Origin of the sequence: Roseovarius sp. MMSF_3298, assembly GCF_030733705.1 — a bacterium.
Classification (GTDB): Bacteria; Pseudomonadota; Alphaproteobacteria; order Rhodobacterales; family Rhodobacteraceae; genus Roseovarius; species Roseovarius confluentis.
Genome location: NZ_JASHIN010000003.1, coordinates 1 through 56108, shown reverse-complemented (window position 1 = coordinate 56108; position 56108 = coordinate 1). Strand labels below are relative to the sequence as shown.

Annotated in this window: 55 protein-coding genes and 1 riboswitch (1 of these 56 running past the window's edge); of the genes, 25 read left to right on the top strand and 30 right to left on the bottom strand. The window is 63.3% G+C overall.

The window, feature by feature from the left end:
* The 5 genes from hflC to RBB18_RS03990 form a co-directional block, all read right to left on the bottom strand.
* Positions 1-180, bottom strand: the 5' end (the start) of a protein-coding gene (gene hflC / locus RBB18_RS04010; protein WP_103762727.1) for a protease modulator HflC. The gene continues 921 nt to the left of window position 1, outside the view; only the first 180 of its 1101 coding nucleotides appear in the window; the start codon lies at positions 178-180; the stop codon falls past the left edge of the window.
* Positions 180-1358, bottom strand: coding sequence for an FtsH protease activity modulator HflK (gene hflK / locus RBB18_RS04005; protein ID WP_306110281.1), 1179 nt, complete (start codon positions 1356-1358; stop codon positions 180-182). The genes hflC and hflK overlap by 1 nt, the downstream gene beginning before the upstream one ends.
* Positions 1359-1430: 72 nt before the next feature.
* Positions 1431-2885, bottom strand: coding sequence for an FAD-dependent oxidoreductase (locus RBB18_RS04000; protein ID WP_103762729.1), 1455 nt, complete (start codon positions 2883-2885; stop codon positions 1431-1433).
* 13 nt (positions 2886-2898) lie between these two features.
* The gene (rpiA, locus tag RBB18_RS03995; protein WP_274592840.1) at positions 2899-3687 is read right to left on the bottom strand and encodes a ribose-5-phosphate isomerase RpiA; all 789 of its coding nucleotides are present in this window, start codon (positions 3685-3687) and stop codon (positions 2899-2901) included.
* Positions 3688-3783: 96 nt separating this feature from the next.
* Positions 3784-3912 carry a hypothetical protein gene (locus RBB18_RS03990; protein WP_306110280.1) on the bottom strand — a complete coding sequence of 43 codons (129 nt, stop codon included), beginning with the start codon at positions 3910-3912 and terminating at the stop codon, positions 3784-3786.
* Positions 3913-4111: 199 nt separating this feature from the next.
* Between RBB18_RS03990 and RBB18_RS03985 the strand changes: the two genes are divergently transcribed.
* On the top strand, positions 4112-5485 hold the full coding sequence (locus tag RBB18_RS03985) for an L-serine ammonia-lyase (protein WP_306110279.1): 1374 nt from the start codon (positions 4112-4114) through the stop codon (positions 5483-5485).
* Between the two features lie 132 nt (positions 5486-5617).
* On the opposite strand, the gene RBB18_RS03980 is transcribed toward RBB18_RS03985, so the two are convergent.
* Complete coding sequence (locus RBB18_RS03980; protein ID WP_306110278.1) at positions 5618-6295, bottom strand: thiamine diphosphokinase; 678 nt, start codon at positions 6293-6295, stop codon at positions 5618-5620.
* 148 nt (positions 6296-6443) lie between these two features.
* On the opposite strand from RBB18_RS03980, the gene RBB18_RS03975 reads away from it, so the two are divergent.
* The gene (locus RBB18_RS03975) at positions 6444-9413 is read left to right on the top strand and encodes a hypothetical protein (protein ID WP_306110277.1); all 2970 of its coding nucleotides are present in this window, start codon (positions 6444-6446) and stop codon (positions 9411-9413) included.
* A 55-nt stretch (positions 9414-9468) separates the two neighbouring features.
* Here RBB18_RS03975 and RBB18_RS03970 read toward each other — a convergent pair whose 3' ends face one another.
* From RBB18_RS03970 to RBB18_RS03950, 5 genes are all read right to left on the bottom strand, one after another.
* Positions 9469-10461 (bottom strand): helix-turn-helix domain-containing protein, encoded by a 993-nt coding sequence (locus RBB18_RS03970; protein WP_103762734.1) that lies wholly within the window; start codon positions 10459-10461, stop codon positions 9469-9471.
* Between the two features lie 62 nt (positions 10462-10523).
* Entirely contained in the window at positions 10524-11090 is a 567-nt protein-coding gene (locus RBB18_RS03965; RefSeq protein ID WP_103762735.1) for a sarcosine oxidase subunit gamma, read from the bottom strand.
* Positions 11083-14031: a sarcosine oxidase subunit alpha family protein gene (locus tag RBB18_RS03960; RefSeq protein ID WP_306110276.1), complete on the bottom strand. Its 2949-nt coding sequence runs from the start codon at positions 14029-14031 to the stop codon at positions 11083-11085. Before RBB18_RS03960 ends, RBB18_RS03965 begins: the two co-directional genes overlap by 8 nt.
* Positions 14028-14315 (bottom strand): sarcosine oxidase subunit delta, encoded by a 288-nt coding sequence (locus RBB18_RS03955; protein ID WP_103762737.1) that lies wholly within the window; start codon positions 14313-14315, stop codon positions 14028-14030. The genes RBB18_RS03960 and RBB18_RS03955 overlap by 4 nt, the downstream gene beginning before the upstream one ends.
* Before the next feature lie 13 nt (positions 14316-14328).
* Entirely contained in the window at positions 14329-15579 is a 1251-nt protein-coding gene (locus RBB18_RS03950) for a sarcosine oxidase subunit beta family protein (RefSeq protein WP_103762738.1), read from the bottom strand.
* Between the two features lie 153 nt (positions 15580-15732).
* Between RBB18_RS03950 and RBB18_RS03945 the strand changes: the two genes are divergently transcribed.
* Both RBB18_RS03945 and RBB18_RS03940 read left to right on the top strand, forming a co-directional pair.
* The gene (locus RBB18_RS03945; protein ID WP_245890457.1) at positions 15733-16623 is read left to right on the top strand and encodes a GlxA family transcriptional regulator; all 891 of its coding nucleotides are present in this window, start codon (positions 15733-15735) and stop codon (positions 16621-16623) included.
* 207 nt (positions 16624-16830) lie between these two features.
* Positions 16831-17439: a type 1 glutamine amidotransferase gene (locus tag RBB18_RS03940; RefSeq protein WP_306110275.1), complete on the top strand. Its 609-nt coding sequence runs from the start codon at positions 16831-16833 to the stop codon at positions 17437-17439.
* Here the strand turns inward: RBB18_RS03940 and RBB18_RS03935 are convergent.
* Positions 17436-17858, bottom strand: a complete 423-nt coding sequence (locus RBB18_RS03935) for a GMC oxidoreductase (protein WP_371931586.1) — start codon at positions 17856-17858, stop codon at positions 17436-17438. The genes RBB18_RS03940 and RBB18_RS03935 overlap by 4 nt on opposite strands.
* 52 nt (positions 17859-17910) lie before the next feature.
* Positions 17911-18972 carry a cell division protein ZapE gene (zapE, locus tag RBB18_RS03925; RefSeq protein WP_103762742.1) on the bottom strand — a complete coding sequence of 354 codons (1062 nt, stop codon included), beginning with the start codon at positions 18970-18972 and terminating at the stop codon, positions 17911-17913.
* Between the two features lie 135 nt (positions 18973-19107).
* On the opposite strand from zapE, the gene RBB18_RS03920 reads away from it, so the two are divergent.
* Both RBB18_RS03920 and RBB18_RS03915 read left to right on the top strand, forming a co-directional pair.
* Positions 19108-20349 carry an MFS transporter gene (locus tag RBB18_RS03920; RefSeq protein ID WP_103762743.1) on the top strand — a complete coding sequence of 414 codons (1242 nt, stop codon included), beginning with the start codon at positions 19108-19110 and terminating at the stop codon, positions 20347-20349.
* Complete coding sequence (locus tag RBB18_RS03915) at positions 20262-20969, top strand: hypothetical protein (protein ID WP_306110406.1); 708 nt, start codon at positions 20262-20264, stop codon at positions 20967-20969. Before RBB18_RS03920 ends, RBB18_RS03915 begins: the two co-directional genes overlap by 88 nt.
* Here the strand turns inward: RBB18_RS03915 and RBB18_RS03910 are convergent.
* The 8 genes from RBB18_RS03910 to mbfA form a co-directional block, all read right to left on the bottom strand.
* Positions 20966-21904 (bottom strand): alpha/beta fold hydrolase, encoded by a 939-nt coding sequence (locus RBB18_RS03910; RefSeq protein WP_306110273.1) that lies wholly within the window; start codon positions 21902-21904, stop codon positions 20966-20968. The two genes, RBB18_RS03915 and RBB18_RS03910, sit on opposite strands and share 4 nt — an antisense overlap.
* Positions 21901-22818 carry an ornithine cyclodeaminase family protein gene (locus tag RBB18_RS03905; protein WP_103762745.1) on the bottom strand — a complete coding sequence of 306 codons (918 nt, stop codon included), beginning with the start codon at positions 22816-22818 and terminating at the stop codon, positions 21901-21903. The genes RBB18_RS03910 and RBB18_RS03905 overlap by 4 nt, the downstream gene beginning before the upstream one ends.
* Before the next feature lie 70 nt (positions 22819-22888).
* On the bottom strand, positions 22889-23842 hold the full coding sequence (locus tag RBB18_RS03900) for a DMT family transporter (protein WP_103762746.1): 954 nt from the start codon (positions 23840-23842) through the stop codon (positions 22889-22891).
* Positions 23839-24288 (bottom strand): YaiI/YqxD family protein, encoded by a 450-nt coding sequence (locus tag RBB18_RS03895; protein ID WP_103762747.1) that lies wholly within the window; start codon positions 24286-24288, stop codon positions 23839-23841. Before RBB18_RS03895 ends, RBB18_RS03900 begins: the two co-directional genes overlap by 4 nt.
* Positions 24289-24292: 4 nt before the next feature.
* The gene (gene sthA, locus RBB18_RS03890; RefSeq protein WP_306110272.1) at positions 24293-25723 is read right to left on the bottom strand and encodes a Si-specific NAD(P)(+) transhydrogenase; all 1431 of its coding nucleotides are present in this window, start codon (positions 25721-25723) and stop codon (positions 24293-24295) included.
* A gap of 3 nt (positions 25724-25726) precedes the next feature.
* Positions 25727-26560: an S-formylglutathione hydrolase gene (gene fghA, locus RBB18_RS03885; protein WP_103762749.1), complete on the bottom strand. Its 834-nt coding sequence runs from the start codon at positions 26558-26560 to the stop codon at positions 25727-25729.
* A 171-nt stretch (positions 26561-26731) separates the two neighbouring features.
* On the bottom strand, positions 26732-27667 hold the full coding sequence (locus tag RBB18_RS03880; RefSeq protein WP_306110271.1) for an AEC family transporter: 936 nt from the start codon (positions 27665-27667) through the stop codon (positions 26732-26734).
* A gap of 45 nt (positions 27668-27712) precedes the next feature.
* Positions 27713-28690, bottom strand: coding sequence for an iron exporter MbfA (gene mbfA, locus RBB18_RS03875; RefSeq protein WP_306110270.1), 978 nt, complete (start codon positions 28688-28690; stop codon positions 27713-27715).
* A 197-nt stretch (positions 28691-28887) separates the two neighbouring features.
* Here mbfA and RBB18_RS03870 point away from each other — a divergent pair, with 197 nt between their 5' ends.
* Positions 28888-29049: a hypothetical protein gene (locus RBB18_RS03870; RefSeq protein WP_306110269.1), complete on the top strand. Its 162-nt coding sequence runs from the start codon at positions 28888-28890 to the stop codon at positions 29047-29049.
* 123 nt (positions 29050-29172) lie between these two features.
* Entirely contained in the window at positions 29173-29790 is a 618-nt protein-coding gene (locus RBB18_RS03865; RefSeq protein ID WP_103762752.1) for a TetR/AcrR family transcriptional regulator, read from the top strand.
* Between the two features lie 82 nt (positions 29791-29872).
* Here the strand turns inward: RBB18_RS03865 and RBB18_RS03860 are convergent, their stop codons facing one another.
* The 4 genes from RBB18_RS03860 to smpB all read right to left on the bottom strand — a co-directional run bounded on the left by RBB18_RS03860 (position 29873) and on the right by smpB (position 32860).
* Positions 29873-31057, bottom strand: coding sequence for an amino acid aminotransferase (locus RBB18_RS03860; protein WP_306110268.1), 1185 nt, complete (start codon positions 31055-31057; stop codon positions 29873-29875).
* Positions 31057-31914 carry a 3-mercaptopyruvate sulfurtransferase gene (sseA, locus tag RBB18_RS03855; protein ID WP_103762754.1) on the bottom strand — a complete coding sequence of 286 codons (858 nt, stop codon included), beginning with the start codon at positions 31912-31914 and terminating at the stop codon, positions 31057-31059. Before sseA ends, RBB18_RS03860 begins: the two co-directional genes overlap by 1 nt.
* A gap of 81 nt (positions 31915-31995) precedes the next feature.
* Positions 31996-32286, bottom strand: coding sequence for a hypothetical protein (locus RBB18_RS03850; RefSeq protein WP_103762755.1), 291 nt, complete (start codon positions 32284-32286; stop codon positions 31996-31998).
* A 97-nt stretch (positions 32287-32383) separates the two neighbouring features.
* Positions 32384-32860 (bottom strand): SsrA-binding protein SmpB, encoded by a 477-nt coding sequence (smpB, locus tag RBB18_RS03845; protein WP_057791393.1) that lies wholly within the window; start codon positions 32858-32860, stop codon positions 32384-32386.
* A gap of 242 nt (positions 32861-33102) precedes the next feature.
* Positions 33103-33191: riboswitch (TPP riboswitch) on the top strand.
* A 36-nt stretch (positions 33192-33227) separates the two neighbouring features.
* On the opposite strand from smpB, the gene thiD reads away from it, so the two are divergent.
* The 6 genes from thiD (at position 33228) to RBB18_RS03815 (ending at position 39802) form a co-directional block, all read left to right on the top strand.
* On the top strand, positions 33228-34052 hold the full coding sequence (gene thiD, locus RBB18_RS03840; protein ID WP_103762756.1) for a bifunctional hydroxymethylpyrimidine kinase/phosphomethylpyrimidine kinase: 825 nt from the start codon (positions 33228-33230) through the stop codon (positions 34050-34052).
* Positions 34053-34209: 157 nt separating this feature from the next.
* Positions 34210-35373 (top strand): glycoside hydrolase, encoded by a 1164-nt coding sequence (locus RBB18_RS03835; RefSeq protein WP_103762757.1) that lies wholly within the window; start codon positions 34210-34212, stop codon positions 35371-35373.
* An 81-nt stretch (positions 35374-35454) separates the two neighbouring features.
* Entirely contained in the window at positions 35455-36654 is a 1200-nt protein-coding gene (locus RBB18_RS03830; RefSeq protein ID WP_306110267.1) for a PLP-dependent aminotransferase family protein, read from the top strand.
* Between the two features lie 45 nt (positions 36655-36699).
* A complete protein-coding gene (gene pncB / locus RBB18_RS03825) occupies positions 36700-37992 on the top strand; it encodes a nicotinate phosphoribosyltransferase (protein WP_103762759.1) in 1293 nt (430 codons plus the stop codon).
* Positions 37989-38732, top strand: a complete 744-nt coding sequence (locus RBB18_RS03820; protein WP_306110266.1) for a polysaccharide deacetylase family protein — start codon at positions 37989-37991, stop codon at positions 38730-38732. Before pncB ends, RBB18_RS03820 begins: the two co-directional genes overlap by 4 nt.
* Positions 38711-39802 carry a CaiB/BaiF CoA-transferase family protein gene (locus RBB18_RS03815; RefSeq protein ID WP_306110265.1) on the top strand — a complete coding sequence of 364 codons (1092 nt, stop codon included), beginning with the start codon at positions 38711-38713 and terminating at the stop codon, positions 39800-39802. Before RBB18_RS03820 ends, RBB18_RS03815 begins: the two co-directional genes overlap by 22 nt.
* A gap of 103 nt (positions 39803-39905) precedes the next feature.
* On the opposite strand, the gene RBB18_RS03810 is transcribed toward RBB18_RS03815, so the two are convergent.
* Both RBB18_RS03810 and RBB18_RS03805 read right to left on the bottom strand, forming a co-directional pair.
* A complete protein-coding gene (locus RBB18_RS03810; protein WP_103762762.1) occupies positions 39906-40253 on the bottom strand; it encodes an antibiotic biosynthesis monooxygenase in 348 nt (115 codons plus the stop codon).
* On the bottom strand, positions 40250-40576 hold the full coding sequence (locus RBB18_RS03805) for an NIPSNAP family protein (RefSeq protein WP_306110264.1): 327 nt from the start codon (positions 40574-40576) through the stop codon (positions 40250-40252). Before RBB18_RS03805 ends, RBB18_RS03810 begins: the two co-directional genes overlap by 4 nt.
* Before the next feature lie 72 nt (positions 40577-40648).
* Between RBB18_RS03805 and RBB18_RS03800 the strand changes: the two genes are divergently transcribed.
* A complete protein-coding gene (locus RBB18_RS03800) occupies positions 40649-41344 on the top strand; it encodes a helix-turn-helix transcriptional regulator (RefSeq protein ID WP_306110263.1) in 696 nt (231 codons plus the stop codon).
* Positions 41345-41428: 84 nt separating this feature from the next.
* Here the strand turns inward: RBB18_RS03800 and panB are convergent, their stop codons facing one another.
* Positions 41429-42292, bottom strand: coding sequence for a 3-methyl-2-oxobutanoate hydroxymethyltransferase (gene panB / locus RBB18_RS03795; RefSeq protein WP_306110262.1), 864 nt, complete (start codon positions 42290-42292; stop codon positions 41429-41431).
* A 162-nt stretch (positions 42293-42454) separates the two neighbouring features.
* Here panB and RBB18_RS03790 point away from each other — a divergent pair, with 162 nt between their 5' ends.
* From RBB18_RS03790 to RBB18_RS03755, 8 genes are all read left to right on the top strand, one after another.
* Entirely contained in the window at positions 42455-43912 is a 1458-nt protein-coding gene (locus tag RBB18_RS03790; protein WP_103762766.1) for a PLP-dependent aminotransferase family protein, read from the top strand.
* A gap of 245 nt (positions 43913-44157) precedes the next feature.
* Positions 44158-45936, top strand: a complete 1779-nt coding sequence (gene xsc / locus RBB18_RS03785) for a sulfoacetaldehyde acetyltransferase (protein ID WP_103762767.1) — start codon at positions 44158-44160, stop codon at positions 45934-45936.
* 82 nt (positions 45937-46018) lie between these two features.
* Positions 46019-46951: a phosphate acyltransferase gene (locus RBB18_RS03780; RefSeq protein WP_306110261.1), complete on the top strand. Its 933-nt coding sequence runs from the start codon at positions 46019-46021 to the stop codon at positions 46949-46951.
* Positions 46948-48006: an acetate/propionate family kinase gene (locus tag RBB18_RS03775; RefSeq protein WP_306110260.1), complete on the top strand. Its 1059-nt coding sequence runs from the start codon at positions 46948-46950 to the stop codon at positions 48004-48006. The genes RBB18_RS03780 and RBB18_RS03775 overlap by 4 nt, the downstream gene beginning before the upstream one ends.
* Before the next feature lie 120 nt (positions 48007-48126).
* Entirely contained in the window at positions 48127-50952 is a 2826-nt protein-coding gene (locus RBB18_RS03770) for a molybdopterin oxidoreductase family protein (protein WP_306110259.1), read from the top strand.
* A gap of 115 nt (positions 50953-51067) precedes the next feature.
* Entirely contained in the window at positions 51068-51220 is a 153-nt protein-coding gene (locus RBB18_RS03765) for a hypothetical protein (protein ID WP_170067169.1), read from the top strand.
* A complete protein-coding gene (locus RBB18_RS03760) occupies positions 51217-51996 on the top strand; it encodes a 4Fe-4S dicluster domain-containing protein (protein ID WP_306110258.1) in 780 nt (259 codons plus the stop codon). Before RBB18_RS03765 ends, RBB18_RS03760 begins: the two co-directional genes overlap by 4 nt.
* Complete coding sequence (locus tag RBB18_RS03755) at positions 51996-52868, top strand: DmsC/YnfH family molybdoenzyme membrane anchor subunit (RefSeq protein ID WP_306110257.1); 873 nt, start codon at positions 51996-51998, stop codon at positions 52866-52868. The genes RBB18_RS03760 and RBB18_RS03755 overlap by 1 nt, the downstream gene beginning before the upstream one ends.
* A gap of 2 nt (positions 52869-52870) precedes the next feature.
* On the opposite strand, the gene RBB18_RS03750 is transcribed toward RBB18_RS03755, so the two are convergent.
* Complete coding sequence (locus RBB18_RS03750; RefSeq protein WP_306110256.1) at positions 52871-53467, bottom strand: DUF1523 family protein; 597 nt, start codon at positions 53465-53467, stop codon at positions 52871-52873.
* 125 nt (positions 53468-53592) lie between these two features.
* On the opposite strand from RBB18_RS03750, the gene RBB18_RS03745 reads away from it, so the two are divergent.
* Positions 53593-54408, top strand: coding sequence for a cyclase family protein (locus RBB18_RS03745; protein WP_306110255.1), 816 nt, complete (start codon positions 53593-53595; stop codon positions 54406-54408).
* 38 nt (positions 54409-54446) lie between these two features.
* Here the strand turns inward: RBB18_RS03745 and RBB18_RS03740 are convergent, their stop codons facing one another.
* Positions 54447-55685, bottom strand: coding sequence for an aminopeptidase P family protein (locus tag RBB18_RS03740; RefSeq protein WP_306110254.1), 1239 nt, complete (start codon positions 55683-55685; stop codon positions 54447-54449).
* Positions 55686-55848: 163 nt separating this feature from the next.
* Between RBB18_RS03740 and RBB18_RS03735 the strand changes: the two genes are divergently transcribed.
* On the top strand, positions 55849-56108 hold a 260-nt coding region (locus RBB18_RS03735), incomplete at its 3' end, for a P1 family peptidase (RefSeq protein ID WP_306110253.1).

Below are 56108 nucleotides of genomic sequence, written 5' to 3'. Positions count from 1 at the left end.
GCGCACGACCTCTTGGATCACCGGGATCTTTATACCGATGCCCGGCTCTTCGACGACCTTTTTGATCTGGCCGAATTGCAGCACGAGCGCTTTTTCACGTTCGTCCACGATGTAGAGCGAGGACAGGATACCGATGATCGCAACGGCGAGGACGGGAAGTAGCAGAGCGGATTTACGCATCAGTTCGATCCTCCGTTGCCGGTCTGTTTGGAGCGGCGTAACTGGTCAAGGGGCAGGTAGGGCAATACGCCCTCGCCCGAGGCCCCGGTGGATTCGTCGAGCAGGATCTTGTCCATCCTGCCCAGCGTGCGTTCAACGGTTTCGAGGTAGAGGCGGCGCTGCGTCACTTCGGGTGCCTCGTTGAATTCCTGCGCCACGGCGATGAAGCGGCTGGCCTCACCGATGGCTTCGTTCACCACGCGGGCGCGGTAGCCCTCGGCCTGTTCGAGGATCTGCGCGGCCTCACCGCGAGCCTCGGCCAGAACGCGGTTGGCGTAGGCGTCTGCCAGACGTTGTAGGCGGTCACGTTCCTGTTCGGCGGCCTGAACCTCGCGGAAGGCGTCGATCACGTCACTCGGCGGATCGGCGGTGTCGAGGTTGACCCGGACGATGTTGATACCGCTTTCGTACTCGTCGAGCGTCGCTTGGATATTCTCCCGCGCGGTGTCGGCGATGAGACCCCGGTCACGGTTGAGAATCGGCGCCAGGTTGGTGGCCGCGATGATCTCGCGCATGACGGCCTCGGACACGGCCTGTACGGTCAATTGCGGATCGCGGATGTTGAACAGCAGCTTGGCTGGCTCATTGATGTTCCAAACGACTTGGAAGTCGATGTCGACAATATTGGCGTCGGTGGTCAGCATAAGGCCGTCACCGCCCGCGGAGCTGCCGCGTCTGCTGCCGATGTTCTCGGTCCGCTCGGAGGTGACATTGACCACTTCCGCGGTGACCAGCGGCCACGGCGCAAAGTTGAGACCGGGATCGCCGGTGGAGTAGTACTTGCCCAAAAAGAGTTCGACCGACTGTTCCTCGGGCTTGACGGTGTAGAAGCTGGCCGCACCCCAGAGCGCCACCGCGATCAGGGCGCCGATCACTATGGTGCCGCGCCCAAAGCCGGGGCCGCCGCCATCGCCGCCGCCGGCACCGTTGCCACGGCCCTTGCCGCCGCGCCCGCCCATCAGCACGCGCAGCTGATCCTGTCCGCGACGGACCAGTTCGTCGATCTCGGGAATCTGCGACCCGCCTTCGGGGGGGCGCCGGTTGTCATTGCCGCGGTTGCCGCGATCGTCGTCGTCGCTCCCGCCGCGGTTGCCACCATTGCCGCCGCCGCCCCAAGGACCGCCAGAATGTCCAGCCATATAATCTCTTCCCTCTATCCTAACGCGCAGAGCGCCATCCCTGTGTCATAACTGTGCACAACAGTCAAAAATTCAACCAGTGCGCATCGGGTCGCGCATCGTCACGATCTCTTCCGACATGGTCGGGTGCACGGCGACAGTGCGGTCGAAATCCGCTTTTGTCGCGCCCATCTTGATCGCGACGCCGGCCAACTGGATCATTTCGCCCGCGCCCGGTGCGACGATGTGGCAGCCCAATACCGTGTCAGTCTCCCTGGATACGACGAGTTTCATCAGAACGCGGTAGGGTTGATCCGCGAAGGCCGTGCGCATGGGGCGAAACGAGGTGCAGTAGACATGCACCGGCTCCTGCTCGCGGGCTTCGTCCTCGGTCATGCCGACGGTGCCGAATTCGGGCTGGGTGAACACCGCCGACGGGATCAGCTTGTGATCGACCGGCGTGGGGTTGTTGTTGAACACGGTCTCGACGAAAGCCATTCCCTCGCGGATGGCGACGGGGGTCAGGTTGACGCGGTTGGTCACATCGCCAATGGCATAGACCGAGGGCACGGCAGTCTGGCTGTATTCATCGACGACGATCTCGCCGCCGCGGCCGAGTTCGACGCCGATCTCCTCAAGCCCCATGTCTTTCGTGTTGGGGGCCCGGCCGGTGGCGAAGAGAACCTTGTCGAAGACCGCTTCCTTGCCGTTGGTCGCCTTGACCCAGATCGGGCCGTCGTGGTCCTCGGCAATGTCGTGGGCCTCGGGCTCGTTCGCGGGGGCACCCATGGACGCGTCGGACGAGGTGAGCGCGCCGCTGACGCTGTGATCTTCGGAGGCGGGGGCCATATCGACGATATTGGTGCCGAAATGCAGGTCGATGCCTTTTTCGCTCATGCCTTCAGCGATGATGCCGCGTGCCTCTTCGTCGAAGCCGCGCAGGATCTGGGCGCCGCGATAGTAAAGCGTCACGTCAACGCCAAGGCCCGCCAGAACGCAGGCGAATTCACACGCGATATAGCCGCCGCCGACGATCAGGATGGATTTGGGCAGGGTATCCATGTGGAAAAGGTCATCCGACACGATGCCGAGTTTGGCATTCGGCACTTCGGGCCGGACGGGGTGGCCGCCCGTGGCGATGAGGATGTGTTTCGCGGTGACGTTCTCCCCCGTGGACAGGGTGACGGTGTTGGCGTCCTTGAGGCGGGCGCGGGCATCATAGGTGGTGACGCCGGAATTGCTGAGCAAGCTACGGTAGACACCTTCGAGGCGGTCCAGTTCCCCGTGCAAACGGTCGCGGAAGCCGCACCAGTCGAAGTCGCCCAGCGACATGTCCCAGCCATAGGCGCGTGCTTCGTCGGGCAGGTTGGAAAATTCCGACGCGAAGACCATCAGCTTCTTTGGTACGCAGCCCCGGATGACGCAGGTGCCGCCATAGCGGTCGTCCTCGGCCAGGGCGACTTTGGCGCCGGTGGCGCTGGTCACCCGGGCCGCGCGGACACCGCCGGACCCGCCGCCAATCACGAAAAGGTCGTAGTCATACGGCATGTCGGTCGCCCTTTCAGTCCTGCAGGTCAGTGAAGAGGTTGTCCGTTTCGACGAAATCGAGTCGATCCTCGGCGACCGTGCCTTCGTTGATGTCTCGCGTCTCGACCCGGCCATCGCCGTAGCCGAGGATGACGACATCGCAGATGTCTATGAAAAGACCGTTCTCCACCACGCCGGGCATTTGGTTGAGAACCATTGAAAGCTGATGCGCATTGCCGATGCGGCCCAGATGCAGGTCGAGGATGTAATTGCCCTCGTCGGTGACGAAGGGGCTGTCGCCGTTCATACGCAGGGTGGCGTCTCGGCCCAAAACGTCCATCGAGACAAGCAATTCCTCGATCAGCGACTTCGTGGTCTGCCAACCAAACGGGATGACCTCAACCGGCAACGGAAAGGCACCGAGTTTCTCGACTTCCTTGCCGACATCGGCGATCACGATCATCTGGTCGGAGGCTGTGGCGACGATTTTTTCCTGTAGAAGAGCGCCGCCGCCACCCTTTATAAGATTGAGGTTTCCGTCGAATTCGTCTGCGCCATCGATGGTCACGTCTATCCACCTTGCCTCGTCAAGGCTGATAACCTCGATGCCGACTTCGCGCGCAAGCTCCGCGGTTCGTGTGGACGTAGGCACGCCCCGGATCTTGAGCCCGTCTTCACGCACGAGCTCTCCGAGGCAGCGCACCATCCAAGCGGCTGTAGAGCCGGTTCCAAGACCAACGCGCATGCCGTCTTCCACATAGTCGACGGAGCGCTTTGCAGCTACAAACTTGGCCTTGTCGATCGGTGACAACTCTCCGGTCATGCGCAATTCTCCTGCAGGCGTGCATCATTGCCCGCGTTATAGGGAGTTTGCGCGTCAGGGGCGAGGGGTCATTTCAAGACCCAGGAAGTTCGCTTTTTACTGCGCGCGTATTGCGGCCAGATCGGGCGAGATGGTGGAGGGCAAGGTCTTCGTGCCGGTAGGTTCACCGCCGAAGAATACAATGACACCGGCAGCGAGGAGGAGGATGAACCCTGTTGTCTGCATTTCAATTCTCCATGTTTAAAGAGAACGTTTGAGGCCGTTTCCGGTTCCATATTGACGTGAGTCGGTTAACCTTAGGTGAACGCCCATAAACCTTTGGCGAATATCTGCGCGTCGACGTCGGTTTTGTGCGACACCAAGAGCACGGCGCAGCATAGTGATGGCTTGGGTAACAGCCCCGAATGCGCTAGGTATTGAGCTCATGTTTCTGTCTGTCTTCGATATGTTCAAGATCGGCATCGGTCCGTCCTCTTCACACACGATGGGGCCGATGGTGGCTGCCGCCAGATTTCTTGATCTGATGCGTGCGTCACCGTTCGAATTTCAAGGTCTGCGCGCCAGTTTGCACGGATCTCTGGCCTTCACCGGCGTCGGGCACGCGACGGACCGCGCGACGATCCTCGGCCTTGCCGGGTTTCGTCCCGAGAATTACGATAATGACAAGGCAGAGGCGGTTCTGGCGGATATCCGCGAGACCCACAGGGTGACACCGCCCGAGCTGCCTGCGCTTCATTTCTACCCCAAGGAAGACCTGAAGTTCGACTTCGGACCCAATTTGCCGGGCCATGCCAACGGGATGATCCTGATGGCGACCGACAAACAGGGCGACGTGATTTTGCAAGAGACGTACTATTCGGTTGGCGGCGGTTTTGTTCTTACCGCGGATGAACTGGCCGCTGGGCAGGACACCGACGATGGCCCAGCTGTGCCCTATCCGTTCAAAAGTGCGGCCGAAATGCTGGAGATGGCCGAGACCAGCGGCAAGTCAATTGCCGAAATGAAAAAGGCAAACGAGATCTCGCGCGGAGGCTCTGAAAACCTGCGCAGCGGCGTGTCGCGCGTCTGGCAGGTCATGAACGATTGCATCGAGCGCGGGCTTGCGAATGACGGTATCCTGCCGGGCGGTTTGCAGGTGCGTCGCCGGTCCAAGGCGATCTATCAGGCTCTGCTGGCAGAGCGCGGCACGAACCTGAACGCTCCGCACAAAATCAACGATTGGATCAGCATCTACGCGATGTCCGTCAATGAGGAAAATGCCGCCGGCGGTCAGGTCGTCACCGCGCCCACCAACGGGGCAGCGGGTGTGGTTCCTGCGGTCATCAAGTATTGGCTAGAACATGTGCCGGGTGCCAACGAGCGCGAAATCGAGACATTTCTTCTGACAGCCGCAGCGATTGGCGGACTCGTCAAGTTCAACGCGTCGATCAGCGGCGCGGAGGCAGGATGCCAGGCCGAAGTTGGTAGCGCGTCTGCCATGGGGGCTGCTGGGCTGGCCGCGGTTCTGGGTGGGACGCCCGCGCAGATAGAGAACGCCGCAGAGATCGCGCTTGAACATCACCTTGGCATGACATGCGACCCGGTGAAGGGGCTCGTCCAAGTGCCCTGCATTGAACGAAACGGGCTGGGTGCGATCAAGGCGGTGAGTGCCGCGAGTCTCGCACTGCGGGGCGACGGGGTGCATCTCGTGCCTCTGGATGCCTGTATTGAAACAATGCGCCAGACAGGTGCGGATATGAGCGAACGCTACAAAGAAACCTCATTGGGTGGCCTTGCCGTCAACGTACCGAACTGCTGATCGGAAACGGCGAGCGAAGTAGCGAACTTCTAGAAACTAGAAGCAGCTTCGTTTCTGACGCACAGTTAGCGTGATCCGCATGACGGAGACAGGTCAAATACTAAAAGGTGTCCTTGCCCGCGCCGCAATCTGTTAGGCCGACGGCGGCCATGTGGCGGCGCTCCGCATCAGAACCTCCGCCGTCGCTTCAAAAGCTGACGCGGGCAGGATCAAGAGCATCTTTGCCGCTGTAAACTGGAGCGAAATGGGGCCGGTCGCCTTGTTCGAGGTTCCGATCCGGCCGTCCGGAGTGAAGGTCAGACCGGCGATCGGCCACTCAAGCCCATCCGACAAGCCCTCGACAATACCCAAGGGAAAAAGCGAAACTGGTGTTTCCGGCGCAAGATCCAATGCAAAAGAAGGCGGGGCGACGAAGATGATATTGTTGCTACCCAGAAGTATGCAGCGGCGATGGGGATATCGAACCAGCGTATTGAGATTGGCCAAGTGGTGATCGATCCGCTGCCCAGTGAATCCCACTCCCAGGATCAACGGTGCATCGACATTACGGAGGCATTTTTCGAAGTCGGTGCTATCTTGCTCAGAGATGTGATGCAGGCGGTCATGTGGCAACGCCGCGCGCGTGTCATCACCTAGTGAATCGAAATCACCGATCACGGCAGAAGAAACCAGCCCAGCGGAACGTACGGCATCCGCACCGCCATCTGCGGCGACGATGTGGTCACCGATGGCCAAAGCCCGGATAAAGTCTGTTTCACCAAGCTGGCCGCCACCGACCAGTGTGACTGGGTGAGAATGCTCAACAATCAAGGTGAATTTCCATCATTAACCACTATTTTGGAAACAGGACACATTCTCGCCTCGAAATGATACGGTAAAATTCTAAGAATCGGGCCGCTTTCGACGCTGCCATCATGGTAAAAAATATGATTGCAGGCAAAGTAGAGCGAGCGAAAAAATGGTAAGCACAAGCAAAATTCTGACCGTATCCTACGGCACGTTTTCGTGCACTTTGGAAGGTTTCGACGATTCGTTCGAAACAATGAAGGCCATTGCAGAGTATTTTCGCGACTTGGCTGCCGACGACAGGTATTTCGGTGCGGAACCACCGAGCCCGGACGCCGAGATGCTTGCCCGCATTGCCGAGCGCGAGATTTCCCGCCGCGTCGAAGCACGCGAAGAGCAAGGAAAAATCCACCTCCGGGCCGATGAGGGACATGGCGTTGCCGAGGCTCTTACACATGCCGCGCCGGTCGCGGCACCTGCCGCCGCCGACGAAGCGCCCGAAACCAAGCCTGAACCGGCGAAGGAAAATGTAGGCTCCGAAACTGAGCTTGAAGCTCAGCAGCCAACCGAAGCATCCGAGACGACAGCTGACACTGTGGCCGAATCCGCGCCCAAATCCCCGGTGGAAGCGTCGGAGCTCGATACGCTGCCAGCGCGACTGCCTGAAGATGATGCCAAGGTGGCTCCCGCAGAACCCGACGCGTTCGAATTGGCCGCTGAAGCGCCAGAGCAGATAGAGTCCGAATCAAAAACATCAGGCGATGTCGAAACGGCCGGAAACGAACCAGTTCCTGAAGCCGAAGACGTAATGGCCGGAATCGAGATCAAAGACGAAGCAATCGCCGATGAGGAGATTGCGAATGCCGGGACCACCTGTTCCGCCCCCGACGTTACGCGAGACGTAGATCCGTCTTTGGAAAGTGTGGTCGGGAGTGAAGCTTCGCCGGAGTCTGAGACCAAAGGCGATGCATACGACGCGGACGTCGAGGCGTTCATCGCCGACGCGGCGGCGGACGAAGCCAGTTCTTCTGCGCCGGACCAACGTGAAGCCGGAACCAGCGCTGCGGGTGATTATGACCCCGAACCCGCAGAGGCCGAGGTCACGGGGTATGGAGCACTCTCCCCAAGAGCCGAAGAAACTGAGGCGACTGTTGAAATTGTTACCGGTCCGCGAGACGAGCCTACGGCACGCGACGATGACGCCGATAGCGTCGCGGAAAAACTTCGTCGCATAAGGTCGGTCGTTTCGCAAAGTCATCTTGACTACGAAGTGTCAGATTACAGCGAAGATGAGCATGCCTACGGCACGATGAGCAACGCCTCGGAAGAGTTGGACGCACTGCTTAACGAATCTTATGCTGATAACGATGAAACGGCACACCATGCCGCACATACGGATGAAGCTTCGTCGGAAGACATCTTTACCGAAGAGCTGTCTGAGCTTGAGGGCGAACCGGAGCCGAAAGTCACCACCGCAGCAGAAGACGACGATGCAGAACAGACTCAAAGCATTCCGTCCGACGAGGATACGCTTGATGCGCTCATGGCCGACTTGGACGCGGATGCAGAAGAACAGTCCCAGAGCGCTGCTGAAGACACTACCGATGCGGATCTCGATGCTGAAACGTTAGAACGTGACAACAATGCCCAATCCGCACCGTCACTGGACCATGACACGGCCGCAAGAATAGACCAAGACACGCTGTCGCAACTTCGCGCGGATGCGGAGCCTGTTCAGGGCGCCGGTGCAGATGTGCCGGCGATTGCTGATAACCTGGATGATTTGGCAGAGGACGATCTGGGTGAAGACGAGGCCCCCGAGTCGCTTTTTGCCGATCTCGACGACGCTCTCGACGCAGGCGAAGAAGACTTGGATGACGAAGGTCAGTCGCCATTCGTACTGGGCGAGGAAGCGCGCATATCAGAGCACCACGAGAGCGCTACTTCGCGTCCTCTGAACGCTCGTGTACTCAAGATGAAACGTTCCGAATTCGAGACCGCGTTCGCGCAGGGCATGATCAAGGAGGAAGCCGAGGCGAACGCGTATATGGGCGACGGCGCGTACCTTGGCGATGAGGCGATCCTCAGCCCCGAAGAAGAAGCCGATCTGCAGCGCGAGCTAGCCGAAGTCGAGGCGGAACTGGCCGATAGTGGCTTTGAAAAGAGCATGGCTAGCGAAGCGGATAGGGCCCAATTCGACACCGAAGACGATAACTGGGAAGAAGAGGCTGACTTCGAGGATGCGGCCATTGCCGAGGCAAGCTCTCAGAATAGTGCGCTTGTGCAAGACAATCGTCAGCACGCCACAACAGAGTTTGAGGACGAGGATGAAGACGAGTCTCAGTCCGAAGCCCGGGATCGTGAGTTAAAGGCCTCGATTGACGAAGCCGCTTCCGCCAATGACGCTGCCCGGACCGAAGACGAGCACACAGCAGGTGAGGTGGCCAAACCTCGCAGCGGCCTCTCGCGACTGCTCGGTATGGGAAAACGCGCTCCCGAAGATGAAAAACGTATTTTCGAGGAAGCTGACAGCCAGATGGACGACAAGGACGCTAGTATGCGGCGCACGGCAATTCAGCATCTGCGTGCCGCCGTTGCCGCAACAAAAGCCGAGAAGAGTGCCGGTGTTGACGTGAACCAGGGGGTTGATGAAACCCCTTATCGCTCTGACTTAGCCGAAGTGGTGCGCCCGCGGCGCCCCAGCGCCCCGGCCTCGACAAGCCGTTCGGTACGGCCGAACGAACAACGTCCAGCGCCGCTCAAATTAGTGGCCGAGCAACGGGTTGATACTGAGCGTGCACCGGTGCGCCCGCGCCGCGTCACTTCGGTGCCGGCGCCGGTGCCGAAATCAAACGACGGTGGCTTCACGGCCTTTGCCGAAGAGATGGGGGCGACCGACCTCTCAGACCTGCTTGAGGCCGCAGCTGCCTACATGTCGGATGTCGAGGGTCACTCGGAATTCACGCGTCCGATGCTTATGGGTAAGCTGAAAGAAGTAAACAGTGGAAACTACAGCCGCGAAGACGGCCTTCGCTCTTTCGGGCAGCTTCTGCGGCAAGGAAAATTGCGCAAAGTCCAAGGCGGACGTTTCTCGGCTACCGACGAAACCGAGTTCCGGGCCGAGGCGCGAAACGCCGGCTGATCTGGGCCAGGTTCGTCATGAAAACCCCCGGTCCACCTGCCGGGGGTTTCTGGTTTCAGTGAATGCCGTTGAAGGCCTGTCGTCGTACACTACAGGGAGTCTCGCCGTATTTTTTCTGAAACCAGCGCTTCATAAGCGTGACGTTTGAAAATCCGCAGGCAATGGCGACTTCGCCGACCGGTAGAGAAGTCTGTGTCATCAGGTCATGGGCGCGGTCGAGGCGCAGGTCGCGATAAACTTTCAGGGGGGAGCTCCCCAACTTTTCGGCAAAACCACGCTCAAGCTTTCGCGCCGAAATTCCTATGATTTCAGAAACTTGAGATACGCTCAAAGTGTCCTCAATATGGTCTTCCATGATCTGGAGCGCATCTGAAATCATTTCGCAACCCTGCGCCCGCCGGTGCAAACGCCAGCGCTCGCCAGCCCCGTTGCCGCTCCGAGACTCGGGTCCTTCCAGACCGAGATCACGCGCCAGTGCGGCTTCGGTAAAATTGCCTTCGCGGGCACCGATGAGTTCGACTATCATCTGCATTGCGGCGGCCGGACCGGTGGCGCTGCTGAAGGCTTTATAGTGACAAGTGGCCTCGTCTTGCATTTCCACGGTCGAGCAGGTTTCCCGCACACCGGCATGGAATGCCGAGTGCACGGACAAGCGCTTTGCCCCGAGCACGCCTGTCGCCAATGGCACGAATACTGCTCCCCCGACGACGCACACCCGCGCGGCGTTGCGTATTGCGGACCGCAGCGGAGATACCTCTGACCCAGTCGGTCGCCAAGGCGTTTCGACGCCGCCAATCAGCACCAGTATCTGATCCGGTGCACAGCTTAGTGTTTCGCTGCAAGAGTTCGCTGCTTCAACGCAGGTCCAGTCGTAGATATCGTGGGCCAAAATCTTGTTGGCGCGTCGCAGCACATGAATACAAGTTTCTGCGACAAATGCACTGTCTCTGTTTTGAACGAAGAAAACGAACTTATTCGAAAGGCTGCGCTGGTCTCGCAGCGGGCGCGGGTCGGGCGTGCCGACGGGATCTAGGTTTGAGAGGTACATGTCCTTTGTGACTTTCCCTGTTGTGAAACGGATCCCTGAATTCCGTGCTTGATGAATTGCCTTTAGGTTACGTTGACGAGAGAGGTCTCGACCGCATGCAGGAAGGACCCTGCCGAGGAGGATGCGGAGAGCAGAAGAAAGGCGTCGGGGCCAGTGCGAATAATCAGCACCCCAAGATGTTCCATGACCGTGCGAGCGGCGGCACCTTCGGCAAAGGCGTCGGGATGCAGATCGATCGGGCAGATGCGTTCCAGCGCGGTTCGGGCCAGCGGCCCGTCGAGCATCAGACCTGTCCAGACATCGGTCTGGTCGGTGGTATAAGCCGCGCCTTTCAGCAGGCTCTGCACATGTGGTTCTGCATCGGGCGTTGCGCGCGTGAAAATCGCGAAGGCCTGGTCGGGGCCAAGGCGCACAAGGCGGGTATCGTCATTGCCCATGACCGACTGTCCCGGCGCGGGCAAGTCGGCGCCAAAGCCCGATTTGACCGCTTGAAGCGTCGCATCCTCGGCACCGAGCGGTAAAGCGATGGACACGATCGCCAGGTCGTCGGGCGCGTAAAGCCGCGTGTCGCCGAAGTTGTGGTCGACGCCCTTGAGGGGTGGTTCGGCAATGAGGGTGAAATCAGCCACGCAGACGCTCTCCTTCCGGGTCGACGAAATGGGCCGAGACGATCTCGACCTCCATTTCGGTGCCGTGCACGGGGCTGACCGCGCGGACGATCTCGCCCATGCGCTCGTGCCCGCTCTTGATGAAGCCCAGGCCGATATGGTGGCCGAGGTTGGGCGAATAGGCGGCCGAGGTCATCCATCCCTGGTCATGCTCCATGTCGGCGGGGGCCTGTTTGTTCAGGAAATGCGAGCCGGCGATCAGCTTCTTGTCGCGGTCGACGGGGCGGAAGCCGACTAGCCGGACGGCGTCCTCGCGCACCATCTCGGGGCGTTGCGCCAGGACCTGGCCGATGCATTCCTTCTTCTGGCTGACCATCTTTCCCAGCCGGATATTGTGGGCGGTCGTCTGGCCGTTCAGCTCGTTGCCGGTGCAGTGGCCTTTTTCGATCCGCATGACGCCAAGCGCCTCGGTTCCGTACGGTGCCGCATCGAATTCTGCGCCCGCCTCGTTCAGCACCGCCATCATCGAGTTGCCGAACCGCGCGGGCACGGCAATTTCATAGGCCATCTCGCCCGAGAACGAGATCCGGAACAATCGCGCGGGCGTGCCGCCGCAGACGGTTACGTGACCGCAGGCCATGAAGGGAAACGCCTCGTTCGACAGGTCGTGTTCCGCGTCGATCACCTTGCGCAACAGGTCGCGCGATTTTGGCCCAGCGACGGCGAACTGCGCCCAGCCGTCGGTGGTGGAAATCAGGTGAACGTCCATGTCGGGCCAAAGGCACTGGCGTGCGAATTCCAACCGGCGAAAAACCGTGACGGCGTTGGCGGTAGTCGTGGTCATCACGAAGTGGTTTTCATCCAGCCTTGCGGTGGTGCCATCGTCGTAGCAGATGCCATCCTCGCGCAGCATTAGGCCATAGCGGACCCGGCCGACCTTAAGGGTCGAGAAGGTGTTGGCATAGACCTTGTCGAGGAAGGCGCCGGCATCCTTGCCCTGGATGTCGATCTTGCCCAGCGTTGTGACGTCGCAGATGCCGACGCTAGTGCGGGCTGTCAGGGCCTCGCGGTCGACGGAATCGCGCCAGCCTTGCTCGCCCGGACGCGTGTACCATTCAGCCCGCAGCCAGTTACCCACGGTGACGAAGCTGGCGCCGTTCTGCTCGGCCCATTTGTGGCTGGGGGTCAGGCGGTAGGGGCGGAAATCCTTGCCGCGCGCGCGACCGGCCAGCGCGCCGATGGGCACGGGTGTATAAGGCGGGCGGAAGATGGTTGTGCCGACCTCGGGAATGGTCTTGCCGCGTTCCTCGGCCAGGATAGCGAGCCCCGCGATGTTCGAGGTCTTGCCCTGGTCGGTTGCCATGCCCATCGTCGTGTACCGCTTTAGCAGTTCGACCGAGCGGAAACCCTCGGTGTTGGCCAGCTTGATATCCTTGACGGTGACGTCGTTCTGCAGGTCAACCCAGGCCCGATGCTTGCTTTGCTTGACGTGCCAGAAGGCGGCGGCCCCGCGCGGTTCATCCTCGGCCTGCGGCAGGTCGGTGGCCTTGGCCTTGATGCCGAGCGCGTCGAGTTGCGCGGTGGCTTGGGCCTGGCCTTCGGCCAGTGCGGCAGCGAGGGTCATCGCCCCGTTCGCGGCCCCGGCGACGGCCATGCCCACCGGCAGGTCGCCGCCCGGAACGAATGCGCACAAGTCGTCGCGCCATGTAGGACGGCCGCGCTGGTGGCAGGTGAGGTGCACGTTTGGGTTCCAGCCGCCTGACACGGCCAGCGCGTCGACGGGAATGACCTTGCCATTGGTCAGGGTGATCGACTTTACGCCCTTGCGACCGATGGTGTTCATAACCGCCTCGCCCGCGACATGCCGAACGCCTGGCAGGTCAATGGGGGCGGGCGTGTCACGGCTGTCGACCACGACGGGAACCTCGATGCCCTTGGCCACAAGATCGGCGGCGGTGCGCCAGCCGTCGTCGTTGTTGGTGAAGACGGCGACGTGCTTGCCCGGGGTGGCGGCATAGCGGTTGGCATAGCTGCGCACGGCGCCGGCCAGCATGATGCCGGGGCGGTCGTTGTTGCCGAAGGCGATGGGGCGCTCGGTGGCGCCTGCCGCCAGAACGGCCCGCCTGGAATAGATGCGCCACAGGATCTGGCGCGGCTTGTCGCCGCCATCCGCAAGGTGATCGGTGCAGCGTTCGAGCGCGCCGTAGATGCCGTGATCGTAAGCGCCGTAGACGGTGGTGCGGGGCATTAGACGGACGTTATCCATCGACGCCAATTCGTCCGCGGTTTGCGCCGCCCAGTCGGTGCCGGACATGCCGCCCAGCTCCAGCGTCTCGCAGTTGAGGCGACCGCCGGGGCGGAAATCCTCATCCGCGAGGATCACTCTGGCACCTGAGCGCGCGGCGGTCAGTGCCGCCATCAGGCCCGAGGGACCCGCGCCGATGACCAGCAGGTCGCAATGCAGGAAGCCCTTGTCGTACGTGTCGGGATCGTCCTTCATCGACAGGCGCCCAAGTCCGGCGGCGGAGCGGATCACTGGCTCGTAGAGCTTTTCCCAGAACGCCTTGGGCCACATGAAGGTCTTGTAGTAGAAACCCGCCGACAGGAAGGGCGAGAAGAAATCGTTGACCGCTAGCAGGTCGTATTCCAGCGTGCCGCGATGGTTCTGCGAGGTAGCGTTCAGCCCCTCGAAGAGTTCGACCATCGTGGCGCGTGTGTTCGGCTCCTGATAGGCGCCGTCGCGCAGATGGACCAGCGCGTTGGGTTCCTCGGAGCCGTCGGTAAACACGCCGCGCGGGCGGTGATACTTGAAGGAGCGGCCCATCAGAAGCTGGCCATTGGCGAGAAGCGCCGAGGCGAGCGTGTCGCCGGGATGGCCGCGGAACCACTTGTCGTTAAAGCGGAACTTGATCTCTTTCGAGCGGTCGATCAGGCCGCCCTTGATACGGTTTTTCTGGGTCATTTGCCGCGCCCCCGTTTGCGTGCCACGTCACGGGCCAGTTCGACCGCCGTGATCTCGTGGGTCAGGGTGTTGCGCGTGACCACCAGCCAGGAGCGGTCGCCTTGTTCGTGGTACCAAAGCTCCTGGTGCTGGCCTGCGGGGTTGTCGCGCAGATAGCCGTAGCTGTGGAACTGTTCCATCGCGTCGGCGGCCTGCCAGTCGGGCCGGTCGATGAGGGCGGCATCGCCGAGATAGACGAATTCGGCGGCGTCTCGCGGGCCCAGAAGGGGATGGTCGATAATCATGTCTGTGCGCCCCTCAGTGCAGGTTGGGCTGGTTGCCCATGCCTTTTTCGTCGATCAGGTTGCCGGTCATGAACCGGTCCAGCCGCATTTCCGTCGCGGTGGGGTGCGGCTCGTCCTTGGCCAGCAGGTGGGCATAGCAGAAGCCGGAGGCGGGCGTGGCCTTGAACCCGCCATAGCACCAGCCGCCGTTGAAATAGAGCCCGTCGATATGTGTCTTGTCGATGAAGGGCGAGCCGTCCATCGACATGTCCATGACGCCACCCCAGGACCGCAGCAGGCGGGCGCGGCCGATCATCGGCATGATCGCCATGCCGCCCTCGCAGACGTCCTCGACGACCGGAAGGTTGCCGCGCTGGGCGTAAGTGTTGTAGCCGTCGATGTCGCCGCCGAAGACCAGCCCGCCCTTGTCGGACTGGCTGACGTAGAAATGGCCGGCGCCGAAGGTGATCACGCCGGGAAGAGTCGGTTTGAGACCTTCAGAGACGAACGCTTGCAACACGTGCGATTCAATGGGTAAGCGCATGCCAGCCATCGCGGCGACGCGGCCGGAGGACCCGGCAACGCACATTGCCACTTTCTTGGCGCGGATGGGGCCGCGCGAGGTTTCGACCCCGAGGCAGCTGCCATTCTCGATCTGAAAGCCAGTGACCTCGCAATTCTGGATGATATCAACGCCGCGGCTGTCGGCGCCGCGGGCATAGCCCCAGGCGACGGCGTCGTGCCGCGCGGTACCGCCGCGGCGTTGAAAGAGGCCGCCCTTGATGGGAAAGCGGGCGTTGTCGTAATCGAGGAACGGCAGTTCCTTTTTCAGCTGGGCGGCATCGACCAGTTCGGCATCGGCGCCAGCGAGGAACATCGAGTTCGCGCGCCGCACGAAGGCATCGCGCTGGCCGTCGGTGTGGATGAGGTTGAGGATCGAGCGCTGCGAGACCATCGAGTTGTAATTCGTGTCCTGCTCGAGGTTTTCCCACAGCTTCATCGAGAATTCGTAGAACGGCTCGTTGCCGGGCAGCAGGTAGTTGGAGCGGATGATGGTGGTGTTGCGACCGATATTGCCCGAGCCGAGCCAGCCTTTTTCAAGAACGGCGACGTTGGTCAGGCCGAATTCCTTGGCGAGGTAGTAGGCGGTCGACAGGCCATGCCCACCGCCGCCAATGATGACGATGTCATATTCCGCCTTGGGCTCGGGTTCGCGCCAGGCGCGTGTCCAACCCTTGTTGCCGGTCAGGCCTTCCCAGAGGACCTTGAATCCACTGTAGCGCATAAGATGATTCCCACGATTGCTGACATCAGTGTGCGGCATTCTTGGCGAATGGACTTTTCCAAAACGGACGGATAATTTCTGATTATGGACAATATTGGTTCAAATCTGGATGCCTCGCGCAGAATCGGGATCTTACCGGTCCCGGGCTTCGCAATGATGTCCTTTGCCGCGCTGACTGAACCGATGCGGGCTGCGAACCTGCTGGCGCGGCGGCAGCTTTACGAGGTGGTGACCGTCGGATCTGACATGGATCCAGTGCCGAGTTCCGGGGCGGGCATGGTGGTGCCCGAGATCGAAGTGGGTGAGACGGACGCGTTCGATTACCTCTTTGTCGTGGCGGGCGGGGACCCCACGCTTTACAACGACCGTGCGGTGCTGAACTGGCTGGCGCGGGTGGCCCGGGCGGGCGTGCCGCTGGGCGGGGTGTCGGGCGGGCCGATCATCCTGGCCCGGGCGGGGCTGATGCAAGGGCGGCGCATGACAGTCCACTGGGAACACGCCGGGGCGCTGGCCGAGATTTCCCCGAGCCTGGTTCTGGAACGCTCGCTTTACGTGATCGACAGGGACCGGGTGACCTGTGCGGGCGGCACCGCGCCGATGGACCTGATGCACGCGCTGATCACGCAGCATCACGGGGCGCATTTCGCGCGGTTGGTCAGCGACTGGTTCATGCATACGGAAATTCGCCCTTCGGCCGGTCCGCAACGCTCCGGTCTGGTGGAGCGGGTGGGTACGACCGTTCCCGCCATTCTCGATGCGGTGGAGGCTATGGAGGCGAATGTCGCCGAACCGTTGGACCTGTCGCGCCTGTCTTCGGTTGCAGGCCTTTCGTCGCGCCAACTCAACCGCGTGTTCCGCGACAAGCTGGGTCGGCCGGTAATGCGTTACTATCGTGAGTTACGACTTGAAAAGGCGCAGAGTCTTTTGCGAAATTCCCCGCTCAGCCTGACCGAAATCGCGCTCGCCACCGGCTTTGCAAGTTCCGCCCACTTCTCGCGTGCCTACAGCAAACGTTTCGGTCAGCCGCCCTCGGCCTACAGATAGGTTTGCGTCAATCGTGCTGCGGTTTGCGCCGCGCGGCTTGCCACGGCCATTGGGCGCGTTAGGGTTCGGAAAACATCTACGGCGAGGTTACTTATGCACATCTTGGTACTGCAACACGAACGCGTCGAGCATCCTGCAGTTTTTCGCAAGTTCCTTCGCGAGGACGGACATACGTGGGACGCGATCGAGCTGGACGAAGGAGAGGCGTTGCCCGAAAGCATGGATGGTTACGATGCACTTTGGGTACTGGGCGGTCCGATGGACACCTGGCAGGAGGATCTGCATCCGTGGCTGAAGGACGAAAAGGTGTTCATCCGCGATGCGGTCGAGGGGCAGGGTATTCCGTTTCTCGGGCTTTGCCTGGGACATCAGTTGCTTGCAGAGGCATTGGGCGGTGCGGTCGGCCCATCGAAGACTCCCGAAATCGGCGTGTTGGACGTACAGTTGACCGAAGCCGGGGCAAGCGGGGTGTTTTTCGATGGCTTGCCGGAAGTATTCCAATGCCTTCAGTGGCATTCTGCCGAGGTGACCGAGCTGCCGGAAGGGGCGCAGGTCCTCGCGACGTCTCCTGCCTGTCCCGTGCAGGCGATGAAATGGGGAACGCGCGCTTACTCCATGCAGTTTCACATCGAGATTGAACATGACACGGTCGAGGCGTGGGGAGAGATCCCGGAATATGCTGGCGCCCTGGAAAAGGCGCTGGGCAAAGGAGCCCTTGGCTCTTTTCAGGAAGATTGCGCCAAACGCATGGACAGGTTCAACGAGATGGCCGAGCGTATCTACATCAACTGGCTTCAGGCGACGGCGCGGACCTAGGCGCTTTCGGAAGCGAAGGGCGGGTTCTGCGGTGCAAGTTGCGCATGCCCGGCGATGAAATCCGCCGCACGGGCCGCTAGCATCTGGGTCGGCGCGTTGAGATTCGCGCTGATCACGCGGGGCATCACCGAGGCATCCACAACGCGCAGCCCCTCTATACCGTGAACGCGAAATCTTTCATCTACCACGGGGTTCTGTCCCAGCCGCATCCGGCATGTCCCGCATGGATGGAATTCCGTTGTCACGTTCGCACGGATCCATGCGCGGATTTCTGCATCGGTCTTTACGTCCGGTCCTCGGTCGATCTCGACGTCGCGAAATGTATCGGAAAGCTCACGCGGCTTTTGCACATCGGCCCGGACCCGAGAACCAGGATTTTCTTCGACCTGTCGCGTCGCAAACCGTTGGCGAGCGTACATCCGGCAGATCCTGCGCCGATGATGATATAGTCATATTCGCGGGACGGATGGCTCACGCGTCCTGGCCCCAGCCTTCGGATTGCATCTCTCGAAGGCGGCTCGCGGTGCGTTCGAATTCAAAGCTGCCCTCACCTTCGACGTATAGATACTCGGGTTCTGCGGCAGCAGAGCAGACGAGTCGGACCTTTGCCTCGTAAAGCGCGTCGATCAGGGTCACAAATCGCTTGGCCTCATTGAAGTTCGACCGGCTGAGTTGTGGTATGTTTTCCAGCACCAGAACCCGGGCTGCCTGAGCGAGGGCAAGATAATCAGCGGGACCAAGCGAGCGCCCGCAGAGGTCATAGAAACTGGCCCGCGCCACGCCGTTGTGAAAAGCGGGAATCTCAACCTCGCGTTTGTTGACGACAAGGGTTAGTGGCGCGCCCTTGCCCTCGGTCAGGTCGCGCCACACTTCCTTGATCTTGGCGCGGGCCTCTGGGGTATTTGGTGTGAAATACGTTGGACTGCCTGCCAGCCGACCCTGACGATGGTCGGTGGGGCTGACCATCTCGTGGATGACCATCCGTTCTTTCAGAAGCTCGATGAAGGGCAGGAACAGCTGGCGGTTGAGACCGTCCTTGTAAAGTTCGTCGGGCTCGCGGTTGGAGGTTGTCACCACCGCGACACCCGAAGCGAATAGCGACTCGAAGAGCCGGCCCACGATCATGGCGTCGGTGATGTCGGTGATCTGCATCTCGTCGAAGGCCAGGCACCGCACCGAATCCGACACCTCCTTGGCGACGGGGGCCAGCGCGTCTTCTTTTCCGGCGGCGCGGGCCTTGTGCATCCCGGCATGGATCTCCTGCATGAAGGCATGGAAATGCACGCGGCGCTTGGGCACCGACAGCGTTTCCACGAACATATCCATCAGCATCGACTTGCCGCGCCCGACACCGCCCCAGAGGTAAAGACCTTTGGGCGCCTCGACCTGCCTGCGAAAGAACCCCTTTTTCTGGGGTTGAGCCAGATCGGCGCGCAGACGCTCCAGCTCCTCGACGACCGCGACCTGCGCATCGTCGCGTTTCAGAACGCCCTCGTCGACCAGGCGTTCGTATTTGTCGGGGACCGTCTCCATGCCCTTGTGGATACCGAAGCTGCGACGGCGTGGAAAGCAGGAAGCGGTTCGCGAAGCCGAATTGTATGCATCACAATCGCTGAATTGACGCTTCGGCGGGGGCGGGTACTGTCGCGGCATTCTTCGGAGGGTCCCATGCAGAAATCCGCGTCGATCTTCACGCCTGTGCTGATGGCGGGCTGCTTGATCATGCTGGTGTCGTTCTCGATCCGGGCGGCGTTCGGTGTGTTCCAGATCCCGATTGCCGAGGAATTCAACTGGCTGCGGGTGGAGTTCAGCCTGGCCATCGCGGTGCAGAACTTGGCCTGGGGGATCGGCCAACCGATATTCGGCGCGATTGCCGAGAAAGTGGGCGACCGCAAGGCCATCATCCTTGGTGCGTTGATGTATGCCGCCGGACTGGTGCTATCTTCCTTTGCCACGACGCCGCTGGCGCATCAGCTGTACGAAGTGCTTGTGGGATTCGGGATTGCGGGCACAGGGTTTGGCGTGATCCTCGCCGTGGTGGGGCGCGCCAGCAGCGACGAGAACCGCTCGATGAGCCTGGCCATCGCGACGGCGGCCGGATCGGCGGGGCAGGTATTCGGTCCACCTATTGCAGAGTACCTGCTGTCGATGATGGGCTGGCAGTCGGTCTTCCTGATCTTCGCGGCGGCGATCCTGGCTGTACTGGCCTGCCTGCCGCTCATGCGCGCGCCGGAACCCGCCAGCACGGCGGAGTTGGCAGAGACCATGGGCCAGATTCTGGTCAAGGCGTTCCGCGATCCGAGCTATACGCTGATCTTTCTCGGCTTTTTCTCCTGCGGCTACCAGCTAGGCTTTATCACCGCACATTTCCCGGCCTTCGTGACGGAGTATTGCGGGCCGATCGTGGCGGGCAGCGTGTTGCACAACATGGGGGTGACCACGACCTCGGCGCTGGGGGCGGTGGCCATCGCGCTGATCGGGCTGGCCAATATCGCGGGGACGCTGACGGCTGGATGGTTGGGAAAACGCCACTCCAAGAAGCTGTTGCTGGCCGCGATCTATACCGGGCGGACCCTTGTCGCGGCCGCTTTCATCCTGTTTCCGATCACGCCGACCAGTGTGCTGCTGTTCTCGGCGGCGATGGGGTCACTGTGGCTGGCGACCGTGCCACTGACCAGCGGGCTGATCGCGTATATCTATGGGCTGAGATACATGGGTACGCTTTACGGGATCGTTTTCTTCAGTCACCAGCTGGGTAGTTTCCTGGGTGTTTGGCTGGGGGGGCAGTTGTATGATATCTACGGAAACTATTCGATGGTCTGGTGGATCGGCGTGGGAGTGGGCGCATTTTCAGCAATCGTGCATCTTCCGGTAAAAGAACGGGCGCTGCCGCGCGGTGCCTTGGCCTGACGCTCGCGGCGCTGTTTCTTCTGGCGCTGGGCCCGGCCTTTGCGGAGGACGTCGACGATTGGATCGCCGCCACGCCCGAACGGTATCATCAGACGTTGCGCGCGGGGCAGGAAGATCCGACTTTTTCGGCCTTTCGCGAGATGTGCCCGGCGGATGTTTTTCGCGACCTCGGCCGCACGCCGGGCGGTTCGCGGGATTGTACGGATCGACCGGGATGGTGCTTGGCGTTGTGCCGGACGGGGCAGGCGCGGGCCTGTTTCGGACTGGCGCGCGCGGTGGAAATCGAGCTGGACGTCGAGGGCCAGGCCACGGTGAAGTTTCCTTTCTTCATGGCCGCATGCGCGGCAGGGGACGCCAATGCGTGCACGAATGCCGGCGCCACGGCGACGCGCGGCAGCTGGATCGCGGGAACGCGACCCGCCGTCGCCGAGGCGCGGGAGTGCCAAGTTCGCACCTACGAGACGGCCTGCACGGCGCAGGCACCTTGGGGCTGTTACATGTTGGGCGCGGAATGGGCGCAGGCGGGTGACACTGCCAAGGCGCGGGACGCGTGGCAGCGCGTTTGCGATGTCGACGCCGATGGCAGCGCCTGCGAAGCAGCGCGGTCCCAACTGGATTAGGGCGCCACGCCCTTTGCGACGTGAAGCGTGTCCATGACTCCGGAGACCTCGGCCACATGGGTGTAGGCCAGCGTGTGCCCTGCGCCGGGGATGACGACGTTGCGCGCAGTTGGGTTCAGTGCTGCCAGCCGGTCGCGGCCCGCGAGGGGGATCACGTCGTCGGTCTCGCCCCAGATCGCCAAGGTCGGAATACCGGCGTCGCAGATGGCGCGGTGGGCGGGGGCGAGGTCTTCGTCCATGATGCCCCTGAGCGAAGACAAGACGGCAGGTGCGAACCCGTGTTTGCGGCTTTCGGCAATTTGCAGATCGACCATGTCGGGGATGGCCGACGGCAGGCTACGTTCGGAGTTCAGGCCACGGCGCAGGCTCCGGGGATAAAAGCCCAGCATCATCCACTTGCCGATATTGGGGTGGTTGATGGCCATCTGGGCCACCGGCCCGAGGTCGTGACCCAGACCGGCGGGCGCGATCAGGCAAAGCTGGCACACCCGGTCGGGATGTGCAGCGGCAAATCCCGCCGCGATGGCACCGCCCATGGAATAGCCGAGCAGGGTGAAGTCGCCCTCGATCCCCTGGTGATCCAGCAGCGCGGCAAGCTGGGCTGTGAAGAATGTGCTGACCTGTTCGCCTTTGGGGCGGGCCGAGAGGCCGCGGCCATAAAGGTCATAGGTCAGGACGCGAAAGCCCATCCCGGAGAGGTGGTCGGCGAGCGGACCCCAGACAAAGCTGGGCGTGGTCAGGCCGTGGACGCAGACCGCGACAGGGCCATCTTCGGGCCCGCGCCACTGGAACCATGTCGGGCCGTTCGGTAGATCGGCCACCTGGCCCGTGGCCGCTGCGCGTTGCTTGTTGGTGACGCGAGGGCGGAAGGCCTCGGCGATTAAGGGGGCGGCGACAAGGGCCGTTCCGGCGGAGAGGAACGCCCAGCCGATCACCGCGCCGCCTGCCAAGCTTCGAGGATGTAACGGCTGGTCATCAGGTCCAGATGCGCGCCGCCGCCGTTCTTGAAGAGGGTGATGTCTTCGTCGCTGCCGCGGGTGAAGTGTTCCGGCTCGTAATAGTCGGCTACGAGGTGATCGCGGGTGATCGTGCCGGCCTCGAGCGGGATCTTGATCTCGCCGATATGACCCACCGTCGTGTCGTAGCTGTCGACAAAGACGCGGGCGCGTTGCAGGGCGGTGTCGTCGGCCTCTCGCATGTCGGGGCGGTAGGCGCCGATAAGGTCGATATGCTGGCCGGGCTGGAACCAGTCGCCCTTGAGCACGGGTTCGGTGGACATGGTGGCAGAGGTGACGATGTCGGCGGCTCGCACGGCGGTTTCCAGGTCGTCGGCCACGGTCAGGCCGGGGCAATCATTCACCATCGCCTCGGCATTGGCGCGGGTGCGGTTCCAGACGGTGAATTGTGCGTCGGGAAAGCCCGCGCTGTAGGCCTGGAAGAGCGACCGGCCCACGGTGCCCGCGCCGACGATCAGGATGTTGCGGCTGTCGGGCCTTGCGAGCCGGCGAGCGGCGAAAAGGCTGTCTCCGGCGGTCTTCCACTTGGTCACGAGGTGGAAGTCGATGACGGCCTCCAAGCTGCCATTGCTGTCGGAAAAGACGCTGACCGAACCGTTGATCATCGGTTCGCCCTTGTCGGGGTTGCCGGGGAAGATCGTGGCGGATTTGACCGCCAGCCCCATCCCGTCGATCCAAGCCGACCGGCTGAGCAGCGTGTCAGGGTCGCGGTAGAGGAAGGTATCGCCGATCTCGGCCTTGGGGCGCTTATGACCGGCCTCGAACGTGTCGCAGAGCGCCAGCCAGTCGAGCAGCGTCTCGCCTTCGTCGAAGGGGATGATGGATATGCTCATGGGCGCGCTCCTTGCTTTTGGTATCGGAAGGTATGCGTGCTGGCGCGGTTGGCGTCAAACGCCGCGCGCGTCACAGGTGGCGGGGTTCGTCACTGGCTACGATCTGATCCTTCCGGGACTCGCGCCAGATCAGGTAGAGGCCGGAACCCAGGATCAGGGCGATCCCGATCCACGCTGTGCGGTCCGGCCACGTGCCGAACACAGTGACGCCCCACATAATGGCCATGGGCATGGCGACGTATTCGAAGGGCGCGGCGAACGCGGCCTCGGAAATGCGGTAGGCTTGGCTGATGAAGAACCCGCCCAGCACGCTGCTGACGCCCAGCATGACCAGAATCCACCAGTCATGCGCCGCGATCGTACCCCACGCACGGAACAGGAAGGCCAGCGAGGCGTGATCCTGCTGGGCGAACTTTCCATCGCCGATCGAAAGACCGATGATGCTGCAGGAGAGGATGAAGGTGATTTGGATGTAAACCGCCATGGTCGCCGCCGATTCCGTACCGCCGACCTTGCGGGCGACCATGTGAATTACGGCGTAAAGCACCGCCGCGGCCATGGGCAGGAGGGCGGCAGCCTGAAAGGCTGAGGTGCCGGGCTTGACGATCACCAGAACGCCCACGAAGCCCACGGCGATGGCCGCCCAGCGCCGGGCGCCCACGGTTTCGCGCAGGAAGATCACCGAGAAGACGGTGATGACCAGCGGCGAAATGAAGAACACCGCCACCGCGTCGGCGATGGGCATCGCCGCCAGTCCGAGGAAGAGGCAAGAGTTGGCGCCGACCACGCAGATCCCGCGCAACAGGTGCGCGCCGGGGCGCCGCGTGCGCAGCACCCGCAGGCCGTAGAAAGGCAGGAAAATCACCGCGAAGGTCAGCAAGCCGATGGCCGACCGGAAAAACACGATCTGGTGCAGGGCATAGTCGTTAGACAGGAATTTGATGCCCACGTCGTTCAGCGAAAAGCACATGACAGCCAGCAGGGCGCAGCCCGCGCCGGCAAGGTTCGTGCGCGACACGCTCATCCTTGCGCTGCCTTGCGGACCATGCGTTCCAGCGCATCGAGAAAGCGCGAGCGGTCGGCCTTGGTGAACCCCTTGCCGCCGCCCTGCCGGAACGGATCGGCGGCGCGCAGATCGCTCATCAGGTCACGGGTGGCCAGCGCGTTGCCGATATTGGCTTGGGTCAACGCCTCGCCATTGTGTTTCAACACCAGCGCGCCTGCCTCGACGCATTTGGCCGCGAGGGGGATGTCGCCGGTGATGACGACGTCGCCCGGCCCGGCACGCTCGGCGATCCACATGTCGGCCACATCGGGGCCGTCGGGCACGATGATGGTTTCCACCAGCGGATTGCGCGAGGGGCGCAAGCCGCCGTTGGAGACGATAAAAATCTTTTGCTTGTGACGGGTGCCGACCCGCTCGACCTCGTCCTTGACCGGGCAGGCATCGGCGTCAACGTAGAGGGACATGGGCCTATTCCGCCGCCTTGGCGCCGCGCGCGACCTTGTATTCCTCGGGGATGGGCATGCGGTTGAAGGCGTCCAGACCGGCGATCTTGTAGGCCTCGGCCAGCGTTGGATAGTTGAACGTGTTCTGCACGAAATAGTCTACGGCGCCCTTCAGGTTCAGCACGGCCTGCGCGATGTGAATGAGCTCGGTCGCGCCTTCGCCGACGATCTGAACGCCCAGCACGCGGCGGGTCTTCAGCGACACGAGCATCTTCAGCATCCCGTGTTCCAGACCCATGATGTTCCCGCGGGAAGTTTCGCGAAAGCGGGCGATGCCGACCTCGTAAGCGATGCCGCGCTCCTGCATTTCTTCCTCGGACATGCCGCAGGTGGAAATCTCTGGCACGGAATAGATGCCGTAGGGGAACCACGGGCTTTCGGGCAGGGTGGGCGTATCGAGCGCGTGGCAGGCGGCGATGCGGCCCTGTTGCAGTGAGGTCGAGGCGAGCGAGGGATGCCCGATCACGTCGCCCGCAGCATAGATATGCGGCACGCTCGTCTGGTAGGTTTTGCGATCCACCTCCAACCGGCCGCGGTGGTCGGTCTTCAGTCCCGCCTTGTCGAGGCCCAGCCGATCCGTGGCGCCCATGCGCCCGGCGGCGAAGAGCAGCATCTCGGAGCGGACGTGCCGCCCGTTGGCGAGCGTGGTCTCGATATGCTCACCCGCGTCCTCGATCGTCTCGATGGCCGAGCCGAGGCGCAGGTCGACGCCATTCTCGCGGATCTGGTGTGTGAAATCGTCGATCAGGGTCTTGTCGATGAAGTCTAGGAAGCTGTCGCGGGGCTCGATCAGGGTGACGCGCACGTCGAGGGCCGAGAACATGGTGGCGTATTCGACGCCGATCACGCCCGCGCCCACAACGACAAGGCTGCGCGGGATCTGGCCCAGTTCGAGAAACTCGTCACTGTCCACGACCGTCTTGCCGTTGAAAGGCACGTAATCGGGACGGTACGTCTTGGTGCCCGTGGAGATCAGGAACCGATCGGCGGTGAGCGACATGGTCTCGCCCGCCTCGGTCGCCACGTCGAGGGCATTGGGCCCGGTGAAACTGGCCAGCCCGTGCAGGGTATCGACGTGGTTGCGGTTGAACTGGTGTTCCAGCACGTCGACCTCGTAATCGAGGGTTTTGTGCAGGCGCATCTTGAGATCCTGCGCGCCGATATCGTCCTTTACCCGGTAAGAGCGGCCATAAAAGCTGCGCTCGCGGTAGCCCGAGAGGTTGAGCACGGTTTCCCGCAAGGTCTTGGACGGGATCGTGCCGGTATGCACCGACACGCCGCCCAGGCGCTCCTTGCGGTCCACGACCAGCACCCGGCGTTTCAGCTTGCCCGCCTGGATCGCGGCAGAGCGTCCGGCGGGGCCGGAGCCGATGATGATGAGGTCGTAATGGCTCATGTCTTACCCTGCGTAGAGCGCTTCGGCGTGGAAGGCGACGTGTTCCTCCATGAAGGAGGAGACGAAGAAATAGCTGTGGTCGTAACCGGGCTGCATGCGCAGGATGGATTGCTGGCGGCGGGTGGCGCAAGCCTTGGCAAAGCTTTCGGGCATCAGAAGGTCCAGAAACTGGTCCGAGGTTCCGGTATCGCACAAAATCGGACCATCGAAGCCCTTCTCGTTCATCAGAAGCGTGGCGTCATGCTTGGCCCACTGGCTTTCGTCAGAGCCCAGGTAAGCGCCGAACTGCTTGCGGCCCCAGCTGCTTTGCGTGGGGTTCACGATGGGCGAGAACGCCGAGACCGAGGCGAAGCGGTCGGGCATGTTCATCGCGATGGTCAGCGCGCCGTGCCCGCCCATGGAGTGGCCGGTGATGGCCTGACGGGCGCTGTCGATGGCGAAGTTCGAGGCGATCAGAACGGGCAGCTCCTCGGTCACGTAGTCCCACATGCGGAAATGCGGCGCCCAGGGGTCCTGGGTGGCGTTGACATAAAAGCCCGCGCCCTGCCCGAGGTCGAAAGCGTCGTCATTTGCCACGCCCTCGCCCCGCGGCGAGGTGTCGGGGAAGACCAGCGCGATGCCCTGTTCGGCGGCCCATTGTTGTGCGCCGGCCTTGGTCATGGCGTTTTCATGGGTGCAGGTGAGACCTGAGAGATACCACAGCACGGGCACGGTGCCCCATTTCGCCTCCTGCGGCATGAACAGGCCGAATGTCATGTCACAGTCGCACGCCTTGGATGTGTGGGTGTAGACACCTTGCGTGCCGCCGAAGCAGGCATTTTCCGAAACGGTTTCCATCACGATCTTCCTTCTGTCCTTTGAGCGGTGAGACACCGGACTGTCGTCACCCGGCGGCTGTCGCGCGGACCGTATCATGCCCAGCCCTGCGGCCAACCGCGAATTTTGTCGGCATCGGCATAGCGCCAACAGGTTTCAGTTTTGCAAATGCCGGGCAGCGGGGCAGGCCGATTACTGGTATAGGCCGGTGACCCAGCCAATGACGATCGACACGGTAAAGACGGCAACGGCGGTAGAGACCAGGATCGAGGCCGAGACCCGCTGGGGCGCGACGCGGTAGTGCTCGGCCAGGATGTAGACGTTGCCGGCGACGGGCAGGGCGGCGGCGGTGATCATCACGGCGGCCGGGTAGGGATCGACCGGGAAAAGGTAGAGCGCGGAAAAGGCGACGAAGAGCGGATGCAGGATCAGCTTGTTGAAGCTGAGCCAGCCCGCGGCGAAGGGGCGTTCGGCGGATTTGGTGGCAAGCGACGCGCCGATGGCAAAGAGCGCGCCCGGGGTCGCCGCGCCGCCCAGCAGGGACAGGAAATCGTTCATGACCGGGTGGATCGGGAGGTCGAAGGCGGACCACGCGAGCCCGAGCGTGATGGACACGATCATCGGGTTTTTCACGAGGCCGATGCCGACGGTGCGAAAGATCCCCAAGCTCATGCGTCCGTCACGGGTGCCGGTGACGACGATCACGATGAGCGAACCGAACACGATGAGGTCGACGGCCAGCACCAGCATCACGGGTCCGATGGCATCCGGCCCCAGCAGCAGGGTCAGCATCGGCACGCCGAGAAAGCCCACGTTGCCGATCACGCCGCATTGAGCCTCGAACGCCGCTTCTTCGGCCTTGAGCTTGCGGAAGAAGGCGACCAGCGTCACCAGCCCGTAAACGAAGGCCGTGCCCCAGAGGTAGGCCATCACGAACCGCCAGTCGAAGATCTCGCTCATCGTCAGGTTCGCGGAGAACCGGAATAGCATCGCCGACAGGGCGAAGTAAAAGACGAATTTCGTGAGGTAGGCCGTGGCCTCTTCGCTGAAGAACCCGGTGCGCCCTGCCCAGTAGCCAAGCCCGATCAGCAGGAAGAAGGGCAGGGTTTGCATGAAGATATCCAGCATGACGCGGTGGTAGCATGCTGGCGGGGCGCGTCAATCGCGATGATGTCAGCCGCTGCCGATCAGTACCCCTGCGGCGAAGACCAGTGCCCCGCCCAGCACCACCTGGAAGGCGGCGCGAAAGAACGGGGTTTCCATGTAGCGGTTCTGGATCCACGCGATGGCCCAAAGCTCGACGAAGACCACGATGACGGCGATGATCGTGGCGGTCCAGAAATCGGGGATGAGATACGGCAGGGCGTGGCCCAGCCCGCCGACGGTGGTCATGATGCCCGAGGCGAAGCCGCGTTTGATGGGACTGCCACGGCCAGACAGTTCGCCGTCATCGCTGGCCGCTTCGGTGAAGCCCATGGAGATGCCGGCGCCGACGGAGGCGGCGAGGCCGACGAGGAACGTGGTCCAGGTATCCTGCGTGGCGAAGGCGGTGGCGAAGATCGGGGCGAGGGTCGAGACCGACCCGTCCATGAGTCCGGCCAAACCCGGCTGCACCCAGGCCAGAAGAAACTGACGCTTGGCGGTGCGCTCCTCGCTGTCTCGGGCGTCGGCGTCGAGATGTTGCTCCTCGAGCTCTCCGGCGCGGCCCTGGTGTCCGGCCTCGGCGGCGGCCAGATCTCCCAGCAGGGCGCGGGTGGCGGCATCCGTCGTGGCCTTGGCCGCGTTGAGGTAAAAGCGTTCGGCATCGCTTTCCATTGCCTCGGCCTCGGCGCGGATGCGCTCGATCCCGAGGTTTTCCATCAGCCAGACGGGCCGGCGGGCGTAATAGCCGGCCACGTGCTCGCGCCGAATAAGCGGGATCACGTCGCCGAAACGCTCTTGGTGGAGGTCGATCAGGCGGCGGCGGTGCTCGTTTTCCTCGGTTGCCATGCCATCGAAGATCTTCGCGGTATCGGGATATTCAGCCCGCAGCATCTCGGCGTAGCTGCGGTAGATGCGGGCGTCGTCCTCTTCAGAGGAGATGGCGAGTGCGAGGATTTCCTGCTCGGACAGGTCCGAGAAACGACGGCGGGACGTGACACCGGGAATCATCGGGTGACCTCCAGTAGTTTAGAATAATTCTAATGTACCTGAGAGGCTGAATAGGTCAAGCCCGGGGCGTCCGATCATACTTGAATAGCAGGTATGCAAAAATCTGAACCGAATAGTTTACTTTAGCCCTTGCAAGCTGAACTGATCTGTTTAGATTGGCGATTGTGAACTGAATGGTTCAGATAAGGAAACGCGATATGAAACCTCTTCTTTTGACACTGACCCTTGCCGCCTCGGCGCTGGCATCCCCCTCCATGGCAATGAATGTTGACATGTCGAGCCTGACGCCGGTTCTGACATTTCCCCAGCCCGCGCCCGAGCCCGTGACGCAGGGTGACGGCGGCATCGATGCGCAGTAACCCGGCGCGAACCGTCTGTGGGTGGGTGTTCCTTCGTCCTCTCCTTCCGCGCCCGCCCGCAGACAGGCTTGCAGTTCGCCGCCCACGACCTGTAAGCTGACAGGAACAGGCAGGAGGACTTGCATGACGGCCATGGACGCCGAGATCAAGAAAGGTCGAAAATTCGACCAAGTGCTTGAGGGTGCACGGCAGATTTTCATGCGAGACGGGTTCGAAGGCGCCAGCGTGGATGACATCGCGCGCGCCGCGAGCGTGTCCAAGGCGACGCTTTACAGTTACTTCCCGGACAAGCGCTTGCTGTTTTCCGAGGTCGCGCGGGTCGAATGCAATCGGCAGGCCGAAGAGGCGTTGCAGCAAATCAACCCGGGCGCCACGGCGCGAGAGGTTCTGCTGGAGGCGGCCAATCGCGCGGTGCGTTTTTTCCTGTCGGATTTCGGGCTGCAGATGTTCCGCATCTGCGTCGCCGAATCCTATCGCTTTCCCGAACTGGGCCAGAGGTTCTATGCGTCCGGTCCCGGCTTGTTCAGCGAACGCATGGGACGGCTGCTGACCCCCTATGTGGATCGCGGGGAGCTGAAGATCGACGACATGGACCTTGCGACGAAGCAGTTCGGGGAGTTGTGCAAGTGCGATCTGTTCGTCCGCTGCCTGTGCGGTGTGGACTGTGACACGTCCGAGGCGGGGATCGAGCGCGTGGTTCAGGGCGCGGTCGAAACCTTCCTGGCGCGTTACGGGACCTGAGGCGGGCAAAAGAGAGCGGGCGGCGCAAGATATCACCGCCCGAAGATTACCCCGAAAATTTCAACAATCGTTAACGGTGCGCTCAGGCGCCCACGTCAATGATCGCCTGCGCCAGCAGCGGCACCGTCCTTGAGTTGAGCCCGGCGATGTTGATCCGGCTGTCGCCCACCATGTAAATCGCGTGGTCCTTGCGCAGCGCCTCGACCTTGTCGGGCGCGAGGCCGAGACGCGAGAACATGCCACGATGCTGCGCGATGAAGCCGAAGCGGTCCGAGCCCGAGAGCGTGCGCAGTTCCTGGGCGAGTTGCTCGCGCAGGCCGAGCATGCCGCGGCGGACCTCTTCGAGTTCTGCTTGCCAGTCGGCGCGCAGGGCGTCGTCGTTCAGCACCAGCGAAACCAGCCGTGCGCCATGGTCGGGCGGGAAGGAATAGTTCTGGCGGTTCAGATATGCGAGATTGGCCTGCGTCGTGGGGCGGCGGGCGCTGTCCTGGCAGACGGCCATCAGAAGACCTGTCCGCTCGCAATAAATCCCGAAGTTCTTGGAGCAGCTTGCTGCGATCAGGACCTCGGGGCAGGAGGACACAACGTGGCGCGTGCCGGCCGCATCAGCATCGAGGCCGTCGCCGAAGCCTTGGTAGGCGATGTCGATCATCGGGATAGCGCCCTTGGCGTTCGCTAGATCGGTCACTTCGCCCCATTGCTGCATCGTCAGGTTGGCGCCGGTCGGGTTGTGGCAGCAGCCGTGCAGCAGGATCACGTCGCCTGCCTGAACCCCATCCAGATCCTGCATCATGCCGTCGAAATCGACGCCGCCGGTTTCATTGTCGAAATAGCGGTAGGGGACGTGTTCGATCCCCATGTGTTTCAGGATGCTGAGGTGGTTTGGCCAGGTCGGGTCCGACACGAAGACGCGCGCATCCGGGTTGGCCATTTTCACCAGGTCGAACGCCTGCCTCACCGCGCCGGTGCCGCCGGGCGTGGCCACCGCCGCCACCGCGTCGCGCGGGGCGGCATCGTCGAGGATCAGCTTGATCATCGCGTCGGAAAAGGCCGGGTCGCCCGCGAGGCCGACATAGGCCTTGGTCTCTTCCTCTTTCCACCATTCCTTCTCGGCGGCCTTGACGGCGCGCATGATCGGCGTGCGGCCTTCGGCATCCTTGTAGACACCGACGCCGAGGTCGATCTTGGTGTCGCGCGGATCGTCCTTGTAGGCCTGCATGAGGGCTAGGATCTTGTCGGCAGGTTGCTCTTTTAGGTGTTCAAACATCAGGCTTCTCCGGTTGCGACGGAGACGGTAGGAAAGGCTCCCCATTCGGTCCATGATCCGTCGTAGAGCGCGTGGTCGGTCTTGCCGATCCGTTCCAGCGCAAGATTGATCACCGCGGCGGTCACGCCGGAGCCGCAGCTTGTGATGACGGGTTTCGTGAGATCCGCGCCGGCGGCATCGAAGATGGTGCGCAGGTCGTCGGGGGATTTCATCGTGCCGTCGTCGTTGAGCAAAGTGCTGTAGGGGACGTTGCGGGAGTTGGGGATGTGCCCGGCCCGCAGCCCTTCGCGCGGCTCAGGCTCGTCACCCCGGAACCGGCCGGGCGCACGGGCGTCGAGGATGGTGTAGTCGCCCAGCTTGGAGGCGGAAGCGACCTGTGTGACATCCTTGACCCGGTGCGCTTCGCGCCGGACGGTCATGTGCCGGTCCCGGATCATCGGGGGCAGGTCCTCGGTCGGGCGGCCCTCGGCCAGCCACTTGGGCAGGCCACCATCCAGGACGGCCACGTCGTATTGTCCCATCAGGCGGAATAGCCACCACACGCGGGCCGCCGAGAAGAGGCCATGGGTGTCGTAGACCACCACCTGGTGACCGTCGCCCACGCCCATCTGGCGCATGCGCGACATGAACTTTTCCACTGGAGGCGCCATGTGCGGCAGGTCGGAACGATGGTCGGAAATATCGTCGATATCGAAGAACCGGGCGCCGGGGATGTGCGCCTGATCGTATTCCGCCTTTGCATCGCGGTCGATGCCCGGCAGGAAGTAGGTTGCGTCAAGGACCCGCAGGTCAGGATCATTGAGATGCGCCGCCAGCCAATCGGTGGATACCAGTGTTTTCGGATCGTCGTTTGCCATGACAGCCCCCTGAAACCATTGCCATTGACGTAGCGCGGGACGCGGGACAGTGCAAGCGGACGGGGTGTGCTGTTCCCTGGGTCAGCGGGTCAACAGATTGCGCAGCAGGCCAGCGGCCAGAAGGCATGCGCCGCCGCCAAGTGCGCCCGCGGCCAGTTGCGTCGTCAGTGCCGTGGGGTCGAGCGCCACGCTGTCGGGCGCGGTTTGCGCAAGGCCGCCAAAGCCCAGCAAACCAAGGGCGTGGCTGCCAAGAGCGCCGCCGAGAACACCGGCACCAGAATTGATCAGAACGCCCACGTTCAGGCGGGGCACGAGGCCGCCGGCGATGTTGCCGCCGATGGCGCCGGCAATGAGGCTGATCAGTAAGTCCATGCTTCCCGCTCCCCCGTGCTATCCCGCGCTGTGCGCCCGGAACGAGGGAGAATATAGCAAAAGCGGCGGCACCCGCAGAGGGTGTAATCCGAGACGCCTACATACCGTGGCGCAAAAGCCGCTGCTTCTGGCGGTTCCAGTCGCGCTTGGCCTCGGTCTGGCGCTTGTCGGTGTTCTTCTTGCCCTTGGCGATGCCGATCTTGATCTTGGCGATGCCGCGGTCGTTGAAGTACATCACCAACGGCACGAGGGTCATGCCCTTGCGCTGGGTCTCGTTCCACAGACGCGCCATTTCCTTGCGCGAAACCAAGAGCTTGCGGCGGCGCCGGTCCTCGTGGCCGAAAGGCACGGCCTGTTCGTAGGGTGCGATGTAGCTGTTGACCAGCCACAGCTCGCCATCCTCGACCGCGGCATAGCTTTCAGCGATGTTGGAGGTCTTCTGGCGTAGGGATTTGACCTCGGACCCTGCGAGCACCATGCCGCATTCCAGATCGTCCTCGATGGCATAGTCGTGCCGCGCCTTGCGGTTCTCGGCGACGACCTTGTAGTTTGGATTGATCTTGGGCTTGACCATGTCGATTTCTGCCTTCCGGGCGGTGCAAGAGAGCAAGATAGCCCCTGTGGCGAAGGCTTCCAACCCCCTGAAGCGAATCGAAAGGTTAACGGGACCCGAGAAGGCGAATCCGAACGTCGGTATCACGTCGGTATTCAAGTGGTATTGCGACGGTGCGGTTTTTTGCAGGTGGCCGGATCAACGGAGCGTGCGTTGCGCCGGCGCGGTTGCGGTTGACAGGCGGGCCACTGCGCCTATCGTTCGGCACAAGCCAGGGGCGCCTTCGGGCTGAGATGCACCCTTTGAACCTGACCCAGATCATGCTGGCGGAGGAAGGCGCGACCGGAGCCGGTCGGACCCAGCCTTTCGACGCCGCGAAAGGAGCCGGATGACCCCCGACACAAGGAACACAGCCAAGGGCCGGATCGCCAACATCCTGTCGGTCGCGGGCTCGGACCCGTCGGGCGGTGCGGGCGTGCAGGCCGATCTCAAGGCGATCTCGGCGAACGGAGCCTACGGGATGGCGGCGCTGACGGCGTTGACGGCGCAGAACACCCAAGGCGTGCAGGGCGTGCATCTGGTGCCGCCGGACTTCGTGGCCGACCAGATCCGGGTGGTAGCCGAGGACGTGCGGATCGACGCGGTGAAGATCGGGATGATCGCCACGGCAGAGATCGCCCGGGCGGTGGCGGACGCCTTGCCGGACGTGCCGGTGGTGCTGGACCCGGTGATGGTGGCGAAGGGAGGCGCATCGCTCCTGGCCGAGGACGCGGTGGTGGCGCTGCGCGAGGCGCTGGTGCCGAAGGCGGCGGTGATCACGCCGAACCTGCCGGAGGCGGCGGCGTTGCTGGGCTGCGCCGAGGCGGCGACGCGGGAAGCGATGGCAGAACAGGCGCAGTCGCTGCGGGCGCTGGGCTGTGGCGCGGTGCTGCTGAAGGGTGGGCACCTGGAGGGCGAGGACAGCCCGGACGTGCTGGCCGATGCGGACGGTGTGCATTGGTTCGAGGGCACGCGGGTGGCGACGCGGAACACCCACGGTACGGGATGCACCCTGTCGGCTGCGCTGGCGGCCCGGATCGGGAGGGCAGAACCTCTGCCCGAGGCGGTGGCCGAGGCCAAGGCCTATGTCGCGCGGGCGATTGCCGGGGCCGGGGCGCTGGATGTCGGGTCCGGGCATGGACCGACGCATCATTTCGCCGGGTTATGGGCGTGACCTTCGTATCGGCCGCTTCCTGCCCCGGACCTGATCCGGGGCCTCTTGCCCGATGGGAAAAAGACCGTCTTTGACGGATCGGGATCGGCCGGTTCCCGCTCTCGGGAATCGCGGCGGGACGTGGTAGGCTCCGCCAAACCAAGCGGAGCCCTCTGCCATGTCTTCCCCCAGTGTCAGCCTCCTTGTCGGCACCACAAAGGGTGCCTTTATCCTGTCCGCAGACGCGGGCCGCGACTGTTGGGACGTCACCGGCCCGCATTGCGACGGCTGGTGCATCAACCACATGGCGGGCGATCCCCACAGCGGCACGATCTGGGCTGGGGGTGGCGGTGCGTTTTACGGGGCGGGCGTGTGGCGGTCCGAGGATCGGGGCCGGTCCTGGACGCTGGAGCGCCTGACGCGGGGGCAGATGGACGACTGGGCGGCGAACGATCCGGGCTTTGCCGAGATGATCGGCTGGACCGACGCGCCGCTGCCGTTCGACGACGCCTTTGAACAGGTCTGGTCGCTGGGGTTCGCACACGGGACGCTGTATGCCGGGACGAAGCCCGCGACCCTGCTGAAGAGCACGGATCACGGTCGGACATGGCGCCAGGTCGATGCACTGACCGAGCATCCATCGGCGAAGGACTGGAACCCCGGGGCCGCGGGGCTTGTCCTGCACTCGATCGTGTTCGACCCCGGCGCGCCTCAAAAGCAGTGGATCGGGATTTCCGCCGCGGGGGTCTTTGCCACCGAGGATGGCGGGGCGAGCTGGGAGCGGCGCAACCGGCTGTCCAATACCGAGGCCTGCGGCGCGCATGACCATCCCGCCGCCCCGAGCGGCGGAGAGACCGGGCATTGCGTGCATAACATCATGCGCGCGCCGGGCGATGCGGACCTGCTTTATCAGCAGAACCATCACGGCGTCTGGCGGTCGTCTGATGGCGGGCGGTCGTGGGACGATATCACGCCGGGCCTGCCCTCGACCTTCGGCTTTCCGATCCGGGTGCATCCGCGCGACCCGCGCACGATCTGGACGCTGCCGCTGAATGGCGACATGGCGGGGCGGTATCCGCCCGATGCGGCCTGCGCGGTCTGGCGGTCGCGCGACGGGGGCGAGACGTGGGCGGCGCTGCGCGAGGGGTTGCCGCAGGAGAACTGCTTTTTCACCGTGCTGCGGCAGGCCATGGCGGGGGACACGCTGGATGCGCCGGGGCTGTATTTCGGGACCAATTCGGGGTCTGTCTTTGCCAGCCTTGACGAGGGCGACAGCTGGCGCGAGATTGCGCGGCACATGCCCACCATCCTGTCGGTCGAGGCGTTTGCGCCTGCCGACTGAGCGCGCAGGACGGGAATTGAACAGACGTTCATTTTCCTTTATGCACGCCCCGACCCCTTGCACGACTTCGGGAGACAGCCGATGCCCCAGCGCCCCGCCTTTGCCAAATGGCTTGACGACACCAACGACGTGACCGCCACTTTCCTGGCCGCCGGGCGCATCCCGGGGCTGGTCAACCTTGGCGGTGGTCTGCCGGGCACCGAGATCTGGCCGATCGAGGACATGACGAAGCTGGCGACGTCCGCCGTGGCCGACCACGCGGACGAAACGCTGGCCTATGCCCCCGTCGCGGGACTGCCCAAGCTGCGCGACCTGATTGCGGCGCGGTATTCGGAAGGGGACCTGACGCTGACGCGCGACAACGTGCTGATCACCGCGGGCGGGGCGCAGGCCCTGAACCTGCTGGGTACGGTGTTGCTGGAGGAGGGCAGCACCGTCGCCTCGCAGACGCCCGCCTACCTCGGGGCGCTGGACAACTGGCGGCCGCGCCAGCCGGTCTATCGCCCGATGCGGCTGGAGGCGAATGACCTTGACCCGGTGGCGGCCATGACCGGTGCGCAGTTTGCCTATACCGTGCCGAATTTCTCGAACCCTACGGGCAAGCTGGTGAATGCGGCGACGCGCCGGCGGCTGGTGGATGCCGCGCACGAGACCGGCACCTGGCTGATCGAGGACGACCCTTACGGCACGCTTTATTATGACGACGCGCCGATGCCGCGGATGCTGACGCTGTCTGCCGAGCGGGCCGGGGCGCCTTATGACGGGCCGGTGATTTATCTTGGCACGGTATCCAAGGAGCTGGCGCCGGGGCTGCGGATCGGCTGGATCATCGCGGCGCCCGAGATGATCGAGGTGCTGAAGGCCGCCAAACAGAGCGCCGACATGTGCACAAGCGGCCTGTGCCAGCAGATCACCCATGACGCCTTCGCCACCGGGCTGGCCGATGACATGCTGCCCAATATCCTCGACCTTTACCGCAAGCGGCGTGATGCGCTGTGTGCTGCGATGGACGAACACCTGCCGGAACTGTTCACGTGGGAACAGCCCACGGGGGGCATGTTCGTGTGGGCCACGGCGAAGGACCCCGCGCTGGATACCAACCGGCTGATGGAGGTGGGGCTGGACCATGGGGTGTGCATTTCGCCCTCGTCGGTGTTCGATCCCGAAGGGCGTGACCACAGTTCGATCCGCATCAACTTTACCTACAATACCGAGGACAAGCTGGTGACCGGGATCGAGCGGCTGGCCACGGCGACCCGCGCCGCGCTTGCGGAAACCTGACCCTTTTGCTCTAACGGGCGGCAAATTGACTACCCGGAGGCCGCCATGGTCGACATTGCAACCCGTGTCTGGAACCATAAATGGAAGATCGACCCGATCGTCCGTTCGCTGATCGACACCGATTTCTACAAGCTGCTGATGTGCCAGTCGGTGTTCCGCAACCGTCCGCACACCTCCGTTACCTTCTCGTTGATCAACCGCAGCAAGGATATCCGGCTGGCTGAACTGGTGGACGAGGGCGAGCTGCGCGAGCAACTGGACCACATCCGCTCGCTGTCGCTGTCGCGGGGGGAGTCGACGTGGATGCGCGGCAACACGTTCTATGGCAAGCGGCAGATGTTCACGCCCGAATTCATGGACTGGTTCGAGAAGCTGCGTCTGCCGCCCTATCACCTGGAAAAACGCGATGGGCAGTACGAACTTACGTTCGAGGGTACCTGGCCGCAGGTCATGCTGTGGGAAATCCCGGCGCTGGCGGTGCTGATGGAACTGCGGTCGCGCGCGGTGCTGCACGACATGGCCCGGTTCGAGCTTCAGGTGCTTTACGCCCGCGCCATGACCCGCCTGTGGGAAAAGACCGAAGTGCTGCGCGACACGCCCGGCCTGCGTATCGCCGATTTCGGCACGCGGCGGCGGCATTCTTTCCTATGGCAGGATTGGTGCGTGCAGGCGATGACCGAACGGCTGGGGGACAATTTCGTCGGCACCTCCAACTGCCTGATCGCCAAGAACCGCGACCTCGAGGCGATCGGCACCAACGCGCACGAAATGCCAATGGTTTATGCCGCGCTGGCCGAGAATGACGAGGAATTGGCCCGCGCCCCCTACGAGGTCCTGTCCGACTGGCACGACGAACACGACGGCAACCTGCGGATCATCCTGCCCGATACATACGGTACCGAAGGGTTTCTGGCCAAGGCGCCCGACTGGCTGGCGGGGTGGACGGGCATCCGCGTTGACAGCGGCGACCCCGCCCGCGGCGCAGAGACCGCCATCCAGTGGTGGAAGGACCGTGGCGAGGACCCGACGCAGAAGCTGATCATCTTTTCCGACGGGCTGGACGAGGAGAAGATCCTGTCGCTGCACAAGCAGTTCGCGGGCCGCGCCCGCGTCTCCTTCGGCTGGGGCACGCTGCTGACCAACGACTTTCGCGGCCTTACCCCCGGCGACGCTCTCGCCCCCTTCTCGCTCGTCTGCAAGGCGGTGGCCGCCAACGGCCGCCCGACCGTCAAGCTGTCGGACAACCCCCGCAAGGCCATGGGGCCGGAGGGCCAGATCGACCGCTACAAGCGGGTATTCGGGGTGGGGGACCAGGAGGAGATCGAGGTGGTGGTGTGATCACGCCCGGTGTCTGCCTCACTTTCGACGACCTCTATGTCGAGAACTGGCTCGCCGCGCGACCGATCTTTCAGGCGCATGACGCCCGCGCCACCTTCTGCGTCTGCTGGATGCACGCCGCGACGCCTGCGCAGATCGATGGCCTGCACCAGTTGCAGGAGGACGGTCACGAAATCGCCTATCACGGCCGCAACCACGAGAAATTGCAGCCCTACCTGCGCCAGCATGGCCTCGACCACTGGCTGGAAAACGAGATCGCCCGTGGCGTGGCAGAGCATCGCGCGCTCGGCTTCCCGACCACCAGCTATGCCAGCCCTTTCTATGGCTCCAACCGGCAAACCCGCGCGGCCACAGCGCCCTATTTTCAGATCACCCGCGCCGGCAGCGGGCGCGATCTGTCGGTCGAAGATGTGCCGAAGCGGATCTACCAGCGGCCCGATCCCGACGGGGCGGTGAGCAGCATCGGCTTGATCGACTTTCAGAATCCCGGCAGCCGGAGCTGGCGGGAGATCGGCGCCGCGCTCGACATGCTGGTCGCGCATCGCGGCGTCGGCATCTTCAACGGTCATGACATCCGCCCGCGCAGGGCGGGTCCGGGCCGCTACAGCGCGCACCGGCAAATCGACCGTCTGCTGCGCGAAATCACCGACCGTGGACTGGCCTTTCATACGCTCAGCGGGTTCGCCCGTGCCGCCCAGGCCGATCAGGAGGCGCCGCAATGCTTGCCGGCATCAAGGTAGTAGAGTTCGAGGGCCTAGGCCCCGCACCCTTCGCCGCCATGATGTTGGCGGATCTGGGCGCGGAGGTAACGGTTGTTCAGAGGCCGGGACCTGCCAATCCGACGATGGGCGAGCGCAACATGCTCGACCGCGGCAAGCGGGCCGTGGTGCTGGATCTCAAGGATCCCGGCGACATGGCTGTTGCGAAGGCGATGGTGAACGAGGCCGATGCGCTGATCGAGGGGCTGCGGCCGGGGGTGATGGAGCGGCTTGGGCTGGGGCCGGAGGTGTTTGCGGAGAGCAATCCGACGCTGGTTTATGGACGGATGACGGGCTGGGGGCAAGGCGGGCCGCGGGCGCATCTGGCGGGGCATGACTATAACTATATCGCCACGGCGGGGGCGCTCTACTATGCTTCGACCCCGGGCGACGCGCCGCTGACGCCGCCGACGATCGTGGGGGATATCGGGGGCGGGGCGCTGTACCTTGTGGCCGGTGTGCTGAGCGGTCTGCTCAATGCACAGCGGACGGGAAAAGGCACCGTGGTGGATGCGGCGATCACCGACGGGTCGGCGCATATGATGGCGCTTTTCATGGCGATGGCGGGGGCTGGGAACTTGTCGCAGGAGCGGGGGCAGAGCCTGCTGGACGCGCCGCCCTGGGGGCGGACATATGTTTGTGCCGACGGGCGGTACCTGTCGGTGCAATGCCTTGAGCCGCAGTTCTATGCGATGTTTCTGGACCTTCTCGGGCTGGATGACGACCCGCTATTTGCGGCGCAGTATGATCGGGCGCAGTGGCGCGAGCAGACGGCGCGGTTGACGGCGGTTTTCGCGGCGCAGCCGGTTGGTCATTGGGCCGACCTGTTCGAGGGGTCGGACGCCTGTGTCGCGCCTGTGCTGAGTCCGTGGGAGGCGGCGGAGGATCCGCATATCGCCGCGCGCGCGATCTGGCACAATACAGAAGGCGGGTTCCAACCGGCCCCGGCGCCCCGGTTCGACGGGAAGGCCCGGGCGCCGAACCCGGTGCCCGCGCGGGGGCAGGATACCGAGGCGGTGCTGAAGGATCTGAAGGCGCGCGGGCTGATCTGACGGCGTTGGACATACGTTTTCGTATGGTGCGATGTTCCGAACTTGATCCGGGATTTCCTGCCGCGGGAGGTCCCGGGTCAGGCCCGGGACGGGGAGCGCGGCCTCAGCCGCCGTGGACTTGCTTGCTGTCGTCTGGCGCCTCGTCGCGCTCGAACATGCCGTAGTCGCGGATGACCGACACGACGCGCAGGCGGTAATCGTCGAACATGATCTCGCGGCCTGCGCGCTGGGCGCCGCGGTGAGCCTCAAGCCGGCGCCATTCGTCCAGAGCGGCCTCGTCGCGCCAGAAGCTGAGGGAGAGCAGCTTTTCCGGGTTCACCAGGCTTTGAAAGCGTTCGACCGAGATGAAGCCGTCTATGCCTTCCGCAAGCGGTTTCATCTTGGCGGCCATGTCGAGATAGGCGTCTTTCTGGTCAGGGTGCGGCATGACCTCGAAGATGACGGCGATCATTTGGTTTCTCCTTGCTGCGGTGTGGAGACACATTTCAGGAAGGTGCGGTCCTCGCGCAAGAGGAAGTTTTCGGATTGCGCGAAGGCGTAATTTTCGCGCCCCAGCGGATCGGCGACGAGGCGGGCGCGATAGGCTTCGTATTCGGCCAGGCTGGGGATGTTGTAGATTCCGTAGGCCAGGGTCGAGGAGCCTTCGTGCGGAGCGAAATAGCCGATGAGGTCGGCGCCGCAGCGCGGGATGGCGGTGCCCCAGTTGCGGGCGTAGTGCGCGAACTGGGCGTGTTTCGTGGGGTCGACGTGGTAGCGGATGATGCAGGTGAGCATGACGGGTCTCCTTTGGGGTCGCCCCTGTTGTAGCGGATGGACGGGGCGCGATGGTTCGGTTAGCGTCGAACTATGAAGGATGGCCCGGACATATCCCGCGTGGCCGCGCTGATCGGAGATCCGGCGCGGGCCAATATGCTGACCGCGCTGATCAGCGGGATGGCGTTGACCGCGAGCGAGCTGGCGGCTGAGGCGGGGGTGACGTTGCAGACAGCCTCGGCGCACCTGTCGAAGCTGGAGGCGGGCGGGCTGATCACGCTGCGGCGTGAAGGGCGGCACAAGTATTTCCGGCTAGCCAGTGACGAGGTGGCGCATGTGCTGGAGGCGCTGATGGGGCTGGCCGCGGGGACCGGCGCGTTGCGGACGCGGCCCGGGCCGCGAGACCCGGAGATGCGGCATGCGCGGGTCTGTTACAATCATCTGGCCGGGGACATGGGCACGCAGATGTATGATGCGCTGCTGGCGCGGGGTGTTTTGCGGCAGAAAGGCGAGGCGCTTGAACTGACGGACGCGGGACGAAGTTTCGTGACAGGGTTCGGGATCGACCTGGACGGTTTGCCGAAGTCGCGGACGCCGCTTTGCCGTGAGTGCCTGGACTGGTCGGAGCGGCGGTCGCACCTGGCGGGGCAACTTGGGCGGGCGATGTTCAGCCGGATGGAGGCGTTGGGCTGGGCGACCCGGGTCAAGGGGACGCGGGTGGTGCGATTCTCGACGGACGGGGCGGCGGCGTTTGCGGAGGCGTTCGGCGGGGGCCTGCGCCAGGGGTGAGGGGCGCGTGGGTTTTCACCCACCCTACGCGGTTTGTGTGGTGCCGCGCCCTCGGTGGCGGAGTGCGGGCGCGGCATGTGCCGGTCAGATCTGGCGGCGCTTTTCGACCATGTCACGGAACGCGTCGGTGACGCTGTCATCCACGTGATAGCTGTGGTCGTCATCGGGAAAGGCGCCGGAGCGCACATCGGCGGCATAGTCGGACAGGCCCTTTACCGCGACCTCGGTCAGGTTCGCGTAGCGCTTGGTGAACTTCGGTTTGAAGTCGGTGAAGACACCCAGAAGATCATAGCTGAGCAGGATCTGCCCGTCGGTGCCCGCGCCGGCACCGATGCCGATTGTGGGAATCTCGAGCTCGGCGGAGATGATGCGGGCGATCGCGGCTGGCACCGCCTCGAATTCGAGCATGAAACAGCCAGCGTCCTGAATGGCCAGCGCGTCCTGCAGGATGTCCATCGCGTCCTCGGGTGTCTTGCCCTGTACGCGGAAACCGCCATACATCGCGACGCGGTGTGGGGCCATCCCGATGTGGCTGGCCGTGGGGATGCCCGCGGCCACCAGCGCCTTTAGAATGTCGGCCTGGCTGCGGCCGCCCTGGGGTTTCACGGCGTCGCAGCCGCCGTCCTGCATGAAGCGGGTCGCGTTGGTCAGGGCGCGGTCCACGGTGTGATAGCTTTGGTAGGGCATGCAGCCGAGCGAGAAGGTGTTGGGCGCGCCGCGGCGGATGGCCTGGGCGTGCATCACCATCATGTCCATCGTCGCCGGAACGGTCGAAGCGTGGCCGTGGGCGATCATGGCAAGGCTGTCGCCGACCACGACCACGTCGACGCCCGCCGCCTCGGCCCATTGTGCCGAGGTGTAATCGGGCACGGAGGTGTAGACCATGCGCGTTCCATCATGTTTCGAGGCCCTGATCTGGGTGATTGTCCGTTTCTTCCGTTCGGTCATGTGGCCGTCCTCCCTTGAGCCATCGACGCGCCACGTCGCAGGCGGCGCTGAATTGTCGTCAATTGCTATATCATTAGGATATTTAATGGCAACGGTTGAATTTGCCGAGATCGTGATCGGTCCAGATTGCCGCGACAATGGAGCCAGTGTAGGCTGACGCTCATGGCCATATCGGTGGAAAGCTTTTTCCTGTCGCCCGAGGCGGAAGGGACGTTGCAGGCGCAGATCCAGCAGATGATCGCGCAGGGCATCCTGTCGGGGCGATTCCGGAAGGGCGAGAAGCTGCCGAGTTCGCGCAAGATGGCCGAGCACCTGGGCGTGAGCCGGATCACGGTGACGCTGGCCTATACCGAGTTGCAGGCCAACGACTATCTGGAGAGCCGGGACCGTTCGGGGTATTTCGTGTCGCAGAACGCGCCGGAGCCGCCTGCGTTTACGCCCAGTGCGGCGAAGGGTGACATGATCGACTGGGGGCGGGCGATCGGGCGGCGATATACCGGCGGAGCGACGCCGGAAAAGCCGCGGGACTGGTCAAGCTATCCTTATCCTTTCATCTTCGGGCAGACCGATCCGAGCCTGTTCGATCACGCAAGCTGGCGCCATTGCGCGCTGCGGGCGCTGGGGCAGAAGGAGTTCCAGGCGCTGGCGGCGGATGCCTATGACCAGGATGACCCCAAGCTGATCGAGTTCATCGCGCGGCACACCCTGCCGCGGCGGGGGATTTTGGCGGAGCCGGGGGAGATCCTGCTGACGATGGGAGCGCAGAACGCGCTGTGGCTGACGGCACAGGTACTGTTGACACAGCGGCGGACGGCGGCGGTGGAGGAGCCGTGTTACCACGCGCTGCGCGATATCCTGACCCAGTCGCGCTGTCACATGGCGCCGGTGCCGGTGGACCGCGACGGGCTGCGGCCACAGGATTTGCCGGAGCGGGCGGACGTGATTTTCACCACGCCCAGTCACCAGGCGCCGACCAACGCGACCATGCCGCTGGACCGGCGGCAGGCGTTGTTGGCCCGCGCGCGGGAGATGGAGGCGCTGATCGTCGAGGATGATTACGAATTCGAGATCAGCTTTCTGCGCGCGCCGCTGCCGTCGCTGAAATCGCTCGATACGGATGGGCGGGTGATTTACGTGGGGAGCTTTTCCAAGTCGATCTTTCCGGGTCTGCGGCTGGGGTATCTTGTCGGCCCGCAGGCGTTCATCCGGGAGGCGCGGGCGTTGCGGGCGAGCGTGCTGCGGCATCCGCCGGGGCATGTGCAGCGGACCACGGCCTATTTCCTGAGCCTGGGGCACTACGACAGCCTGATCCGGCGGATCGGCAAAGCCTATGCACAGCGGCGGCAGGTGATGGAGACCGCGCTGGAAGATCAGGGCCTCGGCGTGGAAGGTCGCGGCGTATTCGGCGGAAGCTCGATCTGGATGCGGGCGCCGGAGGGGGTGGATACCGAGGATCTTGCGCGCCGGTTGCAGGCCCGGGGCGTTCTGATCGAGCCGGGGCGGCCGTTCTTCGAGACCGCGCGGGCACCGCGCAACTTCTATCGATTGGCTTATTCCTCGATTCCCTCGGAACGGATCGCGGACGGTATCGAGATACTGGCAAATGAGCTGGGCTCGTAAGGCCAGTTGGGGCCATGGTGCGGAATCGATCGAACGCCTTGTTCAAAAGGCGAAAATAACGTTCTTCCGGGTGCGTCACGTTTCCGGATTTCCCATTTTTGAGACAAAAAGTCTCAATAAAAATATTCTCTGGCTATAGTCTGCGCGGGAAACTGGCCCTAGAATGGGGGTGACTGCAAGGGTAGCTTTCCCCCAAACCGCGCCGGGGGAGGACCGGCCCTTTTTCAATGTTCAGGAGCACTGTCATGAAGATGACCACCGAAGAAGCCTTTGTAAAAACGCTGCAACGTCACGGGATCCAGCACGCGTTCGGGATCATCGGGTCGGCGATGATGCCGATCTCGGACTTGTTCCCGAAGGCCGGGATCACGTTCTGGGACTGTGCGCACGAGGGCAGCGCGGGGATGATGGCCGATGGCTATACTCGCGCGACGGGCAAGATGAGCATGATGATCGCGCAGAACGGGCCGGGCATCACCAACTTCGTGACCGCCGTGAAGACCGCCTATTGGAACCACACGCCGCTGCTGCTGGTGACGCCGCAGGCGGCGAACAAGACGATCGGTCAAGGCGGGTTCCAGGAAGTCGAGCAGATGAAGCTGTTCGAGGACATGGTGGCCTACCAGGAAGAAGTGCGCGACCCCACGCGTGTGGCCGAGGTGCTGGCACGGGTGATCAGCCAGGCCAAGCGCCTGTGCGGGCCGGCGCAGATCAACATCCCGCGCGATTTCTGGACGCAGGTGGTGGATATCGAGATTCCCAGCGCGATCGAGTTCGAGGTGAGCCCGGGCGGCAGCAATTCGGTGGCTGAAGCGGCCGCGCTGCTGAGCGAGGCCAAGAACCCGGTGATCCTGAACGGTGCGGGCGTGGTGCTGTCGAAGGGCGGGATCGCGGCGTCGATGGAACTGGCCGAGCGGCTGACCGCGCCGGTCTGCGTGGGCTATCAGCACAACGACGCCTTCCCCGGCTCGCACCCGCTGTTCGCCGGGCCGCTGGGCTATAACGGCAGCAAGGCGGGGATGGAGCTGATCAAGGACGCAGACGTGGTGCTTTGCCTTGGGACGCGGCTGAACCCGTTCTCGACCCTGCCGGGCTATGGCATGGAATACTGGCCTGCCAACGCCAAGATCATCCAGGTGGATATCAACCCCAACCGGATCGGCCTGACCAAGAAGGTCAGCGTGGGGATCGTCGGTGATGCGGCCAAGGTGGCGCAGGGCATCCTGAAGAACCTGGGCGAGACCGCGGGCGATGAAGGCCGCGAGGAGCGCAAGGCGAAGATCGCCGAGACCAAGAGCAAATGGGCGCAGCAACTGGCCAGCATGGACCACGAAGATGACGATCCCGGCACCACCTGGAACGAGCGCGCGCGCAAGGACAAGCCGGACTGGATGAGCCCCCGCATGGCGTGGCGGGCCATTCAGGGTGCGCTGCCGCGGAATGCGATCATTTCCAGCGATATCGGCAACAACTGTGCCATTGGCAACGCCTATCCCGACTTCGACGAGGGTCGGAAATACCTGGCGCCGGGGCTGTTTGGCCCGTGTGGGTACGGCCTGCCGGCCATTGTTGGCGCCAAGATCGGCTGTCCGGATGTGCCCGTGGTGGGCTTTGCCGGTGACGGCGCGTTCGGCATCGCGGTCAACGAGCTGACGGCCATTGGCCGGAGTGAGTGGCCGGGGATCACGCAGATCGTGTTCCGCAACTACCAGTGGGGCGCGGAAAAGCGGAACTCGACGTTGTGGTTCGACGACAACTTCGTGGGCACCGAGCTGGATGACGATGTCAGCTATGCCGGGATCGCCAATGCCTGTGGATTGAAAGGTGTCGTGGCGCGGACGATGGACGAGCTGACCGATGCGCTGAACACCGCGATCAAGGAGCAGATGGAGAACGGCACGACCACGCTGATCGAGGCGATGATCAACCAGGAACTGGGCGAGCCGTTCCGCCGGGACGCCATGAAGAAGCCGGTGGAAGTGGCCGGGATCAGCGCCGACGATATGGTCGAGCAACGGGTCTGAGACGTCGCAATCCTGTGGCCCCGCGGGCATAGTGTGCCACGCGGGGCCGAACAGGGCCCTGGACAGAGTGACAGGACAAGACATGACAGACCGATATCCCTTTCTTGCGGCGAGTGAGCCCAAGTGCCCGCCTTCGTTGTTGAAGCGGGCGCAAGGTTTGCCACGGCCGCGCGTGGCGCTGGTGAATGCCGGGGCGCCGAACCCGTTGCAGGGGATCCGGGAGGCAGCTGAGGCCGGTCTGGCCGATCCGGTGCTGATCGGGGACAGCGACAAGATCAAGGCCACGGCGGCGGAGATCGGGTGGGATATCGCGGGCTTGCCGCTCATCCACGCACCGAAGGAGACCGCCGCGCCGGTGGCCGCCGAGATGGCGCGGACCGGCGAGGTTGGCGCGATCATGAAGGGGCAGATTCACACTTCGACTTTCCTCAAGGGGCTTTTGCCGTCAAAGGCGGGGCTGCGGGAGAAGGGCACGCGCTGCGGGCACGTGTTTCACATCACGATGCCGGAGTCGGAGCGGCCACTCTTGCTGACCGATGCGGCGCTGAACGTGGACCCGGACGTGGAGACGCGGCAGGCCTGCCTGAGCCATGCGGTGATGCTGGCCTACAAACTGGGGATCGAGCGGCCCAAGGCGGGCATCCTCGCCCCGACAGAGGACCCGATCCCGACAGTGCCGAACACGATGGAGGCGGTCGAGATCGCCGAGTGGGCCAAGGGCGCGCTGCCTGGTGCGGTGGTGCAGGGGCCGATGGCGATGGACCTGATCCTGTCGAAAGCGGCGGCAGAGGCGAAGAACTACGAATCCGAGGTGTCGGGCGATGCCGATATCATGCTGACGCCGAACATCACCACGGGCAACGCGCTGTTCAAGCTGATGTCGTTCGGCATGGGCTGTTGCTGTGCCGGCGTGGTGCTTGGGGCGAAGGTGCCGATACTGCTGACCAGCCGGGCCCAGGGCGCGGAAGAGCGTATCGCTTCGGCGGCGTTGGGTGTAATTGGGGGGGCGGCATGATACTGGTCGTGAATGCCGGGTCGTCCTCGATCAAGGTGGAGCTGTTCACGCCTGCGCTGGAGTCGGTTCTGTCGGGATCGGTGACCGAGATCGGCGGGCAGGGGCGGCTGAGCCTTTGGGGTGAGAAGCAGGATGTTTCGGTTGCCGACCATACGGCGGCATTGGGTCTTGTCTTCGAGAAGTTGGAGGCCGCGGGGCATCCAGTGTCCTCGCTGATTGCGGCGGGGCACCGTGTGGTGCATGGCGGGGCGCATTTGACAGCGCCGGAGCGGCTGACCGACGAAGTGATCGCCAAGATCGAGGCAGTGGTGCCGCTGGCGCCGCTGCACAATCCGCATAACCTTTCCGGCGTGCGGGCGCTGGCGGCGCTGGCGCCGGACCTGCCGCAATTCGCCAGTTTCGACACGGCGTTTCACGCGACCAACGCGCCGGTCGCCGTGACCTATGCATTGCCGCAGGCGGAGCGCGACAAGGGCATCCGACGCTATGGGTTTCACGGGCTGTCCTATGCCGGGATGGTGGCGCAGTTCGGTGATGACCTGCCCCGGCGGTTGCTGGGACTGCATCTTGGGAATGGCGCGAGCCTGTGCGCGATGGTCGAAGGCAAGTCGGTGGCGAACTCGATGGGTTATTCGCCGCTGGATGGCCTTGTGATGGGCACCCGGACGGGATGCATCGACGGGATGGCGGTGTTGCGGCTGGCCGAGGATCACGGGATCGACAAGGCGGGCACGATTCTGAACAAGGAAAGCGGGCTGAAGGGGCTGGCGGGGACGAACGACATGGCCACGCTCTTGAGCCGCGACGATGAGGATGCGCAGTTCGCGGTGGAGCATTTCTGTTACTGGGCGGCGCGGCAGGCCGGATCGGCGATTGCCGCCATGCATGGCGTGGATGCCGTGGCCTTTACAGGGGGGATCGGTGAAAATGCCGAGACCATACGCGACCGTATCATGGAGCATCTGACCTGGCTGGGGGATATCCCGGTGCACGTGGTGCCAGCCGACGAGGAGCGGCAGATCGCGCGGGATGTCGTCGGGCTGTTGCCCGGCTGAGCGAAGAATTTCCGCTTTCCCGGCAGAGCGCTTTGGGAAAGCGAACGAACCAATACAAGCGGTCGCGGGGCGGTGTGAACTGGCCTGGCGTGACCGGGAAGAGACAAGGGAGGCGACGACATGCTGGATCAGCCCAAACTGGATACCTCGCCCAAGGTATCAGACGAGGTGCGCAAGACCACCTGCTATATGTGCGCCTGCCGTTGCGGGATCAACGTGCATATGAAGGAGGGCAAGGTTGCCTATATCGAGGGCAACCGGGACCATCCGGTCAACAAGGGCGTTCTGTGCGCCAAGGGCAGCGCGGGGATCATGCAGCATAACGCGCCGTCGCGGCTGCGCGCACCGTTGAAACGGGTCGGGCCGCGCGGGTCGGGCGAGTTCGAGGAGATCAGCTGGGACGAGGCGCTGGAAATCGCCACCGGCTGGCTGGAGCCGCTGCGGCAGGAGGCGCCGGAAAAGCTGGCCTTTTTCACCGGGCGCGACCAGAGCCAGAGCTTCACCAGTTTCTGGGCGCAGAATTTCGGGACACCGAACTATGCCGCGCATGGCGGTTTTTGCAGCGTCAACATGGCGGCGGCGGGCATCTACACGATGGGCGGCGCGTTCTGGGAATTTGGGCAACCGGACTGGGAGAACACGAAGCTGTTCATGATCTTCGGCGTGGCCGAGGACCATGACAGCAACCCGATCAAGATGGGCATCGGACGGCTGAAGGAGCGCGGCGCCAAGGTGATCGGAGTGAATCCGATCCGGTCTGGATACAACGCCGTGGCCGACGAATGGGTCGGGATCACGCCGGGGACCGATGGGCTTTTTATCCTGGCGCTGGTGCATGAACTGCTGCGGGCCGGGAAGATCGATCTGCGGTATCTGGCAGAGTATACCAACGCGCCGGTGTTGGTGAATTGCGATACCAGTTCGCCGGACCACGGGCTGCTGATGCGGGATGCGGATGGCAAGCTGCTGGTGATCGACCGCGCGACGGGACAGCCTGCACCGTTCGACAGGAAAGGCGTGAAGCCGGACCTGTCGACCAGTTATGAAAAGGATGGCGTGACGCATAGGCCGGTGATGCATTTGCTGGCGGAGCGCTACATGGGAGAGGACTACGCGCCCGAGGCCGTGGCGGAACGCTGTGGCGTGAGTGCGCGGCGGATCCGGGCGATTGCCGCAGAACTGGCGCGTGTGGCTTTCGAAGAAGAAATCGTGCTGGACCGCGAATGGACGGATTTCCGGGGCGAGACCCACAAGACGATGGTGGGCCGCCCGGTCAGTTTCCACGCGATGCGGGGGATCAGCGCCCATTCCAACGGGTTTCAGACCTGCCGCGCGCTGCACCTGTTGCAGATCCTTCTGGGCAGCGTTGAAGTGCCGGGTGGCTTCCGCTTCAAGCCACCTTATCCGAAACCGGTCAGCATCCATCCGACGCCGCATAGCAAGGTGACGCCGCATCGTCCGCTGGACGGGCCGCATCTGGGCTTCGTGCGGGGGCCAGAGGACCTGGCGCTGAAGGAAGATGGCAGCCCGGCGCGGATCGACAAGGCGTTCACCTGGGAAAATCCCATGAGTTCGCACGGGTTGATGCACATGGTCATCAGTAATGCCCACGCGGGCGACCCGTACAAGATCGACACGCTTTTCATGTACATGGCGAACATGTCCTGGAACTCTTCGATGAACACGCGCGGCGTGATCGACATGCTGACGGACAAGGACGAGGCTGGCGAGTATGTCATCCCACGTATCATCTATTCGGATGCGTATAGTTCCGAGATGGTCGCCTATTCCGACCTGATCCTGCCTGACACGACCTACCTGGAGCGGCATGACTGCATCAGCCTGCTGGACCGTCCGATTTGTGAGGCGGATGCGGCGGCCGATGCCATCCGCTGGCCCGTCGTGGAGCCGGACCGGGATGTGAAAGGGTTTCAGACGGCTCTGATTTTGTTGGCCAACAAGATGGGGCTGCCGGGATTCACCAACGAGGATGGCAGCGCCAAGTGGGCGGATTATGCCGATTACATGGTCAACCACGAGCGCAAACCGGGTGTTGGGCCGCTGGCCGGGTGGCGGATGGGGGAGGATGGGCCGCAGCATGGCCGCGGTGCGCCGAACGCCTCACAGCTTGATAATTATATCGAGAATGGCGGGTTCTTCGTGAGCCATATCGCCGAAGAACATGCGTATATGAAACCGTGGAACATGGGCTACCAGGACTGGGCCGTCGGCATGGGGTTATATGACAGCCCGCAGCCTTTCATTTTCGATGTCTATGTGGAAACGATGAGGAAATTTCAGCTGGCCGCCGAGGGACATGGGGAACGGCAACCGCCCGAGCATCTGCGCGAGCGGATCAGGGCGACGCTGGACCCGCTGCCGATCTGGTATCCGCCGTTCGAGGACGGGCATGTGGACCCGGTGGAATACCCTGTGCACGCCCTGACGCAGCGACCGATGGCGATGTATCACTCGTGGGGTTCGCAGAATGCGTGGCTGCGGCAAATTCATGGACGCAATCCGCTCTACCTGCCGACCAAGATATGGGAGGCGAACGGGTTTGCCGATGGCGACTGGGCCAAGGTTACGTCGACGCATGGCGAGATCACGGTGCCTGTGGCGCATATGGCCGCGCTCAACGAGAACACGGTCTGGACATGGAACGCGATCGGCAAGCGCAAGGGGGCCTGGGCGCTGGAGGCCGATGCGCCGGAGGCCACGAAGGGGTTTCTGCTCAATCACCTCATTCATGAGTTGTTGCCGCCCAAGGGCGATGGTCTGCGCTGGGCGAACAGTGACCCGGTGACGGGGCAGGCGGCGTGGTTCGACCTGCGGGTGAAGATCGAGAAGACGGCGGCGCCCGAGGAGGTGCACCCGACATTCGCGCCGATCCGGTCGCCGGTGGGGACCGGGCCGGACGAGCTGCGCTGGAAGGTGGGCAAATGAGCGCGGGAATTTTCTTACAAGAAAATTGGCAAGACTTTTCGAAAAGTCTTGGGCGGAAAATGCGTATTTTCCGGCCCATTTTCCGCGCGGAAAATGGGTGCGCGGAGGGGCGGCGGTGAGCGGTAGGGCCCTGACATTGATCGCCATACTGGCGTTCGTGATCTTCGTGGTCGGGACCTTCGTGTGGTTCGTCGGCAAATGGAATTCGAGCGAGGACGCGCCCCAAAGCGGTGGCGTCCCAGCCAAGACAGAGGAGCGGCAAGCATGACGACGCTTCCCGAAACGACGCAGCGCAAGATGGGGCTGGTGATCGACCTGGATACCTGCGTCGGCTGCCACGCCTGCGTGGTGAGCTGCAAGGGATGGAACACCGAGAATTACGGCGCGCCGCTGAGTGACCAGGACCCATATGGCGACGACCCGCGCGGGACGTTCCTGAACCGGGTGCATTCCTATGAGGTGCAGCCCCTAGCCGAGAGCGGGATGCCGCATCCGGCGGCGCAGCTGATCCATTTCCCCAAGTCCTGCCTGCATTGCGAGGATGCACCATGCGTTACCGTATGCCCGACCGGCGCGAGCTATAAGAGGGTCGAGGACGGGATCGTGCTGGTGAACGAGAGCGATTGCATCGGCTGCGGGCTGTGCGCCTGGGCCTGTCCTTACGGCGCGCGCGAGATGGACGCGGCGGAGGGCGTGATGAAGAAATGCACGCTGTGCGTCGACCGGATCTACAACGACAACCTGCCCGAGGAGGACCGGGTGCCGGTCTGCGTGCGGACCTGCCCGGCAGGGGCAAGGCATTTCGGGGATCTGGGCGATCCGGACAGCGATGTGTCGAAACTGGTCGAGGAACGTGGCGGCATGGACCTGATGCCCGAGCAGGGCACGAAGCCCGTGAACCAGTACCTGCCGCCTCGGCCCAAGGATCGTGTCATGTCCGCCCCCGAGGAGAAGATCGACGTGTTGGCGCCGCTGCTGTCCCCCGTGGCGGAAGAGCCCAAGGGGTTCATCGGCTGGCTCGACAAGGCCCTGGAGAAGATCTGATGCACCCTGCCCCGTCTGTTATCGTATTCACCACGCTGTCGGGCCTTGGGTTCGGCCTGTTGTTCTGGCTTGGGCTTGGGGTGATCGTGCCAACCGGCTGGGTCGCGTTCACGTTCTTCGTTATCGGCTACCTGCTGGCGGTGGGCGGGCTGATGGCCTCGACCTTTCACCTGGGCCACCCGGAACGGGCGCTGAAGGCGTTCACGCAATGGCGGTCTTCGTGGCTGAGCCGGGAGGGGGTGTCCTCGGTCGCGGCGCTGATCGTGATGGCGATCTATGGCGCGGGACTGGTTTTTTTCGACACGCAATGGATGCTGGTGGGGGTGATCGGCGCGGTGCTGTCGGCGGTGACGGTGTTCACCACCTCGATGATCTACACGCAGATGAAAACCGTGCCGCGCTGGAACACGCCGCTGACGCCGCTATTGTTCATGGCGATTGCGCTGGCCGGTGGGGCGTTGCTGGCGGGGCAAGTTGAGATTGCGCTGATCCTGATGCCGGTCGCGGCCGCAGTGCAGGTCATCTGGTGGCTGCGCGGCGACAAGGCGCTGGCCCAGAGCGGCACGGATATGGCCACGGCGACGGGGCTGGGCAATATCGGCAGCGTGCGGGCCTTCGAGCCGCCGCACACGGGCAACAATTACCTGCTGCGGGAGTTCGTGTACGTGGTGGGGCGCAAGCATGCGCAGAAGCTGCGGATGATCGCGCTCTTGTTCGGCTACACGGTGCCTTTCGTGCTGCTGCTGGTGCCGTTTTCACATATCGCGGCGCTGGTGGCTGTTCTCGCGCATCTGGGCGGGATCGCGGCCTCGCGCTGGCTGTTCTTTGCGGAGGCCGAGCATGTGGTGGGCCTGTATTACGGGAAACGCTAGTCCTACACTCGGTCTTGGCCCGGTTTCGGGTCGGTCAGGCCCCATTCGTCCGTGGTGGGGTCGATCCGGCGTTCGCGGAAGCGCACCCAGCGGGCGCGGATGGCCCAGACGAGGGCGGCCAGCAGCGTCAGGAAGATGATGTTGAACCACGGGATGATGGTGACGTCGGGGCCGTCGACACGTTCGATCGAGATGGCGTTGGGGAAGATCGAGAAGAATTCGTTGCGCCAGCCGTAATGGGTGATCGACACCCATTTGGGGGATTCGGAGGTGGAGCGCAGGTCGGCGGCCTCGGCCTGAAGGTTCGACGTGTCGAACTTGAAATAGGGCGGCCAGCCCCAGCCGGTATACTCGTTGCGGTAGACCATGACGCCGCCATCGGCGAGCCGGGTCTGGATGAAGAAGATATCGCGGTTGGCCGTGCCCTCGGCGTCGCCGCTGCCCACGTTCGACCAGAAGATCGAGTTCTCACCGAAATCGATGCGTTTCTCGTAAGTGTCGGTGACGCGCGCGATGTCGTGCTGTGGCAGGGTGTAGTGCAGGAAGCCCGCGACCAGCAGCCAGAAGGCGGCAACGAAAATCCATTTGATATAGTGCATGATCGTTCGCTCCTTGATGCCGGGGCGGGCGCGGCAAGGACGCCGCGCGAAGGACCGCCCCCGAGTGCGTCGATCCGTGTTATCCTGTGGATCGGGACCGAACACAACCAACAGGAGTCGAGATAATGTGTGATATCTGCGTGATGCAAGCGGTGAAGGAAAAGATGTTGTCACGCCGACAGTTGTTCGGCGTCGGTGCGGCGGCCGGGGCCGCGGCTGCGCTGGGCACTTTCGGTGCGCCGCGGGCGATGGCGTCGGGGCATGATGCGGTCGAGGATCTGACTCATGCCTACGGGCCGGATTTTCCGACCTATTTCGGGGCGCCCGGGATCTCGATGGAGCAGAAGTTCAATTTCGCCGACAACGGCTTCAACCTGATGGAACTGACGGTGAACGAGCATACCGGCACGCATGTGGACGCACCGCTGCACTTTTCGGAGGATGGTGCGTCGGTGCACGAGATCCCGGTGGGAAGCCTTGTGGCGCCGCTTTGCGTGATCGATATTGCCTCCAAGGCAGAGGAGGACGCGGATGCGCAAGTGACGCCGGATGACCTGCGCGCCTGGATCGAGGCGAACGGCGAAATACCGGATAATGCCTGTGTCGCGCTCTATTCGGGATGGGGCGCGAAGGCCGGATCGGACGCGTTCCGGGGCTTTGATGGCGACAAGATGCACTTCCCGGGATTCCACGTGGAGGCGGCGCAAATGTTGGTCGAGGAAACGGGGGCGCAATCCATCGCGTCCGACACGCTGTCGCTGGATCACGGGCCGTCGGCGGATTTCGCGGCACATTACGCCTGGCTGCCGACCGGGCGCTTCGGGATCGAATGCATTGCCAATCTCGACAAGGTGCCTGCCAGCGGGGCGACGATCGTGATCGGTGCGCCGAAGCACATGGGCGGCACCGGGGGCCCGGCGCGGATCTTCGCGTTGATCTGAAATGAAGATGCCCCGGCGGTAGGGCCGGGGCGCTTGGTTCAGCCCACGACGTTGAACTCCGGCCCGTAGGGATAGCCGGTGATGTTCTCATGCCCGTCCTCGGTGATGACCAGCACGTCGTGTTCTCGGTATCCGCCGGCGCCGGTCTGGCCTTCGGGGATGGTCAGCATCGGCTCCATCGAGATGACCATGCCGGGTTTCAGCACGGTGTCGATATCCTCGCGCAGTTCCAGCCCGGCCTCGCGGCCGTAGTAATGCGACAGGATGCCGAAGCTGTGGCCATAGCCGAAGGTGCGATATTGCAGAAGGTCACGCTCGGCCAGGAAGGCGTTGATCTTGTGCGTGACCTCGGCGCAGGAGATGCCGGGCTTCAGCAGGGACATGCCGTATTCGTGGGTGGCGACGTTGGCCTGCCAGATGGCGAGCGAGGCGGCGTCGACCTCGCCTGCGAACATGGTGCGTTCGAGGGCCACGTAATAGGCCGAGACCATCGGGAAGGTGTTGAGCGAAAGGATATCGCCGCTTTGGAGCTGCCGGGCCGTGACGGGGTTGTGGGCACCGTCGGTGTTGAGGCCGGACTGGAACCAGACCCAGCTGTCGCGGTATTCGGCATCGGGGAAGCGGCGGGCGATTTCCAGTTCCATCGCGTCGCGCCCCGCCATGGCGACGTCGATTTCGCGGGTGCCGATGCGGACCGCGTCGCGGATGGCATGGCCGCCGGCATCGGCGATGGCGGTGCATTGGCGAATGAGGGCGATCTCGGCGGGGGATTTGGCCATGCGCTGGGTCATGGTGTGAGTTGACAGGTCAACCGTTTCTTTCGGCGAAAGGAAGTGGTCCAGCTTGCCACGTTGTTGCACCGTGAGGTGATCGGATTCGTAGCCGATCACCCCGCCGGTGCCGGTGACGGAGCGGATTGCGCGCCAGTAATTGTCGCGCTGCCAGTCGGTGTAGGTGATGTTGTCACCATGACAGCGCCGCCAGGGCTGGCCTGCGTCGATGCCCGCCGAGATGGTGACGCTGTCGGTCGCCGTGACGACAAGGCCGTAGGGCCGCCCGAAGGCGCAGTAGAGGAAGCCAGAGTAATAGGCGATGTTGTGCATCGAGGTGAAGACGGCGGCGGTGACGCCGGATTCGGCCATGATGCGGCGCAGGCCGGCGAGGCGCTGGTCATACTCTGACGCGGAGAAAGGCAGCGGGGCCTTTTCGCCGTTGTGGAAACGGTAGAATTCGGGGCGGGTGCCCGTGACGTCGGTCTGGGTTTGGAATGCAGTCATTGTGTGACCCTCCTTGAGCAAGAAAGGTCCCGGCGTTCAGGACTGTTGGGATATGAGACCCGGGTTTGGGGCGACGCCATCGCCCGCGGGTCTGACGCTGTTCTTGCAGAGCGGGGCAGGTCTGGCAAGATGGTCTGCGACAAAAAGAGGACGGGAACGGACCATGACGGCAAGACCGGGAAAGCGGAACCTGATCACGGATGTGCCGGGGATACTGGTTGGGCAGGCCGACGATGCGGCGGTGAAGACCGGGGTGAGCGTTGTGGTGGGAGACGAACCTTTTACAGCTGGTGTGCACGTCATGGGCGGGGCGCCGGGCACGCGGGAGACAGATTTGCTGGCGCCGGACAAGGTGGTGGAAGCGGTCGATGCGCTGGTGCTGTCGGGCGGGTCCGCATTCGGGCTGGATGCGGCGTCGGGGGT

Bases quoted from the DNA above. Each gene is read 5' to 3' on its own strand.
- RBB18_RS03920 (WP_103762743.1), top strand. From the start codon at position 19,108: ATGCAGAAATCCGCGTCGATCTTCACGCCTGTGCTGATGGCGGGCTGC.
- RBB18_RS03775 (WP_306110260.1), top strand. From the start codon at position 46,948: ATGATACTGGTCGTGAATGCCGGGTCGTCCTCGATCAAGGTGGAGCTG.
- RBB18_RS03740 (WP_306110254.1), bottom strand. From the start codon at position 55,685: ATGACTGCATTCCAAACCCAGACCGACGTCACGGGCACCCGCCCCGAA.
- RBB18_RS03945 (WP_245890457.1), top strand. From the start codon at position 15,733: ATGATGTCCTTTGCCGCGCTGACTGAACCGATGCGGGCTGCGAACCTG.
- smpB (WP_057791393.1), bottom strand. From the start codon at position 32,860: ATGGTCAAGCCCAAGATCAATCCAAACTACAAGGTCGTCGCCGAGAAC.
- rpiA (WP_274592840.1), bottom strand. From the start codon at position 3,687: ATGACCGGAGAGTTGTCACCGATCGACAAGGCCAAGTTTGTAGCTGCA.
- RBB18_RS03990 (WP_306110280.1), bottom strand. From the start codon at position 3,912: ATGCAGACAACAGGGTTCATCCTCCTCCTCGCTGCCGGTGTCATTGTA.
- RBB18_RS03865 (WP_103762752.1), top strand. From the start codon at position 29,173: ATGACGGCCATGGACGCCGAGATCAAGAAAGGTCGAAAATTCGACCAA.
- RBB18_RS03870 (WP_306110269.1), top strand. From the start codon at position 28,888: ATGAAACCTCTTCTTTTGACACTGACCCTTGCCGCCTCGGCGCTGGCA.
- RBB18_RS03975 (WP_306110277.1), top strand. From the start codon at position 6,444: ATGGTAAGCACAAGCAAAATTCTGACCGTATCCTACGGCACGTTTTCG.
- sthA (WP_306110272.1), bottom strand. From the start codon at position 25,723: ATGAGCCATTACGACCTCATCATCATCGGCTCCGGCCCCGCCGGACGC.
- RBB18_RS03815 (WP_306110265.1), top strand. From the start codon at position 38,711: ATGCTTGCCGGCATCAAGGTAGTAGAGTTCGAGGGCCTAGGCCCCGCA.
- RBB18_RS03760 (WP_306110258.1), top strand. From the start codon at position 51,217: ATGACGACGCTTCCCGAAACGACGCAGCGCAAGATGGGGCTGGTGATC.
- zapE (WP_103762742.1), bottom strand. From the start codon at position 18,972: ATGGAGACGGTCCCCGACAAATACGAACGCCTGGTCGACGAGGGCGTT.
- RBB18_RS04000 (WP_103762729.1), bottom strand. From the start codon at position 2,885: ATGCCGTATGACTACGACCTTTTCGTGATTGGCGGCGGGTCCGGCGGT.
- RBB18_RS03985 (WP_306110279.1), top strand. From the start codon at position 4,112: ATGTTTCTGTCTGTCTTCGATATGTTCAAGATCGGCATCGGTCCGTCC.
- RBB18_RS03960 (WP_306110276.1), bottom strand. From the start codon at position 14,031: ATGACCCAGAAAAACCGTATCAAGGGCGGCCTGATCGACCGCTCGAAA.
- RBB18_RS03900 (WP_103762746.1), bottom strand. From the start codon at position 23,842: ATGAGCGTGTCGCGCACGAACCTTGCCGGCGCGGGCTGCGCCCTGCTG.
- RBB18_RS03970 (WP_103762734.1), bottom strand. From the start codon at position 10,461: ATGTACCTCTCAAACCTAGATCCCGTCGGCACGCCCGACCCGCGCCCG.
- RBB18_RS03805 (WP_306110264.1), bottom strand. From the start codon at position 40,576: ATGCTCACCTGCATCATCCGCTACCACGTCGACCCCACGAAACACGCC.
- thiD (WP_103762756.1), top strand. From the start codon at position 33,228: ATGACCCCCGACACAAGGAACACAGCCAAGGGCCGGATCGCCAACATC.
- RBB18_RS03935 (WP_371931586.1), bottom strand. From the start codon at position 17,858: ATGTACGCTCGCCAACGGTTTGCGACGCGACAGGTCGAAGAAAATCCT.
- RBB18_RS03895 (WP_103762747.1), bottom strand. From the start codon at position 24,288: ATGTCCCTCTACGTTGACGCCGATGCCTGCCCGGTCAAGGACGAGGTC.
- RBB18_RS03850 (WP_103762755.1), bottom strand. From the start codon at position 32,286: ATGGACTTACTGATCAGCCTCATTGCCGGCGCCATCGGCGGCAACATC.
- xsc (WP_103762767.1), top strand. From the start codon at position 44,158: ATGAAGATGACCACCGAAGAAGCCTTTGTAAAAACGCTGCAACGTCAC.
- RBB18_RS03950 (WP_103762738.1), bottom strand. From the start codon at position 15,579: ATGCGCTACAGTGGATTCAAGGTCCTCTGGGAAGGCCTGACCGGCAAC.
- RBB18_RS03905 (WP_103762745.1), bottom strand. From the start codon at position 22,818: ATGAGCATATCCATCATCCCCTTCGACGAAGGCGAGACGCTGCTCGAC.
- RBB18_RS03830 (WP_306110267.1), top strand. From the start codon at position 35,455: ATGCCCCAGCGCCCCGCCTTTGCCAAATGGCTTGACGACACCAACGAC.
- RBB18_RS03880 (WP_306110271.1), bottom strand. From the start codon at position 27,667: ATGCTGGATATCTTCATGCAAACCCTGCCCTTCTTCCTGCTGATCGGG.
- RBB18_RS03755 (WP_306110257.1), top strand. From the start codon at position 51,996: ATGCACCCTGCCCCGTCTGTTATCGTATTCACCACGCTGTCGGGCCTT.
- RBB18_RS03835 (WP_103762757.1), top strand. From the start codon at position 34,210: ATGTCTTCCCCCAGTGTCAGCCTCCTTGTCGGCACCACAAAGGGTGCC.
- fghA (WP_103762749.1), bottom strand. From the start codon at position 26,560: ATGGAAACCGTTTCGGAAAATGCCTGCTTCGGCGGCACGCAAGGTGTC.
- RBB18_RS03790 (WP_103762766.1), top strand. From the start codon at position 42,455: ATGGCCATATCGGTGGAAAGCTTTTTCCTGTCGCCCGAGGCGGAAGGG.
- hflK (WP_306110281.1), bottom strand. From the start codon at position 1,358: ATGGCTGGACATTCTGGCGGTCCTTGGGGCGGCGGCGGCAATGGTGGC.
- RBB18_RS03955 (WP_103762737.1), bottom strand. From the start codon at position 14,315: ATGATTATCGACCATCCCCTTCTGGGCCCGCGAGACGCCGCCGAATTC.
- RBB18_RS03800 (WP_306110263.1), top strand. From the start codon at position 40,649: ATGAAGGATGGCCCGGACATATCCCGCGTGGCCGCGCTGATCGGAGAT.
- RBB18_RS03750 (WP_306110256.1), bottom strand. From the start codon at position 53,467: ATGCACTATATCAAATGGATTTTCGTTGCCGCCTTCTGGCTGCTGGTC.
- mbfA (WP_306110270.1), bottom strand. From the start codon at position 28,690: ATGATTCCCGGTGTCACGTCCCGCCGTCGTTTCTCGGACCTGTCCGAG.
- RBB18_RS03745 (WP_306110255.1), top strand. From the start codon at position 53,593: ATGTGTGATATCTGCGTGATGCAAGCGGTGAAGGAAAAGATGTTGTCA.
- RBB18_RS03780 (WP_306110261.1), top strand. From the start codon at position 46,019: ATGACAGACCGATATCCCTTTCTTGCGGCGAGTGAGCCCAAGTGCCCG.
- RBB18_RS03860 (WP_306110268.1), bottom strand. From the start codon at position 31,057: ATGTTTGAACACCTAAAAGAGCAACCTGCCGACAAGATCCTAGCCCTC.
- panB (WP_306110262.1), bottom strand. From the start codon at position 42,292: ATGACCGAACGGAAGAAACGGACAATCACCCAGATCAGGGCCTCGAAA.
- sseA (WP_103762754.1), bottom strand. From the start codon at position 31,914: ATGGCAAACGACGATCCGAAAACACTGGTATCCACCGATTGGCTGGCG.
- pncB (WP_103762759.1), top strand. From the start codon at position 36,700: ATGGTCGACATTGCAACCCGTGTCTGGAACCATAAATGGAAGATCGAC.
- RBB18_RS03770 (WP_306110259.1), top strand. From the start codon at position 48,127: ATGCTGGATCAGCCCAAACTGGATACCTCGCCCAAGGTATCAGACGAG.
- RBB18_RS03810 (WP_103762762.1), bottom strand. From the start codon at position 40,253: ATGATCGCCGTCATCTTCGAGGTCATGCCGCACCCTGACCAGAAAGAC.